Origin of the sequence: Oryzihumus sp., assembly GCF_036391795.1 — a bacterium.
GTDB lineage: Bacteria > Actinomycetota > Actinomycetes > Actinomycetales > Dermatophilaceae > Oryzihumus.
This window is the reverse complement of the sequence record NZ_DASVZH010000083.1, coordinates 1-50,561: the sequence shown is the minus strand read 5'-3', so window position 1 is coordinate 50,561 and position 50,561 is coordinate 1. Positions and strand designations below refer to the sequence as shown.

General features: G+C 72.3%; 44 protein-coding genes. 34 read left to right on the top strand and 10 right to left on the bottom strand.

Annotated elements, in window-relative coordinates:
* Nucleotides 1-129: 129 nt before the first annotated feature.
* Complete coding sequence (locus tag VF825_RS04865; protein ID WP_331110720.1) at nucleotides 130-1,134, bottom strand: EamA family transporter; 1,005 nt, start codon at nucleotides 1,132-1,134, stop codon at nucleotides 130-132.
* A gap of 72 nt (nucleotides 1,135-1,206) precedes the next feature.
* Here VF825_RS04865 and VF825_RS04860 point away from each other — a divergent pair, with 72 nt between their 5' ends.
* Both VF825_RS04860 and VF825_RS04855 read left to right on the top strand, forming a co-directional pair.
* Nucleotides 1,207-2,133 (top strand): LysR family transcriptional regulator, encoded by a 927-nt coding sequence (locus VF825_RS04860; RefSeq protein ID WP_331110718.1) that lies wholly within the window; start codon nucleotides 1,207-1,209, stop codon nucleotides 2,131-2,133.
* A gap of 109 nt (nucleotides 2,134-2,242) precedes the next feature.
* A complete protein-coding gene (locus VF825_RS04855) occupies nucleotides 2,243-2,590 on the top strand; it encodes a helix-turn-helix domain-containing protein (protein WP_331110716.1) in 348 nt (115 codons plus the stop codon).
* Between the two features lie 30 nt (nucleotides 2,591-2,620).
* Here VF825_RS04855 and VF825_RS04850 read toward each other — a convergent pair whose 3' ends face one another.
* Together VF825_RS04850 and VF825_RS04845 are read right to left on the bottom strand one after the other, a co-directional pair.
* Nucleotides 2,621-3,736, bottom strand: a complete 1,116-nt coding sequence (locus tag VF825_RS04850) for a hypothetical protein (RefSeq protein ID WP_331110714.1) — start codon at nucleotides 3,734-3,736, stop codon at nucleotides 2,621-2,623.
* 106 nt (nucleotides 3,737-3,842) lie between these two features.
* Entirely contained in the window at nucleotides 3,843-4,769 is a 927-nt protein-coding gene (locus tag VF825_RS04845) for a TerC family protein (RefSeq protein WP_331110712.1), read from the bottom strand.
* A gap of 201 nt (nucleotides 4,770-4,970) precedes the next feature.
* On the opposite strand from VF825_RS04845, the gene VF825_RS04840 reads away from it, so the two are divergent.
* The gene (locus VF825_RS04840) at nucleotides 4,971-5,444 is read left to right on the top strand and encodes a YchJ family protein (RefSeq protein WP_331110710.1); all 474 of its coding nucleotides are present in this window, start codon (nucleotides 4,971-4,973) and stop codon (nucleotides 5,442-5,444) included.
* A 128-nt stretch (nucleotides 5,445-5,572) separates the two neighbouring features.
* Here the strand turns inward: VF825_RS04840 and VF825_RS04835 are convergent, their stop codons facing one another.
* On the bottom strand, nucleotides 5,573-7,015 hold the full coding sequence (locus tag VF825_RS04835) for an HNH endonuclease signature motif containing protein (RefSeq protein WP_331110708.1): 1,443 nt from the start codon (nucleotides 7,013-7,015) through the stop codon (nucleotides 5,573-5,575).
* Nucleotides 7,016-7,338: 323 nt separating this feature from the next.
* Here VF825_RS04835 and aspS point away from each other — a divergent pair, with 323 nt between their 5' ends.
* Entirely contained in the window at nucleotides 7,339-9,129 is a 1,791-nt protein-coding gene (gene aspS, locus VF825_RS04830; protein WP_331110706.1) for an aspartate--tRNA ligase, read from the top strand.
* Nucleotides 9,130-9,391: 262 nt separating this feature from the next.
* The gene (locus VF825_RS04825; protein ID WP_331110704.1) at nucleotides 9,392-12,067 is read left to right on the top strand and encodes a lamin tail domain-containing protein; all 2,676 of its coding nucleotides are present in this window, start codon (nucleotides 9,392-9,394) and stop codon (nucleotides 12,065-12,067) included.
* A gap of 52 nt (nucleotides 12,068-12,119) precedes the next feature.
* On the opposite strand, the gene VF825_RS04820 is transcribed toward VF825_RS04825, so the two are convergent.
* From VF825_RS04820 to VF825_RS04810, 3 genes are all read right to left on the bottom strand, one after another.
* Nucleotides 12,120-13,433, bottom strand: coding sequence for an MFS transporter (locus tag VF825_RS04820; RefSeq protein ID WP_331110702.1), 1,314 nt, complete (start codon nucleotides 13,431-13,433; stop codon nucleotides 12,120-12,122).
* 138 nt (nucleotides 13,434-13,571) lie between these two features.
* Nucleotides 13,572-14,342: a GNAT family N-acetyltransferase gene (locus VF825_RS04815; RefSeq protein ID WP_331110700.1), complete on the bottom strand. Its 771-nt coding sequence runs from the start codon at nucleotides 14,340-14,342 to the stop codon at nucleotides 13,572-13,574.
* Nucleotides 14,332-16,578 (bottom strand): MMPL family transporter, encoded by a 2,247-nt coding sequence (locus tag VF825_RS04810; protein WP_331110698.1) that lies wholly within the window; start codon nucleotides 16,576-16,578, stop codon nucleotides 14,332-14,334. Before VF825_RS04810 ends, VF825_RS04815 begins: the two co-directional genes overlap by 11 nt.
* Before the next feature lie 97 nt (nucleotides 16,579-16,675).
* Here VF825_RS04810 and VF825_RS04805 point away from each other — a divergent pair, with 97 nt between their 5' ends.
* The 16 genes from VF825_RS04805 (at nucleotide 16,676) to aroB (ending at nucleotide 34,011) form a co-directional block, all read left to right on the top strand.
* Entirely contained in the window at nucleotides 16,676-17,992 is a 1,317-nt protein-coding gene (locus VF825_RS04805; RefSeq protein ID WP_331110726.1) for a replication-associated recombination protein A, read from the top strand.
* A 186-nt stretch (nucleotides 17,993-18,178) separates the two neighbouring features.
* Nucleotides 18,179-19,183, top strand: coding sequence for an ABC transporter permease (locus VF825_RS04800; RefSeq protein ID WP_331110696.1), 1,005 nt, complete (start codon nucleotides 18,179-18,181; stop codon nucleotides 19,181-19,183).
* 75 nt (nucleotides 19,184-19,258) lie between these two features.
* Nucleotides 19,259-20,968 carry an ABC transporter substrate-binding protein gene (locus tag VF825_RS04795; RefSeq protein ID WP_331110694.1) on the top strand — a complete coding sequence of 570 codons (1,710 nt, stop codon included), beginning with the start codon at nucleotides 19,259-19,261 and terminating at the stop codon, nucleotides 20,966-20,968.
* An 89-nt stretch (nucleotides 20,969-21,057) separates the two neighbouring features.
* Entirely contained in the window at nucleotides 21,058-22,053 is a 996-nt protein-coding gene (locus VF825_RS04790; protein ID WP_331110692.1) for an ABC transporter permease, read from the top strand.
* Nucleotides 22,050-23,159 (top strand): ABC transporter ATP-binding protein, encoded by a 1,110-nt coding sequence (locus tag VF825_RS04785; protein ID WP_331110690.1) that lies wholly within the window; start codon nucleotides 22,050-22,052, stop codon nucleotides 23,157-23,159. Before VF825_RS04790 ends, VF825_RS04785 begins: the two co-directional genes overlap by 4 nt.
* Nucleotides 23,160-23,171: 12 nt before the next feature.
* Nucleotides 23,172-24,209 (top strand): dipeptide ABC transporter ATP-binding protein, encoded by a 1,038-nt coding sequence (locus VF825_RS04780; RefSeq protein ID WP_331110688.1) that lies wholly within the window; start codon nucleotides 23,172-23,174, stop codon nucleotides 24,207-24,209.
* 99 nt (nucleotides 24,210-24,308) lie between these two features.
* Nucleotides 24,309-24,692 carry a DUF948 domain-containing protein gene (locus VF825_RS04775; protein ID WP_331110724.1) on the top strand — a complete coding sequence of 128 codons (384 nt, stop codon included), beginning with the start codon at nucleotides 24,309-24,311 and terminating at the stop codon, nucleotides 24,690-24,692.
* Between the two features lie 5 nt (nucleotides 24,693-24,697).
* Nucleotides 24,698-24,991 carry a DUF6167 family protein gene (locus VF825_RS04770; RefSeq protein WP_185746117.1) on the top strand — a complete coding sequence of 98 codons (294 nt, stop codon included), beginning with the start codon at nucleotides 24,698-24,700 and terminating at the stop codon, nucleotides 24,989-24,991.
* A gap of 153 nt (nucleotides 24,992-25,144) precedes the next feature.
* On the top strand, nucleotides 25,145-27,853 hold the full coding sequence (alaS, locus tag VF825_RS04765) for an alanine--tRNA ligase (protein ID WP_331110684.1): 2,709 nt from the start codon (nucleotides 25,145-25,147) through the stop codon (nucleotides 27,851-27,853).
* A 2-nt stretch (nucleotides 27,854-27,855) separates the two neighbouring features.
* Complete coding sequence (gene ruvX, locus VF825_RS04760; RefSeq protein WP_331110682.1) at nucleotides 27,856-28,353, top strand: Holliday junction resolvase RuvX; 498 nt, start codon at nucleotides 27,856-27,858, stop codon at nucleotides 28,351-28,353.
* Entirely contained in the window at nucleotides 28,350-29,552 is a 1,203-nt protein-coding gene (gene mltG / locus VF825_RS04755; protein WP_331110680.1) for an endolytic transglycosylase MltG, read from the top strand. Before ruvX ends, mltG begins: the two co-directional genes overlap by 4 nt.
* Nucleotides 29,522-30,415 carry a shikimate dehydrogenase gene (locus VF825_RS04750; RefSeq protein WP_331110678.1) on the top strand — a complete coding sequence of 298 codons (894 nt, stop codon included), beginning with the start codon at nucleotides 29,522-29,524 and terminating at the stop codon, nucleotides 30,413-30,415. The genes mltG and VF825_RS04750 overlap by 31 nt, the downstream gene beginning before the upstream one ends.
* The gene (locus VF825_RS04745) at nucleotides 30,412-31,113 is read left to right on the top strand and encodes an A24 family peptidase (protein ID WP_331110676.1); all 702 of its coding nucleotides are present in this window, start codon (nucleotides 30,412-30,414) and stop codon (nucleotides 31,111-31,113) included. The genes VF825_RS04750 and VF825_RS04745 overlap by 4 nt, the downstream gene beginning before the upstream one ends.
* Nucleotides 31,114-31,136: 23 nt before the next feature.
* Nucleotides 31,137-32,360: a chorismate synthase gene (gene aroC / locus VF825_RS04740; protein ID WP_331110674.1), complete on the top strand. Its 1,224-nt coding sequence runs from the start codon at nucleotides 31,137-31,139 to the stop codon at nucleotides 32,358-32,360.
* 8 nt (nucleotides 32,361-32,368) lie between these two features.
* Nucleotides 32,369-32,911, top strand: a complete 543-nt coding sequence (locus tag VF825_RS04735) for a shikimate kinase (protein WP_331110672.1) — start codon at nucleotides 32,369-32,371, stop codon at nucleotides 32,909-32,911.
* Entirely contained in the window at nucleotides 32,908-34,011 is a 1,104-nt protein-coding gene (gene aroB, locus VF825_RS04730; RefSeq protein ID WP_331110669.1) for a 3-dehydroquinate synthase, read from the top strand. Before VF825_RS04735 ends, aroB begins: the two co-directional genes overlap by 4 nt.
* 97 nt (nucleotides 34,012-34,108) lie before the next feature.
* Here the strand turns inward: aroB and VF825_RS04725 are convergent, their stop codons facing one another.
* Together VF825_RS04725 and VF825_RS04720 are read right to left on the bottom strand one after the other, a co-directional pair.
* Nucleotides 34,109-35,839, bottom strand: coding sequence for a DUF4012 domain-containing protein (locus VF825_RS04725; RefSeq protein WP_331110667.1), 1,731 nt, complete (start codon nucleotides 35,837-35,839; stop codon nucleotides 34,109-34,111).
* A gap of 59 nt (nucleotides 35,840-35,898) precedes the next feature.
* Nucleotides 35,899-36,381, bottom strand: a complete 483-nt coding sequence (locus tag VF825_RS04720) for a hypothetical protein (RefSeq protein WP_331110665.1) — start codon at nucleotides 36,379-36,381, stop codon at nucleotides 35,899-35,901.
* A gap of 284 nt (nucleotides 36,382-36,665) precedes the next feature.
* On the opposite strand from VF825_RS04720, the gene aroQ reads away from it, so the two are divergent.
* From aroQ to nusB, 6 genes are all read left to right on the top strand, one after another.
* Entirely contained in the window at nucleotides 36,666-37,103 is a 438-nt protein-coding gene (aroQ, locus tag VF825_RS04715; protein ID WP_331110663.1) for a type II 3-dehydroquinate dehydratase, read from the top strand.
* Complete coding sequence (locus VF825_RS04710; RefSeq protein WP_331110661.1) at nucleotides 37,100-38,107, top strand: GNAT family N-acetyltransferase; 1,008 nt, start codon at nucleotides 37,100-37,102, stop codon at nucleotides 38,105-38,107. The genes aroQ and VF825_RS04710 overlap by 4 nt, the downstream gene beginning before the upstream one ends.
* A 114-nt stretch (nucleotides 38,108-38,221) precedes the next feature.
* The gene (locus VF825_RS04705; protein WP_331110659.1) at nucleotides 38,222-39,100 is read left to right on the top strand and encodes an aldo/keto reductase; all 879 of its coding nucleotides are present in this window, start codon (nucleotides 38,222-38,224) and stop codon (nucleotides 39,098-39,100) included.
* A 47-nt stretch (nucleotides 39,101-39,147) separates the two neighbouring features.
* Complete coding sequence (locus tag VF825_RS04700) at nucleotides 39,148-39,879, top strand: SDR family oxidoreductase (RefSeq protein WP_331110657.1); 732 nt, start codon at nucleotides 39,148-39,150, stop codon at nucleotides 39,877-39,879.
* 164 nt (nucleotides 39,880-40,043) lie between these two features.
* Nucleotides 40,044-40,604 carry an elongation factor P gene (gene efp, locus VF825_RS04695; protein WP_331110655.1) on the top strand — a complete coding sequence of 187 codons (561 nt, stop codon included), beginning with the start codon at nucleotides 40,044-40,046 and terminating at the stop codon, nucleotides 40,602-40,604.
* A 48-nt stretch (nucleotides 40,605-40,652) separates the two neighbouring features.
* A complete protein-coding gene (gene nusB / locus VF825_RS04690) occupies nucleotides 40,653-41,066 on the top strand; it encodes a transcription antitermination factor NusB (RefSeq protein WP_331110653.1) in 414 nt (137 codons plus the stop codon).
* Between the two features lie 6 nt (nucleotides 41,067-41,072).
* Here the strand turns inward: nusB and VF825_RS04685 are convergent, their stop codons facing one another.
* A complete protein-coding gene (locus tag VF825_RS04685; RefSeq protein WP_331110651.1) occupies nucleotides 41,073-41,561 on the bottom strand; it encodes a helix-turn-helix domain-containing protein in 489 nt (162 codons plus the stop codon).
* A gap of 146 nt (nucleotides 41,562-41,707) precedes the next feature.
* Here VF825_RS04685 and pyrR point away from each other — a divergent pair, with 146 nt between their 5' ends.
* The 7 genes from pyrR to pyrF all read left to right on the top strand — a co-directional run.
* Complete coding sequence (gene pyrR, locus VF825_RS04680) at nucleotides 41,708-42,295, top strand: bifunctional pyr operon transcriptional regulator/uracil phosphoribosyltransferase PyrR (protein ID WP_331110649.1); 588 nt, start codon at nucleotides 41,708-41,710, stop codon at nucleotides 42,293-42,295.
* Nucleotides 42,292-43,242, top strand: coding sequence for an aspartate carbamoyltransferase catalytic subunit (locus tag VF825_RS04675; protein ID WP_331110647.1), 951 nt, complete (start codon nucleotides 42,292-42,294; stop codon nucleotides 43,240-43,242). The genes pyrR and VF825_RS04675 overlap by 4 nt, the downstream gene beginning before the upstream one ends.
* Nucleotides 43,239-44,525 (top strand): dihydroorotase, encoded by a 1,287-nt coding sequence (locus VF825_RS04670; RefSeq protein ID WP_331110645.1) that lies wholly within the window; start codon nucleotides 43,239-43,241, stop codon nucleotides 44,523-44,525. Before VF825_RS04675 ends, VF825_RS04670 begins: the two co-directional genes overlap by 4 nt.
* Nucleotides 44,522-45,154 carry a hypothetical protein gene (locus VF825_RS04665; protein ID WP_331110643.1) on the top strand — a complete coding sequence of 211 codons (633 nt, stop codon included), beginning with the start codon at nucleotides 44,522-44,524 and terminating at the stop codon, nucleotides 45,152-45,154. Before VF825_RS04670 ends, VF825_RS04665 begins: the two co-directional genes overlap by 4 nt.
* Nucleotides 45,151-46,395: a glutamine-hydrolyzing carbamoyl-phosphate synthase small subunit gene (gene carA / locus VF825_RS04660; RefSeq protein WP_331110641.1), complete on the top strand. Its 1,245-nt coding sequence runs from the start codon at nucleotides 45,151-45,153 to the stop codon at nucleotides 46,393-46,395. Before VF825_RS04665 ends, carA begins: the two co-directional genes overlap by 4 nt.
* Entirely contained in the window at nucleotides 46,395-49,709 is a 3,315-nt protein-coding gene (carB, locus tag VF825_RS04655; protein WP_331110639.1) for a carbamoyl-phosphate synthase large subunit, read from the top strand. The genes carA and carB overlap by 1 nt, the downstream gene beginning before the upstream one ends.
* 122 nt (nucleotides 49,710-49,831) lie before the next feature.
* Nucleotides 49,832-50,561: orotidine-5'-phosphate decarboxylase (pyrF, locus tag VF825_RS04650; RefSeq protein ID WP_331110722.1), on the top strand; the 730-nt coding region annotated here is incomplete at its 3' end.

The window sequence follows — 50,561 nt, the reverse complement described above, 5'->3', positions numbered from 1 at the left end:
CGTGCGCTGGGTCGACCTCAACGAGGCGGTGGCCGCAGTCCTCACCGGTCGGCTGCACAATCCGGCCGCGATCATCGGCATCCTCACCGCCTACGCGGCACGGGAGCTCGACTGGGGCACGTTGCGGCCCTACGACGCCCCCTGGCCCGAGCACCCGGCATACCGCTGATCCACGGCTTCTCCCAGAGCTGAGCTCGCACCCACCGCCGCCCCGGTCACCGGGGCGGCGGTCTGCGTTGCGGCCCGGTGCAGGCTGCTCTGGCGGTGGCGGGAGAGCAGGGCCGCGGCGGCGACCCCGGCGAGGAGCATGAGCCCGCCGGACAGCTCGGGTGCCGTGGGCACCTCGCCGAGCGCCACCCAGGCGGCGGCGATGCCGGCCACCGGGACGAGCATCGTGAACGGGACGACGGCCGTGGCGGGGTGGCGCGCGAGCAGCGAGTTCCACAGGCCGTAGCCGAGCAGCGACGCCAGGTATGCCGTGAACGCGGCGCAGCCGAGCGCGCCCAGATCCGGGTGGGTCACCGCGGCAGAGACCGCGGCCGGGCCCTCGACCAGGAGCGACAGGGCCAGCAGGGGCAGGGGCACGACCAGCCCGGACCACACCACCATGGACAGCCCCGACGTCGGGCGGGCGTGACGGGCGATGACGTTGCCGATGGCCCAGGAGGTGGCCGCGGCGACGACGAGCAGCAGGGGCAGCAGCGGGGCGTGCGGACCCCGGCCGACCGCGACGACGGCCAGCCCGGCGGCACCCACCAGGACCCCGATCAGCTGGCCGCGGGTGGGACGCTCGCGCAGGGCCACGCTGGAGAACAGCACGGTGAGCAGGACCTGGCTCTGCAGCACCAGCGGCGTGAGTCCGGCAGGCATGCCGAGGTGCATGGCGACATAGACGAGGGCGAACTGGCCCAGGCTCATGAACAAGCCGATCGTCACGACGAGGCGCCAGGGGACGGCCGGGCGGGGGACCAGGAACACTGCGGGGAAGCAGACCAGCACGAAGCGCAGGGCGACGAACAGCAGCGGGGGCACGCTGGCCAGGCCGCGGTCGATGGCGATGAAGTTGACTCCCCACACGACGGCGACGAGGGTCGCGAGAGCGGCGTCGCGGGCGGGAAGCGTGGCGGGGGGCATGGCACCACGGTGCCGCGTTGCACCATGAAGCACCAGCAAACGTTTATTGCCCTAACGATGTAGCGTCGCTACATGATCGATGCGGTGGCGCTGCGGTCCCTCGCGGCGGTGGACCGGCTGGGATCCGTTGCAGCGGCGGCGGACTCGCTCGGCTACACCGCCAGCGCCGTCTCCCAGCAGGTCAAGCGGCTCGAGGCTCGGGCCGGGGTCGCGTTGCTGGAGAAGTACGGCCGCGGGGTGATGCTCACCGAGGCCGGCCGCCTGCTCGCGGCCTCGGCCCACGACCTGCTCGCCCAGATGGAGCGGCTGGAGTCCCAGCTGCAGTCGACCACGGGTCAGCCGGTCGGGCGGGTGCGGCTGGCGAGCTTCGCCACCGCGGCCCGGGGCGTGGTGGCGCCGGCGTTGGCCACGCTGCGGGAGTCCTCGCCCGGGCTCGACGTCACGCTCAGCGAGGCCGAGCCCTGGGATGCGGTCAGCCTGGTCGCGACCGGGCAGGTCGACCTGGCCGTGGTGCACAACTGGGAGCCGCTGCCGCTGGCGATCCCGGACCACCTGACCTGCCGCCATCTCGGGTCGGACTACGCCGACGTGCTGGTGCACCGGGAGCACCCGCTGGCCGGGCGGGAGCGGGTCTCGGCCGCCGAGCTGGCCGGGGAGCGCTGGGTGAGCGTGGCACCCGGATCGATCTGCCACCAGTGGCTGACCAAGATGTTCCACGACATCGGCCGCGCCCCGCGGATCGAGCACTTCGCGGCGGAGTTCGCCTCCCACATCGCCCTCGTGGCGCAGGGGCTGGCGGTCGCGCTGGTGCCGAGGCTCGGGCGCGGTGCCCTGCCGGCCGAGGTGGTCGCGGTTCCCGTCCACGACCCGGTGCCCACGCGGACGGTGACGGCCGTGTGGCGGCGCACGATGGGGGAGAGCCCGGCCCTGGCGGCGGTCGTGGACGCGCTGGCCGCGGCTCCCTCGTCGCTGGTGCCGGCGTCCGGGGGCCGGCGGTGAGGGCGCGTTCCGTGCGGGCGTGACGCCTCGTCCAATTGCGTGCACAGCTGCCAGCGGCGAGGACCACACCACCAAGAACGGCGAATCTAGGTTCTGTAGTCTGGTCGGCATGGCGAACGGCTGGACGTTCGTGTCGAACCACGGACACGTCCTTGTCGCCCTTGCGACCGATCCTGACGCGCTCCTGCGTGAAGTGGCGGCCCGCGTGGGGATCACCGAACGCGCGGTCCAGCTGATCGTCGCCGACCTCGAGTCCTCTGGCTACCTCACGAGGGAACGAGTGGGGCGTCGCAACCGGTATGCCGTGCGTGAGGACCTGCCCTTCCGGCATCCACTCGAGGCCGGGGTTCCCGTAGGAGCCTTCCTCGAGCTGGTCCGCGGGTCCGTCTGGCCGCCCCTGCCCGTCACGGGGCCGGACGCCACGGCGCATCCGGCCCCGGGGCGGACGCCCCCCTGACGATCCGGTCTCCTGGCCTGGCGGCTTGGGTCAGGGGTGGGCGGAGGCGGTGACGAGAGCGACCCGGTGGTGATCCGTCAGGGCACCGTCGTCCACGAGGGCCACCTGCCCGCCCCGGCGAATGACTTCCTCGACCAGGTCGTCGACCAGGTCGTGGATGTGGGTTGGGTCGGCGGGCTCATAGTCCTGCGGGTCCATCGGGTGTCCGCCGACGCGGCCCGGCACGCTGTAGGACTGCTCCACCACGAGCATGACGGCCTGCCCACGGCGAGCGCACTGCCACGCAGCCTCGATGCCACTGGCCAGAAGGTGGGTGTCCCCAGCTTCCGCGCGACGCACCAACGCCAGGGCGTCGGTCTGTCGTGCGAGGAGGTAGCGCTCCAGGGCCACCGCGGACCGGCGCAGCAGCTCGTCTTGGGTCTGGGCGTATGCGGTGTCGATCATGCCCGCGAGGCGGTAGCAGTGGCTCGACCTCCTGGTGAAGAGGTCGATCAGCCGGGGCGTCCCCGCGATGACCAAGGGGGACGGGAACGTGGCCCGCTGCCGGGCGAGCTCGGCCTCGACGTCGCCCAGGAACGCGTCCATGGTCAGGCGGGACAGCTCCTCAGGGTCCGTGGGGTCCACCGCGGTGGACGCTTGGTCGCCCACGTGCACGGTCGAACGCAGCACCAGGGTGTGCTGCTGCGCCTCGTAGACATGGGCGCAGCTGGGATACAGCGTGAGGAGCAGGTGCGGCGGGGTCCGGTGCAGCGCCGCGACCAGTTCCCGGGTGGCAAACGTGGACTCCACCACCACGCGCCGCGTGCTGGTCTGGGGCAGCCGGAACGACCGCTGGACGGCTCTGGAGGCGTACAGGGCAAGGGCATGGCCAGTCCGCCCGGTGGTCGCGGACGCCGCGAGCCCGCGCAGGGCGGAGATGACCGGCCCCACGTTGGTCAGGCCGGTAGCCCTGAGTATCTGCTCGGCCTGCTGGACAAGGACGTTGAGCTCCTCCTGGTCCGAGGGGGTCATTCGTGCAGCCGGCTTGGTGGGCAACGTGACGGTGACGCAGGGGAAGCCGATGCTGATGGTCAGCTGGGCGACGTCGGACCAGCGCAGGGCGCGCGGTTGCGGCGACGCCGGGGCGTGCTTGGTGGCAGTGGTCATCGGGAGTGGTCCCTTCAGTCGCGGGCTGGGAAGGAGGGGTGCGGTGGTGCAGATGGTGCAGGCTGCGTTTGGGCGTGTGCGTTCACGAGGGTCGGAGCGCGGGAAGTCATGACGTCGGCCTCGCCGGTTCCCGGGTGGCGCGAAGGCTGGCGACGACGGCCACGCCCACACAGGCCGCAATGACGGCCAGGGAGAGAGCGACCGGCACCTTCCACAGGTCGATGACCAGCATCTTGACGCCGACGAATACCAGGACCGCGGCGAGTCCGGTCTTCAGGTACACGAACCGGTGCATGAGCTCGGCCAGCAGGAAGTACAGGGCGCGCAGCCCGAGGATCGCGAATGCGTTGCTGGTGAAGACGAGGAAGGGTGACTGGGTGACGGCGAAGATCGCCGGGATCGAGTCGACAGCGAAGATGATGTCGGTGACCTCGACGAACACCAGGACGGTGAACAGCGGGGTGGCCAGCAGTCGCCCACCGCGGCGCACCCAGAACCGCCTCCCGTCGTACTCGCTGGTGCTCGGCACGACCCGCCGCACCAGCCGCAGGACCGGGTTGCCGCTCGGGTCGAACTCGGCATGACGGTGTCGATACATGCGCCACCCCGTGAAGACGAGGAAGGCGCCGAAGACGTAGAGCAACCAGTGGAAGCGATCAAGCAGTGCCGCACCGCCGGCGATGAAGCCGGCGCGCATCACCAGGGCGCCGACGACCCCGTAGAAGAGGACACGGTGCTGCAGCTCGCGGGGGACCGCGAAGTAGCCGAAGATCAGCGCGAAGATGAAGACGTTGTCGACCGCCAGGCTCTTCTCGATGAGGTAGCCGGCGAGGTACTCGCTACCTGCCTGCGCACCCAGGGTGGCCCAGACGACGCCGCCGAAGAGCAGGCCCAGTCCTACCCAGACCGCGGACCAGGTTGCCGCCTCGCGTGCGGAGATGACGTGGTCCTTGCGATGTGCCAGGAGGTCGATGACCAGCATGGCGACGATGACCGTCAGGACCACGAGCCACGCCCAAGGGGGGACGACCATGACAGACTCCAGTGAATCGAGGATTCACGGAGGTCTTTCCCGGTCGACGCGACCACATGTGGTCGGGACCAGCGGCGCCGGGGCCGGCATTGACCGACCCGTCCTGACGACGACGCTCAGGGGGATACTCCCCATCCGTTCTCATCACTATCAACGAATTGGATTTCGCATGTCAAGGGTGCGGGCGCAGGGAGGTCGGTCATGAGTGGCGTCGTCGGTTCTGGCGCCCTCGGGTTTGGCTCCTCTGCCGATGGCGGGTTCGTCGGTGCCGGGGAGGGACGTGGCGGGGCGTCCGGTCGCCCCTGCCCCTGCGGGAGTGGCGCGACGTATGCCGTGTGCTGCCAGCCGCTGCATGACGGGGAGCGCATGGCGCTCACTGCCGAGGAACTGATGCGCTCGCGGTACGCCGCATTCGCCGTGGGCGCGGGCGACTACCTCGCGCGGACCTGGCACCCGGCCCACCGGCCGGGTGACCTGGCGCTGGACCCGGACCTGACGTGGACGGGGCTCGAGGTCCTGGATACCCGTGCTGGGGGTCCTGACGACGACCAGGGCGAGGTGGAGTTCCGGGCGTCGTGGCGGCACGGCCGCGAGCGGGGCGTGCTCCATGAGCGCAGCCGGTTCGTGCGCCGCGGTGGTCGGTGGGTCTACGTCGACGGCGACGTCGCGGACTGACCGCCCGACGGTTGACCCGCCGGGGCGACTGGCTCCCCTAGGCGACCGACCCCGCCCGGTCCACGGGCTCGGACGGCTGAGCTGTCGACGGCTCACCAGAGCCTCACCGCGGTCGGCACAGGTCAGAGTCAGGCCGGGATGGGTGCGGACTCGGTGAAGGTGACCCACTTGCTGTGCAGGATCTCGCCAGTGGGCCCGTCGTAGGGCCGGGCGGTCGACACCCCGGCGTGCCCGGTCACGACGTCGCGTTCGTCGGCACGCACTGGGCTGCCCATCTCTCCCTGGCTGCCCGGCTCTGGTGGGCTGCCCGGATCGGGCGGGCTCCCGGGATGCGGTGAGTGGCTCGAACCTGGCGGGTCCGCGAAGGCTGGTGTGCCCGGATCCGGTGAGAGGCCGGGAGGCGGTGGCCGGTAGGCGGGCGCCGGGCGGATCGGATGGCCCCACCGGTCGGTGAAGGTCAGCCCGTCAGTCCGGTCGGCGTCGCCTCGGATGTCGAAGTCGCCCGCGTGGTGGCGGTCGTGGTGGTGCGGGCAGAGGCTGACCAGGTTAGTGGTGTCGGTCGGGCCGCCGTCGGCCCAGTGGATGACGTGGTGGACCTCGAAAACGGTGGTCGCGGCGCACCCGGGGAATCGGCACCCGCGGTCGCGATCTTCGACCAGGCGCCGGGTGCGGTCGGGGACGATGCGCAGGGCGCGGCCGACGTTGACCGGGTGCCCCTCGGTCTCCCAAAGCGGGCGCAGGGCGCCGTCGCAGGTGAGCTTGTCGACCAGATGCAGCGGGAGCGCGGGCCGGCCGTTGAGCCAGCCGCCGTTGGTGTCGAGGTGGACCAGCACCCGGAACGCATCGCGCCGTCCGGGCGAGGGAGGGTTGGCACGGGAGCGCTCGCAGACCTCGGCCAGGGCCGTGGCCCAGGTGACCTCAGGGTGCCCGGCGTGGAACAGCGCGTCGTGGGCCTCCGTCAGGGCGGCCTCCACCAGGGCGCCGAGGTCGGGAGGGGCCGAGAGCCGCAGCGTGAACCGGCCGTCGGCGTCGTAACCCATCGCGAGGTGGGCCGGCTCCTCGACGCGGCGTTCCGGCGTGGGGGCGACCGCCGGGCCCGGGGTCTCGGCGTCGCCGGTGCCGTCGCCGTCGCCTTCCCTGGCGGCAGCGCCGTCAACTGAGTGGTCAGTCGCGGGGGCGGCGTCGGCGAAGGCGTAACGGGACAGCGTGCGCCGCAGCTGGGGCACCGTGGCGTTGACCGCCAGCTCGGTCACCGAGGCCTCCATCGCAGCCGGGGCGTGCCGGGCCACCGTCGCCACCTGGTCGAGCGAGAGCTGTCCGCGGGTGAACGTGTCCATCACCGTCGGCAGCTCGCCCTCGCGCCGGGCCAGGCTGACGACTTCGCGCGCCCGGGACGGGGACAGTCCAGCGCGCAGGACCAGCCAGTGCTCGGGGGACCGCACGCAGTCACCGGCCCAGCGCTCGCTGGTGAGCGCGCCGGCGACCAGAGTCACCAGCCGGGCATGCAGCTGGTTCAACCCGCCACACACCTGCGCGAGCTCGATGTCGAGCGCAGTCTCCAGACCGTCCATGCAAACCCCCTGTTCATATAGTACAGGTGTTCGAATCGGTGGACAAGGCCTCTCGTTTCCCGGGAGTGGCGTCAAGGTTCGCGACCCCGAGGGCGGCCGTGTGAAGCGGACGCCCTCGCAGGCCCATGCGGGCCGTGCGGGCCGCCCCAGTCGCTGCGGCTGGTCAGGCCGCGCAGTCCGAGGTGGTCACCGGCCCCGGGCGCGGGCAGGCGCCGAAGCGCCTGCTCGGCGTGGTCAAGGGCGGATAACCGGTTCGGGGTGGCGGCCCCGAAGTCCGTAGGATGGGCGGACATCCCGCACACCCTCCAGCTAAGGACATCACCGTGCTTCGCAGTCACGAGGCCGGCACCCTGCGTGCCGACCACGCCGGTCAGACCGTCACGCTCACGGGCTGGGTCGCCCGTCGGCGCGATCACGGCGGCGTGGCGTTCCTCGATCTGCGCGACGCGTCCGGCGTCTCGCAGGTGGTCGTGCGGGACGAGGTCCTGGCCGAGGCGGAGGCCCACCACCTGCGCAACGAGTTCGTCGTCAAGGTGACCGGTGAGGTCCGCCCCCGTCCCGAGGGCAACGCCAACCCCGACCTGCCCACCGGCGAGATCGAGGTCGTCGCCTCCACCGTCGAGGTGCTCAGCGAGTCGGCGCCCCTGCCGTTCCAGATCGACGAGCGCGTCACCGTGGGCGAGGAGGCGCGGCTCAAGCACCGCTACCTCGACCTGCGCCGCCCCGGCCCGGGTGCCGCCCTGCGCCTGCGCAGCAAGGTCAACCAGGCCGCCCGCGCGGTGCTGGCCGAGCGCGACTTCGTCGAGATCGAGACCCCGACGCTGACCCGGTCCACCCCCGAGGGTGCCCGTGACTTCCTCGTGCCTGCCCGCCTGCAGCCGGGCAGCTGGTACGCCCTGCCGCAGAGCCCCCAGCTGTTCAAGCAGCTGCTCATGGTCGCCGGGATGGAGCGCTACTACCAGATCGCGCGCTGCTACCGCGACGAGGACTTCCGCGCCGACCGCCAGCCGGAGTTCACCCAGCTCGACATCGAGATGAGCTTCGTCGAGCAGGACGACGTGATCGAGCTCGGCGAGGCGATCCTGAAGTCCCTGTGGGCGCTCGTCGGCCACGAGGTCCAGGGTCCGCTGCCGCGCCTGACCTACCACGAGGCGATGGCGCGCTTCGGCTCCGACAAGCCCGACATGCGCTTCGGCAACGAGCTCGTGGAGTGCACGGAGTTCTTCAAGGACACCACCTTCCGCGTGTTCCAGGCCCCCTACGTCGGTGCCGTGGTCATGCCCGGCGGCGCGTCGCAGCCGCGCAAGCAGCTCGACGCCTGGCAGGAGTGGGCCAAGCAGCGCGGGGCCAAGGGCCTGGCCTACGTCCTCGTCGGTGACGACGGCGAGCTCGGCGGCCCGGTCGCCAAGAACCTCACCGACGCCGAGCGCGCCGGCCTGGCCGACTTCGTCGGTGCGGACAAGGGCGACTGCATCTTCTTCGCCGCGGGCGCCCCGAAGCACTCCCGCGCCCTGCTCGGCGCCGCCCGCCTTGAGATCGGCCGTCGCTGCGGCCTGATCGACGAGTCGGCGTGGTCCTTCCTGTGGGTCGTCGACGCCCCGCTGTTCGAGCCGGCCGAGGACGCCACCGCCAGCGGCGACGTCGCCGTCGGCTCGGGCGCCTGGACCGCGGTGCACCACGCGTTCACCTCGCCCAAGGCCGAGTTCATGGACACCTTCGACACCGACCCCGGCCCGGCGCTGGCCTACGCCTACGACATCGTCTGCAACGGCCACGAGATCGGCGGCGGCTCGATCCGTATCCACCGTCGTGACATCCAGGAGCGCGTCTTCAAGGTCATGGGCCTGTCGCAGGCGGAGGCGCAGGAGAAGTTCGGCTTCCTGCTCGACGCCTTCGCCTTCGGCGCACCGCCGCACGGCGGCATCGCGTTCGGCTGGGACCGCATCGTCGCCCTGCTCGCCGGCGCCGACTCGATCCGCGAGGTCATCGCCTTCCCCAAGTCCGGTGGCGGCGTCGACCCGCTGACCGACGCGCCCGCGCCGATCACCGATGCGCAGCGCAAGGAGGCCGGCGTCGACTCCACGCCCGAGCCGCGCGAGCAGCCCGAGGCCTGACCCCAGCATCAGCAGCGGCCCTCGCCCCTCACCGGGGCGGGGGCCGCTGTCGTGTATGCCGGGTGGCCGGCCCGGCGTCGCACCGGCCGGGGTGAACGGCAGAGGGTGCCGGGCCAAGTTCTTCCCATTTGTCGGCAAAGGCTCACACAAGGCACACAGCGGACGCCTAGGTTGTGCTCGCTCGCGACCACATCCGGGCGTGAGCCACCTTCTGCGACACCACAGGAGCACCATGCCTTTCCTGCGCACAGTGACGGGGGCGGTGGCGGCCACAGGCACCCTCCTCGTCGCCGGCCTGAGCCTGGCGCCGGCCGCCCACGCGGTCGACCCCGGCGCAAGCGTCATCATCAACGAGGTCTACGGCGGCGGCGGCAACTCCGGCGCGCCCTACACCAACGACTTCATCGAGCTCGTCAACACCGGCTCCGCGCCGGTGGACCTCTCCGGCTGGTCGGTGCAGTACTCCTCGGCCGGCGGCACCACGTGGTCGGGCAAGACGGCCCTGACCGGCACGATCGCCGCGGGGGCGCGATACCTCGTCGGCGAGGCCGGCGGCACCACCGGCGCCGCGCTGCCCACCCCTGACGTCACCGGGACGATCGCCATGTCCTCCACCGCGGGGAAGTTGGCGCTGGTCAACAGCACCACCACCCTCTCCTGTGGCGCGACCTGCTCCACCGCCGCGGGCGTGGTGGACTTCGTCGGCTTCGGCGGGGCCAACGACGCCGCCGGCGGCACCCCCACTCCGGCCACGAGCAACTCCACCTCGGCCCAGCGCAAGAACAACCCGGTCGTCAACACCGGCAACAACGGCGCCGACTTCACCGTTGCCGCGCCGACGCCCAAGGCCTCCAACGGCTCGGCACCGACCGGGCCGGACTGCACCGCCGTCCCGACGCCCCAGGAGTGCGTCCCGGGCACGACGACGATCCAGGACGTCCAGGGCGACGGGTTCATCTCCCCGCTCAAGGGCCAGAGCGTCAACAAGGTCGCCGGCGTGGTGACCGCGGTGCGCACCGGCAGGAGCGCCGGCTACTGGATCCAGGAGGCCCAGCCGGACGTCACCCGCCCGTCGGCGTCCTCCGGTGTCTTCGTCTTCAGCTCCAAGGGCGGCGTCTCGGTCGGTGACGCGGTCCTCGTGAGCGGTTCGGTCACCGACTACTACCCGCTCTCCTCCGGGGAGACCGTCTCGACCACCTCGAGCCTGTCCACCACCGAGATCACCCCGACCACCGTGACCGTGGTGAGCAAGGGCAACGCCCTGCCGGAGCCGCTGCAGCTGACCCCGTCGACGGTGCCCGATACCTACGCCCCGCAGGTCGCCGGCGGCGACGTCGAGGCGATCAGCCCGGTCGACCCGGCCCACTCCGCCCTGGAGTTCTGGGAGGCCCACGAGGGCATGCGGGTGGAGGTGGACGACGCCCGCGTCGTCGGCCCCGGCAAGCAGCAGTACGGCGAGATCTACGTGACCACCAAGCCGGCGCAGAACGCGACGTACCGCGGTGGCACCTACGTGGACAGCTACAACCTGCCCTCTGGTCGGCTCCTGGTGACCCCGGTCAACGGCGTCGTCCCCGCCGCCAACGTCGGCGACGTGCTCACGGGCGCCACCACCGGCCCGGTGGACTGGTCCACCTTCGGCGGCTACGCGATCGCCGCGACGGCCACCGGCGCATGGCAGGACAACCACCTGACCGGCAACCTGGCCACCCCGCAGGCCGCCGACCAGCTCGCGGTGGCGACCTACAACGTGGAGAACCTCGCACCCGGGGACTCCGACGCGAAGTACCAGCGCCTCGGCGCCGGCGTGGTCACCAACCTCGCCTCGCCGGACGTGGTGAGCCTGGAGGAGATCCAGGACAACAGCGGTGCCACGGACGACGGCACGGTCGCCGCCGACCAGACCCTCACCAAGCTCACCGCGGCGATCAGCGCGGCCGGCGGACCGGCATACCAGTGGGCCGAGATCGACCCGGTCAACGACCAGGACGGTGGCCAGCCGGGCGGCAACATCCGCGTGGCCTTCCTCTACAACCCCAACCGGGTCACCTTCGTGCAGCGGCCCGGCGGTGACTCGACCACGGCGGTGGGCGTCCAGGAGGACAGCGACGGCACCGCGGCGCTGACCGTCTCGCCGGGCCGGGTCGACCCGTCGAACCAGGCGTGGGAGGACAGCCGCAAGCCGCTGGCGGGCGAGTTCGTCTTCCAGGGCAGGAAGGTCATCGTCGTCGCCAACCACTTCAACTCCAAGGGCGGCGACCAGAACGCCGACGGCCGCTACCAGCCGCCGACGCGCAGCTCCGAGCAGCAGCGCACCGCGCAGGCCACGGCGGTCAACGCGTTCGTCAAGCAGGTGCTGGCCGTCGACCCCAGGGCCAACGTCGTCCTGGCCGGTGACTTCAACGACTACCAGTTCTCCCCGGCGGCGAGGACGCTCACCGACGACGGCGCGACGCTGACCGACCTCATCAACACGCTGCCGGCCAACGAGCGCTACACCTACAACTACAACGGCGTCTCGCAGGTGCTCGACCACATCTTCACCTCGACGGTGCTGTCAGCGCCGGGCGCGGTGGAGTACGACGTCATCCACGTCAACTCCGAGTTCGCCGACCAGGCCTCCGACCACGACCCGCAGGTGGTGCGGCTCCGTCCGGTGGCCCACGTCGACCCGGTCAGCAGCGGCACGCTCCAGCTCTCGCCGCCGCGGGTCCAGCCGGGCAAGCAGGTCCTCATGCACCTGCGCGGCTTCGACCCGCTCACGCTGCAGCGGATCCGGCTCGACGGCATCCGCGCGCTCGGCACCGTGACCACCGACGCCGGCGGCAACGCCCTGGTGAAGGTGACCATCCCGGCCGACACGACGCTCGGCGACCACACCCTCTCGGTGAAGGCGCCGGACCACACCGTGGCCACGGCCGCGCTCGACGTGCACTGAGACGAGCGGCTGTGACGAGCCCCCGCACCCGGTTCCGGGTGCGGGGGCTCGTTCAGATGACGGGGGAGGGCGTCGTCGCGGAGGCGCCGGCATTCGCGACGGGCTCCGGCACGGGCCAGGAGTCGGGTGTGGGGAGCTCCCGGGTCTCCTTGCTGGCCAGGAGCACTGCCGCGCTGAGGGCGATCAGGACGCTGGTCACCAGGATCGCGGACTGACCGCCGAGGGTGGCGAGCAGCACGCCGCCCACGACGGGGCCCAGGGGGTTGACCACCGACACGCAGAACGTCAAGGCGGCACTGACACGTCCCTGAAGGGCATCTGGGGTCACGGCCACGAGGTAGGAACCGATGGCGGCATTGCCCGCCGGGTTGCAGAACAGTGCCACGGCGAGCAGGAAGCCGACGACGACCACGTTGTTGGTGAAGGCCATGGGCAGGCATCCGAGCCCGACGAGCAGCGCTGTGCCGATGGCGAGCCGGCCCGTGGGAACGGTCCTGATGAGCCGGGGGGCGGCGAGGGACCCCAGCAGGCCCGAGGTCGCACCGATGGCGTCCACCAGGCCGATGGTGGCCGGGTGCACCCCCGAGCCCAGCAGCTTCAAGGTCAGGACGAGGAACAGTGCCGACACGCCGAAGTTCGCCATCGCTCCCCAGGCGATCGTGGCGCGGAAGAAGCCGCGTGACATGAGGAACCGCAGACCTTCGGCGATGTCGTGTCGCAACGTCGTCCTGGGTGTGTCCATCGACCGTGGTGGGGCGTTCAGCGGGGTTCGGAGGCAGCAGATCGCGACAGCCGAGATCGCATAGCTCACGGCATCGACCAGGAAGGGCACCGCCCGGCTCAGGGAGTACAGCAGGCCGGCCAGGGGTGGGCCGACCAGGCTCGCGACATGCCCGCGGGCCTGGTTCTGGCTGAACGCGGTGGGCAGCTGTCGGGCGGGCACGACCGTCCGGATCGCCGCCGCCTCGGCCGGTCCGAAGAAGCTGCCCGCCAGTCCGGAGAGGAAGGCGGCGACGAGCAGGTGCCCGAGGGTGAGGTGGCCGAGCAGCAGGGCTACGGCGAGGCTGGCGAAGACGGCTGCACCTCCACCGTTGCAGGCCACCATGACCAGCCTGCGGTTCCAGCGGTCGACCAGGGCGCCCGCTTGCAGCCGGAAGATGATCGCGCCCACCGTGTACGACGTCAGAGCCAGCGCGGCTCGGGTGGTCGATCCGGTCACGGCGTACCCCACGATGGGGAAGACGAACGAGCTCATGGCGCTGCCCAACGTGGAGACCGTCTGACCAGCCCACAGCACCGTGAAGTCGTGGTTGCGCCACAGCGACCGCGATGCGTCCTCCGACGCCGCGTTGCCGAACCCCTGCATGGACCGACCCCCACCATGTCCCCACATGCCCCGGCGGCGGACCCGCCGCCCGCACTATCGCACCCCGGTGGGCAGGGAAGGGGGTCGTTGCACGATCCGCGCGCCGGTCCGCACAGGTCCTGAGCTGCGGACGGTCGCTCAGCGCAGGGGCTGGATGACGCGGGTCGCCCAGGCGTGCCCGATCCGGTAGCCCAGGCGCAGGTAGAGCGAGCGGGCCACCGCGTTGTCGGAGTACATGCCGAGCGTCGAGACCCCGTCGAGGGCGACCGCGCGGCGGGTCAGTGCCGCGGTGACGGCCGCGCCCAGACCCTGGCCGCGCCGGTCCGGACGCACCGCGATGCTCGCCAGGTGCGGGCTCCCACCCCCGGTGCGCTGCATGGCGCCGCAGGCGACCAGCGCGCCGGTGGCGTCGCGGGCGCCGACCCACCACTCGTTGCCGTCGTCGCCGGGGCGGGCGCTCGCCGTCGGGCTGGCATCCGCCAGGAACGCCAGGAGCTCACCGGCGTCCGCGGTGTTGTCCAGCCCGACCAGTGTGGTCTCGCCCGGGTGGGGTTCCGGGGCCGCCTGCGTCCACAGCCACTCCCACCGGGCGCCTGGCCCCACGCGGAAGTGCTTCTCCAGCAACGGTTCCAGCGGCTGGGGGAGGGAGATGGCCCTCACGCCGTGGTCGGCCACGAGAGACGGGTCGGCGGCCGCGCTTGCGACCAGCGCCTCGACGCCGGCCGGGCTGCCCAGCAGCGCCAGCACGGTCCGGCCCGAGGGGGTGCGCCGCAGGACGGCGACCGCCCCCTCCACCGCCCAGCCGCCCGCGAACGCCGCCCCCACGTCATACCGGACGAACGGGTCCTGCCCGGAGGCCTCGTGCAGCGCCGCCCAGGAGCTGAGCCGCTGCACGGTCTCAGCGGGCACCCTCGACCTCCTCGGAGATGCCGTGCCGGGCGTGCCAGCGCCGCAACGGCTCCGGCGCCCACCAGTTGCGGCGGCCGAGAACGGTCATCGTGGCGGGGACCAGCAGCATCCGGACCAGGGTGGCGTCGATCGCCACGGCCACCGCGAGGGCCACCCCGGTCTCCTTGATGACCAGGAGCTTGCCGGCGGCGAAGCCGCAGAAGACGATGATGATCAGCACCGCGGCGGAGGTGATGATCCGCCCGGAGCGCTGCAGGCCGAGCACGACCGCCTCGTCGCTGTCGTAGCCGCGCCGGACGAGCTCGGTGATGCGGGACAGCAGGAACACCTCGTAGTCCATCGACAGGCCGAAACCGAACGCCAGCACCAGCAACGGGATCGTGGACTCGATGCCGCCCACCGACTGGAACCCGATGAGGCCCTCGAGGTGGCCCTCCTGGAAGATCCACACCGTGATGCCCAGGCTGGCACCCAGCGAGAGCACGTTGAGCAGCAGCGCCTTGACCGGCACCACCACCGAACCGGTCATGAGGAAGAGCAGCACGAACGTCGCGACCACGACGAGCGCCACGGCCAGCGGCGCCCGCGCGCGCATCGACGCGCTGAAGTCGGCGAGCTGGGCGGCCTGCCCGGTGACCCACGTGGGGAACGCGGGGCGGTCGGCGCGCAGCGACGTGACGACCTGGCGGGTGGTGTCGCCGAGCGGGCCGTCGGTGGTGCGCAGCCCGACGGAGACCAGCTCCGGCGTGGCCTGCTTCGGCGCGTCGACCGAGCGCACGCCCGGCACGTGGGCGGCCGTGTCCCCGGCCCAGCGGGTGACCTCCGCCAGCGGCGCCCGGGCCACGACGGTGACGTCGGGAGCACTGGTCGTCGGGTAGTCCCGTGCCAGGGTCTCGAAGAACACGCGCTGGTCGGTGCCGGCGGGCAGCAGGCGCGTGCCTGAGGAGGTCAGCTGCAGGCTGAAGGCCGGGGCGGCTGCGACGAGCATCGCCGCGACCACGACGACGATGACGCCCACCGGACGGCGTTGCACCCAGGTGGCCAGGGCGCTGAAGACGCCGGTGTCCGACGCCTGCTCGGTGCCGCGGCGCAGCAGCCGGCGACCGGCCAGGGCGCACAGGGCCGGCACCAGGGTCAGGGCGACCAGCAGCGCCACCACGACCACGGAGACGCCGGCGGCGCCGATCGCCTTCATCAGCTGGGCGGAGAACACCAGCAGGCTGCTCAGCGAGATGGCCACGGTCAGCCCGGAGAACATCACCGTGCGCCCGGCGCTCGCGAGGGTGCGCGAGGTGGCGAGCACGACCTCCTCCCGGGTGATGTCGGCTGCGGGCCCGCCGGCGGCGATCGCGCGCAGCTCCTCCCGGAACCGGCTGACGACCAGCAGGCCGTAGTCGATGCACAGGCCAAGCCCCAGGACGGTGACGACGTTGACGACCGACGCGTCGAGGTCGATGAGGTAGGAGAAGCCGAGCAGGCTGGCCAGCGCACCACCGATCGAGGCGATGGCCCCGACGACGGGCATGCCCGCGGCGATGAAGCCGCCGAAGACGACCACCATGACCAGCAGGCTCACCGGCAGCGCGATGCCTTCACCGGTGCGCAGGTCGGTCTCGACCTGGGTGGTGATCTGGCTGACCAGCTGCGAGGTGCCGCCGACGTGACCGCGCGCGCCCGGCAGGTCGCGGACCATGGCCTGCAGCTCGGCGGTGACCGCTGACTCGGTGCTGCGCTGGGCCGCCTTGGCCAGGCCAGGCTTCGTGTCGACGACGGTGAGGAAGCCGCCGCGTGACGGGTCGCCTTGTGCGACAAGGGGTCTGGCCGGTGCCGACGTCGGCCCGCCGGGGACGAGGAAGGGGTTGGCCACCTGCTGGACCCCGCTGATGTGGCGCAGCGCCTCGGAGTGCCGCCGCACGGTGGTGGCGACGGCCGGGGCGGTCAGGTCCACCCCCGTGACCTGCAGCATCGTCGCCGGCCCCTTCGTCGCAGCCTCGGAGATGAGGTCCCGGCCGGTGCGTGCCTCGCCGGGCACGGTCGGCTCGCCGGAGGTGAGCCGCTGGAACAGGGAGTCGCCGCCGAGGGCGCCGGCGGCCGCCGCGAAGCACAGGACCACGACGACCAGCCACAGGCCGAGGACGCGCCAGGGGTGGCGCCCCACGACGGTGCCCATCCGGGCCAGGCGGGTCGGGTGGGCCGGCGGCGCCGGGGCGGACGCGGGGGAGGGCGTGGGGGTCACGCGGGATAGCCTGCCAGCCGTGAGCACGGCCGACGACGACCTCTTCGCCACGGCGCACCGCGACGGTGCCGCCGGTGTCGACGCGTCCCCCTCGGTGATGCCGCCGCTGGCCGTCCGGATGCGGCCCCAGTCGCTGGAGGAGGTCCGCGGACAGGGCTCCGTGCTGCGCCCGGGCAGCCCCTTGCGCCGCCTCATCGAGGGGTATGCCGGGCCCGCGGGTCCGCTGTCGGCGATCCTCTGGGGGCCGCCGGGGACCGGCAAGACCACCCTCGCGCACCTGGTCGCCACCAACGCGGGCCGCAAGTTCGTCGAGCTGTCCGCGGTGACGGCCGGGGTCAAGGACGTCCGCGCCGTCATGGACGCCGCGGCGCGCGAGCGGGACCTCTACGACCGCCAGACGGTGCTGTTCCTCGACGAGATCCACCGCTTCACCAAGGCCCAGCAGGACGCCCTGCTGCCCGGCGTGGAGAACCGCCTCGTGATCCTGGTGGCCGCGACGACGGAGAACCCCTCGTTCAGTGTCATCGCCCCGCTGCTGTCCCGCTCGATGCTCATCACCCTCGGCCCGCTCGCGGACGACGAGCTCGACCAGGTGCTCACGCGCGCCCTGGAGCACGAGCGTGGGCTGGGCGGGGCGTTCACCCTGGCGACCGACGCCCGCGCCCACCTCGTGCGCATCGCCGGGGGAGACGCCCGGCGGGCGCTGACCTCGCTGGAGGCCGCTGCCGGGGTGGCCCTCGACGCCCAGCCGGCCGGGCGGCACACCGACGAGCCGGTGGAGGTGACGCTGGCGCAGGTGGAGCAGGCGGTCGCGCACGCCGCGGTGCGCTACGACCGCACCGGGGACCAGCACTACGACGTGGCCAGTGCGTTGATCAAGTCGATGCGGGGCAGTGACGTCGACGCCGCACTGCACTACCTCGCGCGGATGCTGGAGGCGGGGGAGGACCCGCGCTTCATCGCCCGGCGCATCGTCATCGCAGCCAGTGAGGACGTCGGCATGGCCGACCCCACCGCGTTGCAGACCGCGGTCGCCGCCATGCATGCGGTGGCCCAGATCGGCATGCCCGAGGCGCGGATCATCCTGGCGCAGGCCGTCGTCCACAACGCCCTGGCGCCCAAGTCCAACGCCGCCTACGCCGGCATCAACGCGGCGATCGCCGACATCCGGGCCGGCCGCGGCGGACCCGTGCCGGTGCACCTGAGGGGGAGCGGCTACGCCGGCGCGGCACGCCTCGGCCACGGCGAGGGCTACTCCTACCCCCACGACGACCCGACCGGGGTGGTGCAGCAGCAGTACCTCCCGGGCGACCTCGCCGGGCAGGCCGACTACTACCACCCGACCGAACGCGGCTGGGAGCAGACGCTGTCGGCGCGATGGGCCCAGCTGCGCAAGCACATTCGCGGCCGCTGAGCACGGAGCAACACGCTCGGTAACGATTTGTCATCCAACGCATCGACTGTTCTGGATGCGGGGTTGGCCGTGTGGCATGTTTACGCCGACTCGTGAGAGCGCCGTCACATCTTGTCGGGGGGACCCCTACGCCATGTGCTCGCCGCACGACGTCGTCGTGGCTGTTTTCACATGGACGGAGTGCGCATGTCGCTGGGTGTCGACCCGCAGGACCAGGTCTCGAGCGAGGCCCTGCTCGACGTGGTCCCGGTGGCCTCCGCGAAGGAGCACGGCAAGTCCCCGTCGCGGATCGCGTTCGACCGCCTGCGCAAGGACCGCATGGCGATCATCTGCGGGTGCGTGGTGCTGTTCTTCGTCCTCGTGGCGGTCCTCGCGCCGCTGCTGTGCGCCCTCGAGGGCCAGAACTACAGCGACTTCCACACCGAGCTGGTGGACGAGTTCGGCTTCCCGACCATCGGCCCCAACGCGTCCCACTGGTTCGGCGTCGAGCCCAAGACGGGCCGTGACCTCTTCGCCCAGTGGACCTACGGTGCCCGGCCCAGCCTGATCATCGCCTTCGTGGCCGCGGTGTCCTCCTCGGTCGTGGGCGTCGTCCTCGGCCTGACCGCCGGCTTCCTGCGCGGCACGGTGGACCGGGTCATCAGCTGGGTCGTCGACTTCGTGCTGAGCCTGCCCTACCTGCTCGTCGCCATCGCGGCCGTGCCGATCGTGGTGCAGATGGCCGGCGGCGTGAACGCCCTGACCCCGCAGGACAACGCCGACATCCGCTTCTTCGTCCTCATCGGCGTCCTGGTCTTCTTCGGCTGGGCGAGCCTCGCCCGGCTGATCCGCGGTGAGGTCATCTCGCTGCGCGAGCGCGAGTTCGTCCAGGCGGCGAAGGTCATCGGTGTCCCCACCCGCCGGGTGCTCTTCAAGGAGCTGCTCCCGAACCTCGTCGCGCCGATCGTGATCTCGCTGTCCCTGGCGCTGCCGGCCTACATCGTGGCCGAGGCCGGGCTCACCTTCCTCGGGGTCGGGCTCATCGAGCCCACCCCCTCGTGGGGCCAGATGATCGCCAAGGCCACCACGTACTACCAGGCAGACCCGCTGTACCTGTGGCTGCCTGTCGTCGGAGTGTCCGCCCTCACCCTGGCCCTGAGCTGGCTCGGTGACAGCGTGCGAGACGCGTTCGACCCCAAGACGCGCCGCTGACGCAGCGTGGCCCATCGAGGCAAGACAAGGAGAATCGCAGTGATTCGATTGAAGGGTACGGCGCTCATCTCTGCCGTGGCTGTGATCGGACTGGCCGCGTGCGGCACGCCGTCCAGCAATGCCAAGGACGTGGGGGGCTCCTCGTCCAACACGATCGCCGGTGCGCAGCAGAAGGCCACCGACGAGTCCGCCAAGGGCCCGGCCAAGGACATCGCGGGGGCGAAGAAGGGCGGGACCATGACGGTCTACGCCGAGTCCACGCCCTCGACGTTCGACCCGACCAACATCTACTACACCGACGGCAACCAGATCGCGAAGCTCGCGTTCCGGACGCTGACCCAGTTCGACATCCGCGACGGCAAGCCCGTGCTGGTGCCGGACCTCGCCGAGGACCTGGGCAAGGTCTCCGCTGACAAGCTGACCTGGACCTTCAAGCTCAAGAAGGGCATCAAGTACCAGGACGGCACGCCGGTCAAGGCCGCGGACTTCGCCTACGCGATCAAGCGGTCCTTCGCGCACGACGTCTTCGACGCGGGCCCGACCTACCAGCTGTCCTACTTCAAGGACGCCGACACCTACAAGGGTCCCTACGCCTCGGGCCAGGACTACAAGGGTGTCGAGACCCCGGATGACAGCACGCTGGTCATCCACCTCAAGACCCCGTTCCCGGACCTGCCCTACTACGGCACGTTCCCGATGTTCACGCCGATCCCGCAGGCGAAGGACACCAAGCAGAGCTACGAGCAGCACCCGATGACCACGGGTCCGTACATGTGGCAGAGCTACAACCCGGGCGCGGAGCTCAAGCTGGTCAAGAACCCCAACTGGGACCCCAACACCGACCCGGTGCGTCACCAGTACGTCGACGCGTGGGACTTCAAGTGGGGCGGCGACGCCATCAAGAGCCAGCAGCAGGTCCTGGCCAGCCAGGGTCCGGACGCGGCGGCGGTCGAGTACGACAACATCGACGCCTCGGTCGTCCCGCAGCTGACCGGTGACAAGAAGGCCCAGCTGATCCAGGGCGCCAGCCCCTGCACCATCGTCGAGCAGATGGACACCCGCAAGATCCCGCTCGAGGTCCGCAAGGCGATCGCCGTGGCCTACAACTGGGACGAGATGAACAAGGTGGCCGGCAACACCAGCCTCACCACCGAGCCGGCGTCCTCGATCCTGCCCCCGGCCGTCCCGGGCTACACCAAGTTCACCGTCCCGGGTCTGACCGGCACCGGCCAGGGCGACCCGGCCAAGGCCAAGCAGATGCTGCAGGCGGCCGGCAAGCTCGGCTTCCAGCTGTCCTGGTACTACTCCAACGACAGCCAGACCTCCTCGCAGCTGACCCAGGCCCGCACCAAGTTCCTCGAGGCGGCCGGCTTCACGGTCAAGCCGATCGGCGTGCCGAAGGCCCAGATCCGCAAGTACACCGGCAACTACTCCGGTGCGGCCAACATGCTGTGGTCGCCCCGCGGCTGGTGCTCCGACTGGCCGAGCGGCTCCTCGTGGTTCCCGGTGCTGTTCAAGTCCCAGTCGGTGAAGGACCAGAACTCGATCGGCATGCTCCAGGACCCCGCCCTGGACAAGAAGATCGACGACGTCTCCGCGCTGCCGCTGGACCAGCAGGCCGCCAAGTGGGGTGAGCTCGACAAGTACATCCTCGAGACGTACCTGCCGGCGCTGCCGTTCTACTACGACAAGATGGCCATCGTCGTCGGCAACAAGGTGGGTGGCGCCGTCGGTGACCCGACCCAGGGTCTGCCGATCTTCACCCAGATGTTCGTCAAGAGCTGACCTGACCCCAGCTCATCCCTGACCGGTGGCCGGGCCCCGCGCCCGGCCACCGGTCACCGAGCGGCCCACCACTGCGGGAGTGCCCCCACGTGTTCACCTTCCTCACCCGGCGCATCATCAGCGCGATCTCGGTCGTCATCGCGACCCTGATCGCCTCGTTCGCGCTGTTCTTCATCGCGCCGAGCGACCCGGCCTCCGCCATCTGCGGCGACACGCGGTGCTCCCAACAGCGCTACGAGGACATCAAGAAGAGCCTCAACCTCGACCGGCCGGTGACGGAGCAGTTCGCCGACTACGCCGGGGGCATCGTCTTCGGCCGTGACTTCACCGACGGCGGCACCACGACGCACTGCGCGGCACCCTGCCTGGGCTACTCGTTCAAGACCGGCCAGCCGGTGCTGCAGCAGATCGGCAGCCGCCTGCCGGTCACCCTCACGGTGGTGCTCGGCGCCTCGGTCATCTTCTTCGGCGTCGGCGTGACCATGGGCTCGATGGCTGCCCGTCGGCGCGGGACCGCGGGTGACCGCGCCCTCGTCGGGGCCACCCTGGTGATGAGCTCGATCCCGTACTACCTGGTGGCCCTGCTCGTCTTCCTCTACCTCGTGATCAGCTTCCCGATCCTGCCGCGGCCCGGCTACTTCCCGATCGCGCAGTACGGCCCGGTGAAGTGGTTCCTGGGCTTCCTGGCCCCGTGGCTGGTCCTGGGCATCTACAACTCCACCTCCTACACGCGGTACTCGCGCGGGTCGATGGTGGAGTCGCTGAGCGAGGACTACGTCCGCACCGCCCGCAGCAAGGGCATCAGCGAGCGGCGGGTGACCTACCTTCACGGCCTGCGGGCCGCGATCACTCCGGTCGTGACGATCTACGGCCTCGACATCGCCTACCTGATCGTCAGCTCGATCTTCACCGAGCGCATCTTCGACCTCCCGGGCATCGGGAACCTCGTGCTCCAGAGCTTCAACAACTCCGACCTGCCGATGATCATGGGCACGGTGATCGTCGGGGCCGTGGTCCTGGTGGTCATGAACCTCCTGGTCGACATCGTCTACTCCTTCCTCGACCCCCGCGTGAGGTTGTCATGAGCCAGACCTCGGCCACCGAGGCCACCGCCTCCGGCCGTCCGCAGACGGTCACCCGCGCCCGCCGGGTCACCAACCCCTCCGGCCAGGACCCGTTCCTCGTCGTGGACGACCTGCGGGTCGACTTCCCGACGGCTGACGGTGCGGTCCAGGCGGTCCAGGGCCTGAGCTACCAGCTGCCCATGGGTCGCACGCTGGCCATCGTCGGCGAGTCCGGCTCCGGCAAGTCCGTGTCGAGCATGGCCGTCATGGGCCTGCACGACATGAGACGCACCCGCATGAGCGGCTCGATCAGGCTCGGCGGCCAGGAGATCGTCGGCATGTCCAGCCAGGACATGCGCAAGGTCCGGGGCGACCAGGCGTCGATGATCTTCCAGGACCCGCAGTCCTCGCTGCACCCGTACTTCAAGGTCGGCTGGCAGATCGCCGAGGCCTACCGCGCCCACCACAAGGTGTCCAAGAAGGTGGCGCGCGCCCGGGCCCTGGAGATGCTGGACCGGGTCGGCATCCCCAACCCCCAGCGCCGCATCGACCAGTACCCCTATGAGTTCTCCGGCGGCATGCGCCAGCGCGCGATGATCGCCATGGCGCTGGTCAACGACCCCAAGCTGCTCATCGCCGACGAGCCGACGACCGCCCTCGACGTCACCGTGCAGGCCCAGATCCTGGACCTGCTCAACGACCTCCAGAAGGAGTTCGGCTCGGCGATCATGCTCATCACGCACGACCTCGGGGTCGTCGCGGAGGTCGCCGACGACGTGCTGGTGATGTATGCCGGCCGCGCCGTCGAGTACGGCACGGCCCAGGAGGTGCTGGCCAGCCCGACCCACCCCTACACGTGGGGTCTGCTCGAGTCGATCCCCTCGGTGTCGACCGAGCACGAGATGCTGCGCCCGATCCGGGGCAACCCGCCGAGCCTGGTCAACCTGCCCTCCGGCTGCTCCTTCCACCCCCGCTGCCCGTACGTCGACCGGGTGGCCGGCGACCTGTGCCGCACCGAGCTGCCCGAGCTGGTCCGCCGCGACCAGGTGGGCACCGACGCATCCCGCTGCCACCTCGCCGACCCCCGGGCCATCTTCACGGCCGAGGTCGAGCCGGGCCTGGCCTGAGAAGGAGTACCCGTGAGCAGCACCCCCGCGTCCGGCACGCCCCTGCTGAGCGTCCGTGACCTGAAGATGCACTTCCCGATCAAGAACACCGATGGCCTGTTCGCCAAACGGCAGCTCGTGCTGGCCGTCGACGGGGTCTCCTTCGACCTCGGCAAGGGCCAGACGCTGGGCCTGGTGGGGGAGTCCGGCTGTGGCAAGTCGACCCTCGGCCGGGCAATCACGCGGCTGTACAAGCCGACCAGCGGGCAGATCCTGTTCGAGGGAACCGACCTCGCCGGCCTGCCGGAGCCGAAGATGCGCCCGTTCCGCCGCGAGCTGCAGATGGTCTTCCAGGACCCCTACAGCTCGCTGAACCCGCGCCAGACCGTCGGCTCGATCGTCAGCACCCCGCTGCAGGTCCACGGGCTGGCCAAGGGCAAGGAGATCCAGCGGGTCCAGGAGCTGCTCGAGCGGGTGGGCCTCAACCCCGAGCACCACAACCGCTACCCCAACGAGTTCTCCGGCGGCCAGCGCCAGCGCATCGGCATCGCCCGCGCCCTCGCCGTCGAGCCGCAGGTGATCGTGGCCGACGAGCCGGTCTCGGCTCTGGACGTCTCGATCCAGGCCCAGGTCATGAACCTCCTGGAGGAGCTGCGCCGCGACCTCGGCATCGCGTTCGTCTTCATCGCCCACGACCTCGGCGTCGTGCGCCACTTCTGCGACCGGGTCGCGGTGATGTACCTCGGCAAGATGGTCGAGGTCGGTGACCGCGAGCAGGTCTACACCGCGCCGCAGCACCCCTACACGCAGGCGCTGCTGTCGGCCGTGCCGGACCTCGGCGCGGTGCGCGGCGTGCCGCCGCGGGAGCGGATCCGCCTCGCCGGTGACGTGCCCAGCCCGATCAACCCGCCGAGCGGCTGCCGCTTCCGCACCCGCTGCTGGAAGGCCCAGGACATCTGCGCCAGCCAGGAGCCGCCGCTGGAGGCCAAGGCCGACGCGGGCACCGGGCACTCGATCGCCTGCCACTTCCCGGAGGTCAAGGAGAGCCTCGTCGCGGAGGCGAGCGCCTGAGCCCGGGACCGGGCGGTAGGGTTCCCGACAGACAGTGCGGCCGGCCCGTGGACGGCGCCTCGTCGCAACCGTTCCCAGGCGTGAGGTGAGAGTGTGAGCGTGTCCCTCGGCGACATCGCCGGACTGATCGCGGCCCTGGCGTTCGCCTACGTGGTGATCCGCCTCGGCTCGGTCATCGGCAAGGCCGGCAAGGTGCTCGACGAGGCCAGACTCGGCGTCCGTGGCGTCTCCGAGCAGACCGTGCCGCTGCTGTCGCAGGTGACCGACACGGTCGCCTCGACCAACGAGCAGATCGTGCGGGTGGACACCATCACGGCCAACGTCGCCACGATGTCCACCAACGTCAACGCGCTCACCTCGCTGTTCGCCGCCACGCTCGGCTCGCCGGTGGTCAAGGTCGCCGCGTTCAGCTATGGCGTGCGCTCGGCGATGAAGGGCAACGCCCAGGGCAAGGCGGCCGGCCGGCGCCGCCGGAAGGGGTGATCGGGGTGCGACGACTGTTCTGGGTCGCCCTCGGCGCGACCGTCGGGGTCCTGGCCGTCCGCAAGGTCACCAAGGTCGCCGAGGCCTACACCCCGGCCGGGGTCGCCAGCGGCCTCGCGGGGATCGGCGAGGGCCTCAAGGAGATGGCCGAGGCCGTGCGCGACGGCATGGCCGAGCGCGAGGAGGAGCTGCGCTTCGCCCTCGGCATCGACACCGCCACGCTGCCCGACGGCCGGGCGATGGACGCCGAGGCGGCCCGCCGCCTGCTCGATGACCCGACCGGCCCGCGCGCCCGCTAGCGCCGACGCCTTTCCCGGACCCGCCGCACCCTCGCACCCGCACGGCATACCCTGCGAGGATGGGCGACTGGTCGGGACGTCAGCCCCTTGACACGGTCACGGCGTGCTGCCGCGGCCGCCTGACACGAGTGACAACGCAGTGAGGACTTGAGCATGGAAACCGCCGAGATCAGGCGCCGCTGGCTGGACTTCTTCGAGAAGGCGGGCCATGCCGTGGTCCCCAGCGCCCCGCTGCTCTACGACGACCCCAACCTGCTGTTCGTCAACGCCGGCATGGTGCCGTTCAAGCCCTACTTCCTCGGCCAGGAGAGCGCGCCCTGGAGGCGCGCCACCAGCGTGCAGAAGTGCGTGCGCACCCTCGACATCGACGAGGTCGGCAAGACCAGCCGCCACGGCACGTTCTTCCAGATGAACGGCAACTTCTCCTTCGGCGACTACTTCAAGAAGGACGCCATCGCCTTCGCCTGGGAGCTCTTGACGACCAGCCAGGCCGACGGCGGCTACGGCCTGCACCCCGACCGGCTCTGGGCGACCGTCTACCACGACGACGACGAGGCCGCGCAGCTGTGGCTGGACCAGACCGACATCCCGGCCGAGCGCATCGTGCGCCGCGGGATGAAGGACAACTACTGGTCCATGGGCGTGCCCGGCCCGTGCGGTCCGTGCAGCGAGATCTTCGTCGACCGCGGCCCGGAGTACGGCCGCGAGGGTGGCCCGGCCGTCGACGAGGACCGCTACATGGAGATCTGGAACCTCGTCTTCATGCAGAACGTCCGCGGCGAGGGCGGCGGCAAGGAGGACTTCCCGATTGTCGGGGAGCTGCCGGCCAAGAGCATCGACACCGGCATGGGCCTGGAGCGCATCGCCTCGGTGCTGCAGGGGGTGGACAACCTCTACGAGATCGACGAGGTCTACCCGGTCCTGGCCCGTGCCGCCGAGATGAGCGGCAAGAAGTACGGCGCGCAGTCCCAGCACGACGCCGCCCACTCCCACCCCGACGACGTGCGCCTGCGCGTGGTGGCCGACCACGTGCGCAGCGCCCTCATGCTCATCGGCGACGGCGTCACCCCCGGCAACGAGGGCCGCGGCTACGTCCTGCGCCGGATGCTGCGCCGCGCCGTCCGCTCGATGCGCCTGCTCGGCGTCGACGAGCCGTCCCTGCCGCAGCTGCTGCCGGTCAGCATGGAGCGGATGAAGCAGTCCTACCCCGAGCTCGAGCGCGACTTCGGCCGGATCAGCCAGGTCGCGTACGCCGAGGAGGAGGCCTTCCGCCGCACTCTCGTCGCGGGGACCACGATCCTGGACACCGCGGTCAGCAAGGCCAAGTCGGCCGGCGCGACCCACCTGTCCGGTGACCAGGCCTTCGCCCTCCACGACACCTACGGGTTCCCGATCGACCTGACGCTGGAGATGGCGGCCGAGCACGGCCTCGAGGTCGACGAGACCGGGTTCCGCCGGCTCATGGCAGAGCAGCGGGACCGGGCCAAGGCCGACGCCCGGGCGAAGAAGAGCACGCACGGTGACACCACGGCATACCGCGAGGTGGCCGACGTGCTCGGGCGCGAGGTGGAGTTCACCGGCTACGACGAGATCGTCTCCGAGGCGAAGGTCGCCGGGGTCCTGCTCGACGGCGCCACCGTCCCCTCGGCGCGCGCCGGCCAGGAGATCGAGCTGGTTCTCGACCGCACCCCGTTCTACGCCGAGGGCGGTGGCCAGCTCGCCGACGGCGGCCGGATCGAGCTCGCGAACGGCGCGGTCATCGAGGTCCGCGACGTGCAGAAGCCGATCGGCGGGCTCATCGTCCACCGCGCCACGGTGGTCTCCGGTGAGGTCAACGCCGGCGAGGCCGCGCACGCGCTCGTCGACATCGACCGGCGCCGCGCCATCTCCCGTGCGCACACCGCGACGCACATGGTGCACAAGGCGATCCGCGAGGCGCTGGGCGACACCGCCACCCAGGCCGGCTCCGAGAACGCCCCGGGGCGCTTCCGGTTCGACTTCAACGCGCAGTCCGCGGTCCCGGCCTCGGTGCTCACCGACGTCGAGGCCCGGGTCAACGCGCTGCTCGCCGAGGACCTGCCGGTCCACGCCGAGATCATGACCCAGCAGCAGGCGGTCGAGTCCGGTGCCATGGCCCTGTTCGGGGAGAAGTACGGCGACCGGGTGCGGGTCATCTCGGTCGGCGACTGGGCCCGTGAGCTGTGCGGCGGCACCCACGCCCAGCGCTCCGGCCAGCTCGGCCTGGTCAAGCTGCTCGGTGAGGCCTCCATCGGCTCCGGTGTGCGCCGCGTCGAGGCGCTCGTCGGCACCGACGCCTACGATTTCCTCGCCCGCGAGCACGCCGTGGTCGGCCAGCTGACCGAGGCGCTGAAGGTGCGCTCGGAGGAGCTGCCCGAGCGGATCAACAGCATCCTCACCCGGCTCAAGGACGCCGAGCGCGAGATCGGCACGATGCGTCAGCAGCAGGTGCTGGCCGCGGCGGCCTCGCTGGCCGCCGGCGCGCGGGACGTCTACGGCGTCTCCTTCGTCGGCCACGATGCCGGCGCCGGGGTGGGTGCCGACGACCTGCGCACCCTCGCGCTCGACCTGCGCAGCCGCCTCGGCAACGAGCGTCCGGCCGTGGTGGCCGTCGCGGGTGTGGCCAAGGACCGCCCCGTCGTCATCGTCGCGACCAACGAGCCGGCCCGCCAGTGGGGCGTCAAGGCCGGCGAGCTGGTCAAGGTCGCCGCGACCACGCTGGGTGGTGGTGGCGGTGGCAAGGACGACGTCGCCCAGGGCGGGGGCACCGACACGGGGAAGGTGGGGGAGGCGCTGGCCCGCGTCGAGCACACCGTCGGCGAGCGCGTCACCGCGAGCCGGTAAGCGTGCGCGAGGGCATCCGCCTCGGCGTCGACGTCGGGAGCGTGCGTGTCGGGCTGGCGGCGAGCGACCCCTCGGGGCTGCTCGCCATCCCCGAGCGAACGCTCGAGCGTGACGTCGAGGGTGGGCGCGACCGCGAGGAGGTCGCGGCCGAGGTCACGGCGCGCGCGGCCCTCGAGGTCGTCGTCGGCCTGCCCCGGTCGCTGTCCGGGCAGGAGGGGCCGGCCGCCGAGGCGGCCCGTGCCTGGGCCCGCGAGCTCGCGGCCCTGGTGCGCCCGGTCCCGGTGCGCCTGGTCGACGAACGGCTGACCACGGTGGACGCCCATCGCCGTCTGCGCGACAGTGGTGTCGCCGGCCGCCAGCAGCGCGCCGTGGTCGACCAGGCGGCGGCGGTGCTCATCCTGCAGGCAGCGCTCGACGCCGAGCGCACGTCCGGTCGGCCGCCCGGGGAGCTGGTCACGCTCCGCAAGCCCAGGGCCAAGGCAAAGGGTCAGACGCGATGAAGGAAGACCACCTGGTCGACTCGATCTTCGGCGACGCCGAGGGCCAGGCCCCCAGCCCGCCGGTGCGACGGACCGCACCACCCACCGGTCCGACCCGCGCCCAGCACCGCCAGGCCATGGCACGGCAGCAGCGCGAGCAGCGCCGGCGTGCCCGCCGGCGCCGCGGCCGGCGCTTCCTCGTCCTCACCCTGTCGCTGGTCCTCGTCGGCGGTGCGGCCTTCGGCGCCACGCAGTACCTGCGCCCGCTGGTCGCGAGCCTGACCGCGAGCGACGACTGGACCGGGTCGGGCACCGGCAAGGTCACCATCGAGGTCCACGACGGCGACTCCGGCCGGGCCATCGGCGCCACCCTGCAGCAGGCGGGCGTGGTCAAGACCGCTTCGGCCTTCTCCGCCCTCGCCGAGGGCAACCCGCAGGCTGCCTCGATCCAGCCCGGCAGCTACCAGCTGCGGCTGCACATGAGCGCGGCCGCCGCGCTGGCCATGCTGCTGGACCCCAGGAACCGCACGGTGCCCCGGGTGACGCTGCGTGAGGGCCTGTGGAAGAGCGAGGTCTTCGCGATCCTGAGCAGGGCCACCGGGGTCAAGGTCGCCGACTACGAGGCGGCGGCGAAACAGCCGGAGCTGCTCGGCCTGCCCCCGGCCGCCCAGGGCAACCTCGAGGGCTACCTGTTCCCGGCGACCTACGAGTTCCCGCCCAAGGCCACCGCCGCGGAGCAGCTGCGGATCATGGTGAGCAAGTCCGTGGCCGAGCTGGAGCAGCTCGGGGTCAGCCCGGCGTCGATGGAGCGCACGGTCATCATCGCGAGCATCGTCGAGGCCGAGGGGATGCGCGACGCCGACCGTCCCAAGATCGCCCGGGTCATCGAGAACCGCCTGGCGAGGAAGATGAAGCTGCAGATGGACTCCACGGTCAGCTACGGCGTGCAGCACCGCGCGATCACGACCACCAACGCCGAGCGGGCTGCGAACAACGGCTACAACACCTACCGCGTGGCGGGGCTGCCGGCCGGCCCGATCAGCAACCCCGGCGCGGCCTCGATCCAGGCGGCCGCCCACCCGGCGGCGGGTCCGTGGCTCTACTTCGTCGCGGTCAACCCCGAGACGGGGGAGACGCGCTTCGCGACCGACGCGGCCAGCCACGCGGCCAACGTCAAGCTCTTCCAGCAGTGGTGCAGCGCGCACCCGGGCAAGTGCTGAGCCGGTCCGGACACCTCGCGGCCGTTCTCGGGTCGCCGGTGGTGCACTCGCTGTCGCCCGCGCTGCACAACGCGGCCTACCGGGCGCTGCGGCTGGAGTCCTGGCGCTACTGCGCCCACGAGGTGCGCGAGTCCGCGCTGGCCGACTTCGTCAGCGGCCTCGGGTCGGAGTGGGCGGGGCTGTCCCTGACGATGCCGCTCAAGGAGGTGGCCTTCCAGGTCGCCGACGAGGTGTCGCCGCTGGCCCGGGAGGTCGGAGCGGTCAACACGCTGGTGCGCCTGCCCGGTGACGGCTGGGCGGCGCACAACACCGACGTCCACGGCGTCGAGCAGGCCCTGGCCGGTGCGGGGCTCACCGCGCTCGAGGAGGCCGTGGTCCTGGGCTCCGGGGCCACCGCCCGCTCGGTGCTGGCCGCGCTGGCACGGTTGGGCGCCCGCCGCGTGACGTTCGCCGTCCGGGACCGGGCCCGGCCCGAGACGCTGGCACACGCGGAGCGGGCCGGGGTGGAGGCGCAGGTCCGCCCGTTGTCCGACCTTGCCCGCCTGGCCGTGGGCACGCCGCTGGTGGCGAGCACCCTGCCCGGCGGGGCGGGGGAGCAGGTCGCTGACGACCTTGCCTCCGCGGTCCCCGTGGGCAGCTGGCCCGGAACCGCTGCGGCGGGAGGCCCGGTCCTGTTTGATGTCGTCTACGCGGGCTGGCCCACGCCGCTCGCGCGGGCGTTCGCGGACAGGGGGTCGGTGGTCGTGTCGGGCTTCGAGATGCTGCTGCACCAGGCGGGCGCACAGGTCGAGCTGATGACCGGGCTGGAGCCGCCGCTGGAGGCCATGCGCGCCGCCGGGATCGCCGAGCTGGCCCGGCGATGACCGTCGCCGGCGCGGCCGCCGGGTGGCTCGTCGCCGTCGTGGCCGTGGCCGGCGCCGCCGTGGGAGAGGTCGCCGCCCGCCGGCTCGCGGTCGGCGGCTACCGTCGCGAGGACGAGCAGCACCTGCCCGTGCCGCCCCACCGATGGTGGGTGCCGATCCTGCTGGCCCTGGTGTGGGGGAGCCTGGTGTGGCGCCTCGGTGCCCTCGGGCACCTCACCGTGCTGCCGGCGTACCTGTATCTCGGGGTGCTCGGGCTGCTGCTGGCCGCGATCGACGCCGACGTGCACCGGCTGCCCGACGCGCTGGTCCTGCCCGCCTACCCCGTGGCGCTCGTGCTGCTCGCCGTGGCGTCGTGGGGGACCGGTGACTGGTGGGCGCTGGTGCGTGCCGCCATGGCCGGGGCGACGCTGTGGCTGGCCTACCTCGTCCTCGCGCTCATCTCGCCCGGCGGCCTCGGCTTCGGCGACGTCAAGCTCGCCGGGGTCCTCGGGCTGTTCCTCGGCTGGCTCGGCTGGGGCCCGGTGGTCCTGGCGACCCTGGCCGCGTTCCTGTTCGGCGGTCTCGCCGGCGTGGTGCTCCTGCTCGCGCGCCGGGTGACCCGCCACTCCCACATCGCCTTCGGGCCGTCCATGCTCGCCGGCGCGTGGCTCGTGGTGTGCCTGCCGGTCCACCTCCTGACCGGGTCGCCGACGGGCTGAGCCTGCATGGGAGGATCACCGGCATGCTGCGTTGGTTGACTGCCGGTGAGTCCCACGGCCCTGCCCTCGTGGCGGTCCTGGAGGGAATGCCGGCCGGGGTGGAGGTGACCACCGGGGACGTCGCGGCGGCCCTGGCGCGACGCCGGCTCGGCTACGGCCGCGGCGCCCGGATGAAGTTCGAGCAGGACGCGGTGGAGTTCCTCGGGGGCCTGCGCCACGGCATCACCCTCGGCTCGCCCATCGCGATCCGGGTCGGCAACTCCGAGTGGCCCAAGTGGCAGACCGTGATGAGCCCGGACCCGGTCGACGCCGAGGCCTACGCCGCCGCGGACGACGTGGGCGCCCCGCAGGAGGTCGGCCGCAACAAGCCGCTGACCCGGCCGCGTCCCGGCCACGCCGACCTGGTCGGCATGCAGAAGTACGGCTTCGACGACGCCCGGCCGGTGCTCGAGCGCGCCTCCGCGCGCGAGACCGCCGCCCGGGTGGCCCTCGGCGCGGTGGCTGCCCGGTTCCTCCAGCAGGCCTACGGCATCCGCCTGGTCGCGCACACGGTGGCCATCGGCGGCGCCGGGGTCGCCGACGACGCACCGGCGCCGACCCCCGACGACGTCGCCGCGCTCGACGCCAGCCCGGTGCGCAGCCTCGACCTGCCCGGCACGACCGCGATGGTGGCCGAGATCGAGGCTGCCAAGAAGGACGGCGACACCCTCGGCGGCGTCGTCGAGGTCCTGGCCTACGGGCTGCCCCCGGGCCTGGGCTCGCACGTGCACTGGGACCGCCGGCTCGACGCCCAGCTCGCCGGGGCGCTCATGGGGATCCAGGCGATCAAGGGGGTCGAGGTCGGCGACGGGTTCCGCACCGCGGCCCGCCGCGGCTCGGCCGCCCACGACGAGATGGAGCGCGACGACAGCGGCGCGATCCGCCGCCGCACCGGCCGGGCCGGCGGCACCGAGGGCGGCATGTCCACCGGCGACGTGCTGCGGGTGCGGGCCGCGATGAAGCCCATCAGCACCGTGCCGCGTGCCCTCGACACGGTCGACGTGACCGGCGACGAGCCGGCGACCGCGATCCACCAGCGCTCCGACGTGTGTGCCGTGCCGGCGGCCGGGGTGGTCGCCGAGGCCATGGTCGCGCTGGTGCTCGCCCAGGCGTGCGTCGAGAAGTTCGGCGGCGACAGCGTCGCCGAGACCGCCCGCAACCACGCCGGCTACCTCGCGTCCATCCCCGAGGGGATGCGCTCGTGGTGACCGCCGGTATGCCGTCGGACTCCGCCGCGGACCGGTCCGGCACGCGCCCGGTCGCCGTCCTCATCGGCCCACCCGGGTCGGGCAAGACCGTGGTCGGTCGCGCACTCGCCGAGCTGCTCGGCGTGGCCCTGCGCGACACCGACGAGGCGGTCGAGCAGGCCGAGCAGCGGAGCATCTCCGACATCTTCGTCGAGGACGGCGAGCCCCGCTTCCGCGAGCTCGAGCGCCAAGAGGTGGCGGCCTCGCTCGCCAGCCACACCGGCGTGCTGTCCCTGGGTGGGGGAGCGGTCATGGACCCGGCCACCGAGCAGGCGCTGTCCGGGCACACCGTGGTGTTCCTCGAAGTGGGCATCGCCGACGCAGCAAAGCGGGTCGGCTTCGACCGCAGCCGGCCGCTGCTCATGATGAACCCGCGCGCGCAGTGGGTGCGGCTCATGGACGCCCGCCGCCCGACCTACGAGCGGCTGGCCACCCTGCGCGTCAACACCGCCGGTCGCACACCGCAGGACATCGCCGCCGAGATCGCCGAAGCCCTGGGGGAGCAGCAGTGACCGAGCCGACCCGGATCAGCGTGGGCGGGGACTACGACGTCGTCATCGGCACCGGCCTGCTGGCCGAGCTGCCCGGCCTGCTCGGGGAGGGCGTGGAGCGGGTGCTGGTCATCCACCCCCGCGCTCTGCGCGCCACCGGCGAGGCCGTGCGCGATGACCTTGCGGCAGAAGGGTTCTCGGCGTTCGTGGCTGAGGTGCCCGACGCCGAGGAGGCCAAGTCCGCCGAGGTGGCGGCGTTCCTGTGGGGCGTCCTGGGGCAGGCGGGCTTCACCCGGTCCGACGCGGTCGTGGCCGTCGGTGGCGGCACGGTCACCGACCTGGCCGGCTTCGTCGCCGCCACGTGGCTGCGCGGGGTCACGGTCGTGCACGTGCCGACCACGCTGCTGGGGATGGTCGACGCCGCGGTCGGCGGCAAGACCGGCATCAACACGGCCGAGGGCAAGAACCTCGTCGGGGCCTTCCACCCGCCGGCGGGGGTGCTGTGCGACCTGGCCACCCTGACGACGCTGCCGAAGCACGACTTCGTGGCCGGCATGGCCGAGGTGGTCAAGTGCGGCTTCATCGCCGACCCCCGCATCCTCGAGCTGGTCGAGGCCGACCCGGAGGCAGCCACCCACGCCGAGGGCGGGCCGGTGCGGGAGCTCATCGAGCGGGCGGTCTCGGTCAAGGCCGGTGTCGTGGCGCAGGACCTGCGCGAGTCATCGCTGCGGGAGATCCTCAACTACGGCCACACCTTCGGCCACGCCATCGAGCAGGTGGAGCGCTACTCCTGGCGCCACGGGGCCGCGGTCAGCGTGGGCATGGTCTACGTCGCCGAGCTGGCCCGGCTGGCGGGTCGCCTGGACGACGCCGTGGTCGACCGGCACCGGGAGGTGCTGCGCAGCCTCGGGCTGCCGACGGCCTACCGCGGTGACCGCTGGCCGCGCCTGCTCGAGGCGATGAAGCGCGACAAGAAGAGCCGCGGCTCGATGCTGCGCTTCGTCATCCTGGACGACGTGGGTCGCCCGACCCGGCTGGAGGGTCCCGACCCGGCGCTGCTGCAGGCGGCCTACGCCGAGGTCAGCGAGGACACCGCACCCCGCGGCATCTCCCTGGGCTGACGCGGGACCTCCCGCGAATCACCCGCGCCTCGGCGTCGCCACGCCACAGTCGCGCCCCTGCGGTCGTGACGTCCGCGCCGACGTCCGCGCCGTGACGTCAGCGTCGCGCCGGCACGGCCGGGCAGACCGGACCGGCCACGTGGGTGGTCTGCGGCAGGACCAGGGGCTGCACCATGGTGGTGACCGGACCGGTGGCCGATCCCGGCTCGAGCACGTGGATCACCAGGGTGCGGGTCTGGCCCGGACCGATCTCCAGCTCGGAGGTGAACACCGGGCGCCCGGCCTGCGTGTCCACCGTCAGCAGCGCCTGCCGGCCATCGAGGGTGGCCCCGTCGAACCCCGCGCCCTGGGTGGCGTAGTAGCTGACGAGCAGCCGGTTGGTGCCCGGCGGGACGCTGTGCCTGGGCAGGTCGGCGCGCCCCGCGACGTAGTCGGTCAGGCCGGAACGCGGAGCGCCGTTGGTGAGCCGGATCGTCACCGTCGCCGGGCGCAGGCTGCCCTGGCAGGAGCTGCTGCGGTAGGTGACGTCGCGGGCGAGGTAGTAGTCGAGCTTGTTGCCACCGCCGTTGTTGATGACCACGGCGGAGAACGGGCCCCTGGTGTCGCTGAGCGTGCCGCCGACCGGCTGCCGGGCCAGCACCTGCTGCTCGGCCGGGTGGGTGCTGTAGAGCATGAGCCGGCGCTCGCCGACGGCCTTGCCCAGCGCGTCGGCGAGCCGCATCGCCCTGGCCGGCCCGCGTTGCAGCACGTCGTCGGCGACGGCCCTGGCCACCAGCACGAGGAACGCCTTGCGCTGGACCGGGTCGGTGAACCGGGCGTAGGCGTCCCGCTCGGTGAGCGACACGACGTTGGCGGCGTTGAGCACGGTCCCGTCGGCCAGGCGCGTCGGCCCGGTGACGGCGAGCAGCATGGCCAGCGCCGAGGGGTCGGTGGCGATTGCCCCGTCGAGGTGCTGCCCGCTGCGGGCCTGCCAGAAGCGCATGAGCAGCTGCGCCGCGTCGGGGAAATCGGGGCCTGAGGTCGTGTTCCCGAAGACGCGGTCGGGTGCGGCGCCCTGGAAGTGCTGGGCATAGTCGGCGCTGAGCCCGCCGAGACCCACCCGCAGACCGCCGAAGTCGCTGTCGACGCCGAAGTGCTCGAAGGTCAGCCGACCCCGGTCGGCGCGCAGGATCGCGTAGGCGCCGGGCAGGCCACCCAGGCCGCGCGCCTCGGTGCTGTTCTCGAACGCGACGAGGTAGCGGCGGGTGCCGTCGGCGCCCATCATCGGCGGCACCAGCGTGACGACGTCGCGGGTGGTGGCCAGCTGCGTGCTGAGGTCGCCGACCTGCCCGACCAGCTGGGCCCGGGCGCGGTCGACGGCGCCGATCCCGGTCGACGCGGGCAGGGCCCGCACGCGGGCGAGGATCTCCTGCGCCCGGGTCTGGGCGAGGGAGAGCGGCTCGCGGGCCGCGGTGATCGGGGCCAGGTCGACCCCGCCGGGACGGTGCAGGTCGCGGGCGAGCAGCTGGTGCTGCACCGCACGCAGCTCGGGCAGCACGTCGTGCGACAGGTCCGCGACGGCGGCCGAGGCCCCAGCCACGGTGGTGAACGGCCGGCCCGCGACGGGGACGGCGGAGGCCAGCTGCCAGACCGGCCCGGAGGTCAGGGCCCGGGCCGCGTCCGCGTCACGCTGGACCTGCCGCAGCCGGTCATCCACCTCTGTGGCGGGTGCGTCACGGCGGACCAGGTCAGCGCGCAGCAGACCGACCGCCACCTGCGCGTCACGCAGGTGGCGGTCGGTCTGGACAGCGGACCACGCCAGGGCCACTCCGTAGAGGACCACGGCCACAGCAACGGCATACGCCCCACGGCGCAGACCTCGGCGACGGCCGGGCAACTCCCCGGAGGTCAGGCTGCGGAGCCGGCGCTCTTGCGGCGCTGCGAGGCGACCACGAGGGCGCCACCGCCGACGAGGAGCACCAGGCCCGCGCCGACCGTCTTGGCCACGTCAGCGCCGGTGAAGGCCAGCGAGGCGGAGGTGGCAGAGGTGGCAGAGGTGGCGGAGGTGCCGGTGCCCGTGCCGGCCGTGGTGCCCGTGCCCGCCGTCGTGCCCGCGCCCGCCGTGGTGCCCGCGCCGGCCGAGCTCAGGACCGTGAACGAGGTGCTCTTGGAGACACCCGAGGGGGCCCCGGTCAGCGTGAAGGTGTGGGTGCCCGGCTTGAGGTTGCTCGGGACCCGGAACGTGCCGGAGACGACGCCGCCCCCGCTGGAGCGCCAGGAACCCACGACCTGCGGCGTGGACCGGACGACGCCGGTGACGAGCTCCTTGCTGCCAAAGCCCCTGGCCTGGAAGGAGACCTTCTCGCCGGGCGTGACGGTGGTGTCGCTCATGGCGATGGTGCACTGGCTGGCCGGGTAGCCCCCCTGGCACGTCGCGGCGTCGGCCGCACCCGCGATGGCGACAGAAGCACCCGTGAGTGCAGCAGAAAGACTCACGGCAGCGAGGGCTGCCTTGAGAGCGCGCATGTGTTTCTCCCCTGTAATCGGAATCCGCGATGGTGATCCATTGCGAAAGGTAGCGGAGAATGTCCGGCTGCGTGCTCTTTCTCATGAATTCGCCAACTGGCCCTGTCTTTGCCGAGTGGGCCTTGTCGGGCTCCTCCTAGAATTCCCGCATGACGTCTCGCGTGATCGTGCTCAACGGCCCCAACCTGAACCGTCTGGGCACCCGCGAGCCCGAGGTCTACGGCACCGAGTCCCTCGCCGACGTCGAGCGCGCGGTCCGCACCCTGGGCACCGAGCTCGGCCTCGAGGTCGACTTCCGCCAGACCAACGACGAGTCGCAGCTCGTCGGCTGGGTGCACGAGGCCGTCGACGCCGGAGTGGACGTGGTGCTCAACCCGGCGGCGTTCACGCACTACTCGTATGCGCTGCGGGACGCCTGCGCCCTCATCACCTCCGCCGGCAGGCGCCTCGTCGAGGTCCACCTGTCCAACCCGGCGGCGCGGGAGGAGTTCCGGCACACCTCGGTCGTGGCGGGCGTGGCCACGGGGACGGTGGCCGGGTTCGGCACCGGGTCCTACCTGCTCGCACTCCACGCCCTCGTCCGGTGAGCGTCCCCCCGCTGCGCACGGCGCGGCTGCGGCTGGAGCCGCTCGACCCGGCCCGGCACGCCGTTGCCCTGCACGAGCTGTATGCCGCGCCGGAGTTCGCCGCCCACCTCGCCTCGGGGGCGCCCGCCACGGCGGGCGACAAGGCCGACGACCTGCGCGTCTTCGAGGGCCTGCCCCCGGGCCTGGGCGGCTGGGTCGCGCACCTGGCCGACGGCTCGGACGACCCGGGTCGGGTGGTCGGCCGGTTCTCCCTGCGCCCGTGGAAGCACGCCGGCCCCACGGACCCGCCCGAGGTCGGCTGGTTCCTGGCCGTCGACCAGTGGGGTCGCGGGCTCGCCGCCGAGGGGATGCGCGCGGTGCTGCGGTATGCCGCGTGGCAGCTGCACGTGCCGTCGGTCCTGGCCCTGGTCCGGCATGACAACGACCGCAGCCGGGCCCTGGCGCGCCGTCTCGGTGGTGTGGTCACCGGTCAGGGCAGCTGGTACGGCTCCGAGCCGTCGCTGCGCTACGACCTCGCCCTGCCGGTGGTCCGCGAGGGCGGCCCGGCCGACCGTGACGCGGTCATGGACCTGTGGGCGCGGGCCGCCCGTCGACCCGACGGCCGCCCGGCGCCCGAGCTGGGCGAGGCCGCCGCCGACGGCAAGCTCGCCCACGGCATCCGCCGCCTCGCCCACCTCGGGGGCACGCTGGTCGGCTCGGCCATCGGCCAGCAGGCCGTGCAGGGCATCGGCGTCGGGGACGCCGCACCCGTGCCCGGGCTGCTGCACGTCTCGACGGTCGCGACCGACCCTGCCCGCGAGGGCTGGGGCATCGGCACGGCCCTGCTCGCCGACGTCCTCGACCGTGGCCGGGCGCAGGGTTTCGACCGCGCCCAGCTGTGGGTGCTCGAGGACAACCCGCGGGCCCGGGGGATCTACGAGCGGTTCGGCTTCACCGTCACCCCGGAGCACACCCGCGTCGACGAGGCCGGGGACCGGGTGCTGCGCTACGAGCGCCGGCTCTGAGACGGTCCGGACGGCGTCCCACCACGTGGCACCCACCGCCCGGACGCGGTGCGTGACGAGAGGGGTAGCGACAGGGCCTCCCAGGGACCGCACCCGGTGCCTACGGTCGATCCCATGGACACGCTCACCCTGAACAACGACATCGCGATGCCCGCCCTCGGGCTGGGGGTGTTCCAGACCCCGCCGGACGAGACCCGGGCAGCCGTGGAAGCGGCACTGCGCACCGGCTACCGCCACATCGACACCGCCGCGGCATACGGCAACGAGCGCGAGGTCGGCGAGGCCATCCACGCCTCCGGACTGGCCCGCGACGACGTCTTCATCGAGACGAAGATCTGGATCAGCGACTACGGCTACGACCAGACGCTGCACGGCTTCGACAAGAGCGCGGCCAAGCTCGGCGTCGAGCAGATCGACCTGCTGATCCTGCACCAGGCCCTCCCCTCGGAGTTCGACAGGACCCTCGAGGCGTACCGCGCGCTCGAGACCCTGCTCGGCGAGGGCACAGTGCGGGCCATCGGGGTCAGCAACTTCATGGTCGACCACCTCACCGCGCTGCTGGACGCCTCGACGGTCGTGCCGGCGGTCAACCAGATCGAGGTCCACCCCTACTTCCAGCAGCGTGAGGTCCAGGCGTTCGGCGTCGAGCGCGGCATCCTGACCCAGGCGTGGTCGCCCATCGGTGGCATCACCTTCTACCGCGACGGCAGCCACGGCAGCACGCTCGAGGACCCGGTGATCGGCAGGATCGCCGAAGCACACGGCAAGTCGGCTGCGCAGGTGATGCTGCGCTGGCACCTGCAGCAGGGCCGCTCGGTCATCCCGAAGTCGACCAGGCCACACCGCATCGCGGAGAACTTCGACGTCTTCGACTTCGAGCTGGACGAGGACGAGCTGGCCGCGGTGGACGGTCTCGACACTGGTCGTCGCGGCGGCCCGGAGCCGGCCGACATCACCCTGGAGCGGTTCGGCCGTCCGATCCCCGAGGCCTGAACGCCCGTGACCGCACCACGAACGCCCCACCACCGGAACGAGGGACCATGACCAGCACCCACGACCACCCACGGGTCGCCGTCATCACCGGCGCGTCCTCCGGCATCGGCGAAGCCACCGCCCGGGCCCTCGCAGCAGGCGGCTACCGCGTCGCCCTCCTCGCCCGCCGCCTCGACCGCGTCACCGCCATCGCCGACGAGCTGGGCGACCGGGCCATCGCCATCGAGGCCGACGTCACCGACCGCACCAGCATCGTCGCGGCGGGGCAGCGCGTCCGACAGGAGCTGGGCCGTGCCGACGTCCTCGTCAACAACGCGGGCGTGATGCTGCTCGGCCCCTTCGCCTCCGACCTGCGTGACGACTACCGGCAGATGGTCGAGGTCAACCTCCTCGGCGCGATCACCGCCACCGAGGTCTTCCTGGACCAGCTCACGGACGGCGGCGGAGACATCGTCAACATCTCCTCCGTCGCCGGCCGCACCGCGCGAGCCGGCAACGGCGTCTACGCCGCGACGAAGTGGGGACTCAACGGCTGGTCGGAGTCCCTGCGCCAGGAGCTGCTGCCCGACGTCCGCGTCACCCTCATCGAGCCCGGTGTGGTGGCGACCGAGCTGCCGCAGCACATCACCCACGAGGAGACTCGGCGGGGTGTCGAGCAGCTCTACGGCCGGGCCGAGGTCACCGCCGACGACGTCGCCGAGGTCATCGCCTTCATCCTCAGCCGCCCCAAGCGCCTCGCGATCCACGAAGTGCTGCTGCGTCCCGCCGGACAGCCCTGACGAACGGCTCCGAGAAGCCGCGGGAGGCGGTCCCCGGCCGCCGCCGCGTGCGGGCCGGTGCCCCCGTGCCCGCTAGACTGGCCGGGATCCCGACCTGACCTCACGGGCGCCCGCCTGCGCTGACCCGCGCACCCGGCGGCCCGTCATACGAAAGAGAACCGCGCGTGGCTTCGACCAACGACCTCAAGAACGGCATGGTGCTCAACATCGACGGACAGCTGTGGTCCGTCGTGGAGTTCCAGCACGTCAAGCCGGGCAAGGGCCCGGCCTTCGTGCGCACCAAGCTCAAGGCCGTGCTCTCCGGCAAGGTCGTCGACAAGACGTTCAACGCCGGCACCAAGGTCGAGACCGCCAACGTCGACAAGCGCGACATGCAGTACCTGTACAAGGACGGCAGCGACTTCGTCTTCATGGACGGCTCGACCTACGACCAGATCCACGTCTCCGAGGACGTCGTGGGCAAGTCGGCCGACTTCATGCTGGAGAACCAGGAGGCGATCGTCGCCACCCACGACGGCGTGCCGCTCTACGTGGAGCTGCCGGCCTCCGTGGTGCTGGAGATCACCTACACCGAGCCGGGCCTGCAGGGTGACCGCTCCACCGGTGGCACCAAGCCGGCCACCCTGGAGACCGGCGCGCAGATCGCCGTCCCGCTCTTCCTCGAGACCGGCACCAAGGTCAAGGTGGACACCCGCGACGGGTCCTACCTCGGCCGCGTCAACTGACGCCCGCACCCGACCGGCCCTGACCGCACCACCGAAAGCAGCCCCCTGATGTCCGCCCGCAGCAAGGCCCGCAAGCGCGCCCTCGACATCCTCTTCGAGGCCGAGCAGCGCGGGCTGAACGTCGAGTCCCTGCTCGCCGAGCGCCTCGCGCGCCCCGGCACCGAGGCGCCGCTGAACGAGTACACCGTCGAGCTCGTGCAGGGCGTGGTGCGCAAGTGGACCTCGATCAACGAGCTGCTCTCGACCTACAGCCAGGGCTGGACGATCGAGCGGATGCCCGCGGTCGACCGGGCCATCCTGCGGATCGGCGCGTTCGAGGTGCTCTACGCCGACGACGTGCCCGACGCGGTGGCGATCTCCGAGGCGGTCGCGCTGGCGAAGAGCCTGTCCACCGACGACTCGCCGACGTTCGTCAACGGGCTGCTCGCGCGGATCGCGGAGGTCAAGCCGACGCTGGTCTGAGCCGGCTCAGCTGCTGACCCGGGAGGCTGGGGTGTCCACCAGGACGCCCCAGCCTCTCAGCATCTGCAGCATCCCCGCAGTGTCGACCTGGTGGATCGAGGCCAGCGCGCGCAGGTCCTCCTCGGTCAGCGGCAGCTCGGGGGAGTCCTCCCCGCGCTGGGAGCGCAGCGTCGCGGCATACCGCTCCAGCGCCAGCGTCGGCGCGCCCTGCAGGCGCGCCAGGGCGCGCAGGTCCAGCCCGTATGCCGCGTCCGGCACCGCTCCGGGCACCCCGCCGCCGTCGGGGAGCAGGGCCGCGACGGTCACCCCGTAGAACCGGGCCAGCTCGGCCAGCCGCTCGACCGTCACCGCACGGTCGCCGCGCTCCCAGGAGCCCACGACGACCGCCTTGAACCGGCCCCCGGAGCGGTCCTGGACGGCCTGCAGGGACAAGCCCTGCTGGGTGCGCACCGACCGCAGCCGTGCCCCCAGCACCCGCGCGAAGTCCGACGCCACGTCGCCGACCCTACCGCCGGGACATGCCGGTCCTCCTGTGTCGGCGCCCCGCGTCGGTCCGGGTGGCGGGGGGACGGTACGCTGTGCGGCGACCGACATCCTTTAACGACCCGTCCCGTGAGGCGGGGAAGGAGGTCCTGACGCTGATGCGTCCTGACTCTGACGTACCCCCGCAGGCCGCGTCCACGGACGCCGCTCCCCGAGTGGTGATGAGCGAGGCCGACGTCTCGCGGGCCCTGCGCCGCATCGCCCACGAGATCCTCGAGCGGAACAAGGGCGCGCAGTCCCTCGTCGTGCTCGGCATCCCCACCCGTGGCGTGGCCCTGGCCCGCCGCCTCGTGAAGGTCATGGCCGAGGTCGAGGGGCGCGAGGTCCCCGTCGGCGGGCTCGACGTGACGATGTACCGCGACGACCTGCGTCGCAACCCCACCCGCGCGGTGGAGCACACCGACATCCCGGCACCCGGCATCGACGGGCGGACCGTGGTGCTCGTCGACGACGTGCTCTTCTCCGGGCGCACCGTCCGGGCCGCCCTGGACGCCCTGTCCGACCTGGGCCGGCCGCAGGCCGTGCGCCTCGCGGTGCTGGTCGACCGCGGGCACCGCGACCTGCCGATCCGCGCCGACTTCGTGGGCAAGAACCTGCCGACCTCCAGCAGCGAGCGGGTCAGCGTGCGCCTGGCCGAGCACGACGGCGTGGACGAGGTCCTGATCAGTGGAGGGGAGCGTCGATGAGGCACCTGCTGTCCATGCACGACCTCGACCGCGACGGCGTGCTGTCCATCCTGGACACCGCCGCCTCGATGCACGACGTGCAGCGGCGCGAGGTCAAGAAGCTGCCCACCCTGCGCGGCCGCACGGTGGTCAACCTGTTCTTCGAGGACTCCACGCGCACCCGCTCCTCCTTCGAGATCGCGGGCAAGTGGCTCTCGGCCGACGTCATCAACATCTCAGGCAAGGGCTCCTCCACCAGCAAGGGCGAGTCGCTGCGCGACACCGTCCTCACCGTGGCCGCGATGGGAGTCGACGGCCTGGTCATCCGGCACGGTGCCAGCGGCGCGGCCGCCCAGGTCTCTCAGTGGGTGGACGCGGTGGTGGTCAACGCCGGCGACGGCACCCACGAGCACCCCACGCAGGCGCTGCTCGACGCCTACACGATGCGCCAGCGCCTCGGAGACCTCGAGGGCCGGCACGTCGCGATCGTCGGCGACCTGACCCACTCGCGGGTCCTGCGCAGCAACCTCATCTGCCTGCGCACCCTCGGCGCGCGGGTCACCGTCGTCGCCCCGCCGACCCTCATGCCCAGCGGCATCGCCACGTGGGCGGCCGCGGACGGCTTCGAGACCGCCTACGACCTCGACGAGGTCCTGCCGCACGTCGACGCCGTGATGATGCTGCGGGTGCAGCGCGAGCGGATGAGCGGTGGCTACTTCCCGACGCCGCGGGAGTACACCATCGGCTACGGCCTGACCCGCGAGCGGCTGGCGCGGCTGCCCGAGCACGCGGTCATCTGCCACCCCGGCCCGATGAACCGCGGCCTGGAGATCGCCGCCGACGCCGCCGACGCGGCACAGTCCCTGATCCTCGACCAGGTGTCCGCCGGCGTGGCCGTGCGGATGTCGGTCCTCTACCACCTGCTGGCCTCCTCCGGTGCCGGCACCGCCGAAGGGAGCGTGGCGTGAGCCTGCTGATCAAGGGCGCCGACCTCGCCGGTGCCGGCGCCGGCGACCTGCTCGTCCGGGACGGCGTCATCGTCGAGGCCGGCACGGTCAGCGCGCCCGCCGACGCCGAGGTCATCGATGCCGACGGCCTGGTCGCCCTGCCCGGGCTGGTCGACCTGCACACCCACCTGCGCGAGCCCGGCCGCGAGGACGCCGAGACCATCGCCAGCGGCTCGGCCGCGGCGGCGGTCGGCGGCTACACCGCGGTGCTCGCCATGGCCAACACCTCGCCGGTCACCGACACCGCCGAGGCGGCCGAGCGGGTCGCCGAGCTGGGGCAGCGGGCCGGCCTGGTCGACGTGCAGCCGGTGGGCGCCGTCACCAAGGCGCTGGCCGGCGAGGAGCTCGCCGAGCTCGGCCTCATGGCGCGCAGCCGGGCCCGGGTGCGCGTCTTCTCCGACGACGGCCGCTGCGTCGCCGACGCCCGCGTGATGCGCCGCGCCCTGGAGTACGTCAAGGCCTTCGGCGGCGTCGTGTCCCAGCACTCCCAGGACCCGCGCCTGGCCGGCCCGGACGCCTGCTGCCACGAGGGCGAGCTCTCCGGCCGGCTCGGGCTGCCCGGCTGGCCCTCGGTCGCCGAGGAGAGCATCGTCGCGCGCGACGTCATGCTGGCCCGGCACACCGGCTCGCGCGTCCACGTCGCCCACGCCTCCACCGCCGGCACCGTCGAGGTGCTGCGCTGGGCCAGGGCGCAGGGCATCGCGGTGACCGCCGAGGTCACCCCGCACCACCTGGTGCTGACCACCGACCTGCTCGCCGGCTACGACCCGACGTTCAAGGTCAACCCGCCGCTGCGCCCGGCCGAGGACGTCGAGGCCCTGCGCGAGGCGCTCGCCGACGGCACCATCGACGCGGTCGCCACCGACCACGCGCCGCACGCCCGGCACGACAAGGAGCACGCCTTCGTCGACGCCGCGTTCGGGATGCTCGGCCTGGAGACCGCCCTGTCCGTCGTCAGCGACGTCATGGTCGGCTCCGGCCGGCTGGACTGGGCCGGGGTCGCCCGCGTCATGTCGGTCAACCCGGCCCGGATCGCCGGACTGTCCGGCCACGGCCGCCCCCTCGCCGTCGGCGAGCCGGCCAACCTCACCCTTGTCGACCCCGACGCCACGGTCACCATCGACCGGCAGGCGTCCCACTCGCTGTCCCGCAACAACCCCTGGCACGGCCACACCCTCACCGGTGCGGTCCACGCCACGGTGCTGCGGGGCCGTCCCACGGTGCTGAAGGGAGCCCTGGCATGACCCGCCTGCAGGCAGTGGGGGTGCTGCTGATCGTCCTCGGGGTGGTCTACGCCCTGATGTACCTCGGGTGGCTGCGCCGCGCGCGCCGTCACCAGTCCGCCGCGGTCGCCGCCGCGACCGGGACCCCGGTGGCCACCTACCGCGCCGACCCGGTCCCGCGCGACGCGACGGGGGAGATCCCCGTGGTCGTCGCGCCGGCGCAGGACGACGCGCCGACGTTGATGTCCCTGGAGGAGACCGGTCAGTTCGAGCTGCCCATGGCCATCGACGACTGGGCCCGCGCCGAGGGCACCTACGTCAGCACCACCATCGCCGTCTCCCGCCTCGAGCGGGTCAACGCGGCCGGACTGGGCGCGAAGTCCGAGGCGACGATGGTCGTCGACGGCGCCGGGGTGCGCTGGGAGCGCCAGGGCGCGGTGCCGGTGCACGTCGAGCGGCACACCGTCACCTCGGTGCGCCTCGACCGCGGCATGGCCGGCAAGTTCGTCGGGCAGAACCGCCTCGTCGTGGTCTCCTGGCGAGCCCCCGACGGCCAGATCTACGACACGGGGTTCCTGCCCCGCTTCAAGACCGACACCGACGCGCTGATCGAGGCCGTGAACCGGCTGATCGAGGACGGAGACCTGTGAACGCCCATCCCGGCCTGCTCGAGCGTGAGCCCGCGATCCTCGTCCTGGAGGACGGGCGAGCCTTCTGCGGCGACGCCTACGGTGCGGTGGGCGAGACCGTCGGCGAGGCGGTCTTCTCCACCGGCATGACCGGCTACCAGGAGACGCTCACCGACCCCAGCTACCACCGGCAGGTGGTCGTCATGACCGCCCCGCACGTCGGCAACACCGGCGTCAACGACGAGGACCCCGAGTCCCGGCGCATCTGGGTCGCCGGCTACGTGGTGCGCGACCCCGCGGTGCGCCCGTCGAGCTGGCGCTCGCAGCGCACCCTCGAGGACGAGCTCGCCGCGCAGGGCGTCGTCGGCATCAGCGGCATCGACACCCGTGCCCTGACCCGCCACCTGCGCGAGCGCGGCGCGATGCGGGTCGGGGTCTTCTCCGGCGCCGCCGCCCGCGAGCCGCAGGACCGGCTGCTCGACCGCGTCCGGACCGCCCCGCAGATGAGCGGCGCGGCCCTCGCCGGCGAGGTCACCACCCCCGAGCCCTACGTCGTGCCGGCGGTGGGGGAGAAGCGGTTCACCGTCGCGGCCCTCGACCTCGGCATCAAGGCGATGACGCCGGCGCTCATGGCGCAGCAGGGCATCGAGGTGCACGTGCTGCCGGCCACGGCCACGTTCGAGCAGGTGACGGCGCTGTCCCCGGACGGCGTCTTCTTCTCGAACGGGCCCGGCGACCCGGCGAGCGCCGAGCACGAGGTCACCCTGCTGCGGCAGGTCCTCGACGCACGGATCCCGTTCTTCGGCATCTGCTTCGGCAACCAGCTGCTCGGCCGGGCCCTCGGCTTCGGCACCTACAAGCTCAAGTACGGCCACCGCGGGATCAACCAGCCGGTCATCGACCGCACCACCGGAAAGGTCGAGGTCACCGCGCACAACCCCGGCTTCGCCGTGGACGCACCGCTGGAGGGTGAGGTCACCGCCCCCGGCAACCCGGCATACGGGCGGGTGCGGGTCTCCCACGTCTGCCTCAACGACGACGTCGTCGAGGGCCTGGAGTGCCTGGACCTGCCGGCCTACTCGGTGCAGTACCACCCCGAGGCGGCGGCCGGCCCGCACGACGCCGGCTACCTGTTCGACCGCTTCGTCTCGCTCATGGAGCGGCGACGACACGGCGAGGACCCGAGCGACGAAGGAGCGAGGCCCGGAGCCTCGAGAAGCGCGACCGAAGACACGAATGCGACCAAGGAGGCCGGCGCCTGATGCCCCGCCGCACCGACATCAACAGCGTCCTGGTCATCGGGTCCGGCCCGATCGTCATCGGCCAGGCCTGCGAGTTCGACTACTCCGGCACCCAGGCCTGCCGCGTCCTGCGCGAGGAGGGCATCCGGGTCATCCTGGTCAACTCCAACCCGGCGACGATCATGACCGACCCGGAGTTCGCCGACGCGACCTACGTCGAGCCGATCACCCCCGAGGTCATCGAGACGATCATCGCCAAGGAGCGCCCGGACGCGGTCCTGGCCACCCTCGGCGGGCAGACCGCCCTGAACGCGGCGATCGCGTTGCACGACAACGGGGTCCTGGAGAAGTACAACTGCCCGCTCATCGGCGCCAACGTCGACGCGATCCAGCTCGGCGAGGACCGGCAGGCGTTCAAGGGCGTCGTCCAGCGCTGTGGCGCCGAGGTGGCCCGCTCGATCATCGCGCACACCATGGAGGAGTGCCTCGCGGCGGCCGAGGAGCTCGGCTACCCCATGGTCGTGCGCCCGTCCTTCACCATGGGCGGCCTCGGCTCCGGCTTCGCCCACGACGAGGAGGACCTGCGCCGTATCGCGGGTGCCGGCCTGCACGACAGCCCCACCACCGAGGTGCTCCTGGAGGAGTCCATCCTCGGCTGGAAGGAGTACGAGCTCGAGGTCATGCGCGACCACGCCGACAACGTCGTGGTCGTCTGCTCGATCGAGAACCTCGACCCGATGGGCGTGCACACCGGCGACTCGATCACGGTCGCCCCCGCGCTGACCCTGACCGACCGCGAGTACCAGCGGCTGCGCGACATCGGCATCAAGGTCATCCGCGAGGTCGGCGTCGACACCGGCGGCTGCAACATCCAGTTCGCGGTCAACCCCGCCGACGGCCGCATCATCGTCATCGAGATGAACCCGCGGGTGTCGCGTTCCTCGGCGCTGGCGTCCAAGGCGACCGGCTTCCCGATCGCCAAGATCGCCGCGAAGATGGCCGTCGGCTACACCCTCGACGAGGTGCCCAACGACATCACCCGCAAGACGCCGGCCAGCTTCGAGCCGACCCTGGACTACGTCGTGGTCAAGGTGCCGCGGTTCGCGTTCGAGAAGTTCCCCGCCGCCGACCCGACGCTCACCACGACGATGAAGTCGGTCGGCGAGGCCATGGCCATCGGGCGCAGCTTCACCGAGGCACTGCAGAAGGCGCTGCGCTCCCTGGAGCGCAAGGGGTCCAGCTTCCACTGGCGCCGCGACGAGGCCCCCTCCAAGGAGCAGGCCCGCGCGCTGCTGGACCAGGCCCGCACGCCCACCGACGGCCGGATCGTCCTGGTGCAGCAGGCGCTGCGCGGCGGGCTGACCGTGGAGCAGGTGCACGAGGCCACCGGCATCGACCCGTGGTTCCTGGACCAGATGCAGCTCATCAACCAGGTCGCCGACACGATCGCGGCGGCGGACCAGCTGTCCCCGCGGCTGCTGCGCCTGGCCAAGCGGCACGGCTTCTCCGACGCCCAGATCGCCGAGCTCACCGGCATGCCCGAGGCCGTGGTCCGCGGGGTGCGGCACGCCCTCGGGGTGCGCCCGGTCTACAAGACGGTCGACACCTGCGCGGCGGAGTTCGCGGCGCAGACGCCCTACCACTACAGCTCCTACGACGAGGAGACCGAGGTGCAGCCGCGCGAGCGGCCCGCAGTGATCATCCTCGGCTCGGGACCGAACCGGATCGGCCAGGGCGTGGAGTTCGACTACTCCTGCGTCCACGCCAGCTTCGCGTTGCGCGACCACGGCTTCGACACGGTCATGGTCAACTGCAACCCCGAGACGGTCTCCACCGACTACGACACCTCCAGCCGGCTGTACTTCGAGCCGCTCACCCTGGAGGACGTGCTCGAGGTCGTCCACGCCGAGCGGCAGGCCGGCCCGGTCGCCGGCGTCGTGGTGCAGCTCGGCGGGCAGACCCCGCTCGGGCTGGCCCAGGCGCTCAAGGACGAGGGCGTGCCGGTGGTCGGCACCTCCCCGGAGGCGATCCACCTCGCCGAGGACCGCGGCGCCTTCGGCCGCGTCCTGCACGAGGCGCAGCTGCCCGCTCCCCGCCACGGCACGGCATACAGCGCGGAGGAGGCCATCGAGGTGGCCCGGGAGATCGGCTACCCGGTCCTCGTCCGGCCCTCCTACGTCCTCGGCGGGCGCGGCATGGAGATCGTGTACGACGACGAGACGCTCGCCGGCTACGTCACCCGCGCGACGCACGCCTCCCCGGAGCACCCGGTCCTGGTCGACCGGTTCCTCGACGAGGCGATCGAGATCGACGTCGACGCGCTCTACGACGGCCACGAGATGTACCTCGGCGGGATCATGGAGCACATCGAGGAGGCCGGCATCCACTCCGGTGACTCCGCGTGCGTGCTGCCGCCGGTGACTCTCGGGCCCGAGGAGCTCAGCCGGGTGCGCGAGTCCACCCTCAAGCTGGCGCAGGGCATCGGGGTCAAGGGCCTGATGAACGTGCAGTTCGCGCTGGCCCAGGACGTCCTCTACGTGCTCGAGGCCAACCCGCGGGCCAGCCGCACGGTGCCGTTCGTGGCCAAGGCCACCGGCGTGCCGCTGGCGCGGGCCGCGGCCCGCGTCATGCTCGGCGCCTCGATCGCCGAGCTGCGCGCCGAGGGGATGCTCCCGCCGGAGGGCGACGGTGGCCGGATGCCGGCCCACGCGCCGATGGCGGTCAAGGAGGCGGTGTTGCCGTTCAAGCGGTTCCGCACCCGCGAGGGCCAGGTCGTCGACAGCCTGCTCGGGCCGGAGATGCGCTCCACCGGCGAGGTCATGGGCATCGACGCCGACTTCGGCGCGGCGTTCGCCAAGAGCCAGCTCGGCTCGATCAGCGGCCTGCCGCGCAAGGGCACGGTCTTCGTCTCCGTGGCCAACCGCGACAAGCGGGGCATGATCTTCCCGGTCAAACGCCTGGCCGACCTCGGCTTCGACCTCATCGCCACCGCGGGCACCGCAGAGGTGTTGCGCCGCAACGGGATCCACGCCGAGGTCGTGCGCAAGCACAGCCAGGGGCAGGGCACCGACGGCGAGCCGACCATCGTCGACCGGATCCTAGCCGGCGAGGTGGGCATGGTGGTCAACACCCCGTCGGGCCGGGACGCCCGCGCCGACGGCTACGCGATCCGCGCGGCCACGACGAGCATGGACCGCCCGATCATCACCACGGTGCAGCAGCTGGCCGCGGCGGTGCAGGGCATCGAGGCGCAGATGGCCGGGCCGGTGCGGGTGAAGTCGCTGCAGGACCATGCCAGCGACCTGGACCTCTACGGCCGTGGGGTGACCGCGTGATCTGCGGCGGGGGAGCGGAGGCGGCCGCCGAGGTGGCCGCCGACCTCCCCGCGGCCCGGCTGGTGCCGGAGGCCGGGCGCGCGCCGGCGCCGACGCCCTTCGGGGCGCGGTTGCGGGCCGCGATGGACGCCCACGGGCCGCTGTGCGTGGGGATCGACCCGCACGACGCCCTCCTCGCCGCGTGGGGCCTGCCGGCCACCCTCGCCGGGCTGGAGCGCTTCGCCGCCACCTGCGTCGAGGCGTTCGCCGGCCGGGTGGCCTGCGTCAAGCCGCAGTCGGCGTTCTTCGAGCGGTTCGGCTCGGCCGGCGTCGCGGTGCTCGAGCGCACCCTCGCCGACCTGCGCGAGGCCGGGACCCTGTCGTTGCTGGACGCCAAGCGCGGCGACATCGGCTCGACCATGGCCGCCTACGCCCGGGCCTACCTCGGCGAGGACAGCCCGCTGCGGGCCGACGCCGTGACGCTGAGCCCGTTCCTGGGCTACGAGTCGCTGCGCCCTGCCCTGGACCAGGCGGCCGCCACGGGCCGGGGCGTGTTCGTCCTGGCGCTCACCTCCAACCCCGAGGGCGCGAGCGTCCAGCACGCGATGCTGGACCGGCGCAGCGTCGCCGGCCGGGTCGTCGACGGGGTCACCGCCGACAACGCCGGGGCCGACCCGCTGGGCAGCGTCGGCCTGGTCGTCGGCGCCACCGTGGGCGCGGCGGTGCAGGAGCTGGCCCTCGACCTGGCTGCGGCCAACGCGCCGCTGCTGGCCCCCGGCGTGGGCGCCCAGGGCGGCACCGCCGAGAGCCTGCGCGCCGTGTTCGGCGGCGCGCTGGGCAACGTCCTGGCCAGCAGCAGCCGCGAGGTGCTCG

Bases quoted from the DNA above. Each gene is read 5' to 3' on its own strand.
- VF825_RS04860 (WP_331110718.1), top strand. From the start codon at position 1,207: ATGATCGATGCGGTGGCGCTGCGGTCCCTCGCGGCGGTGGACCGGCTG.
- alaS (WP_331110684.1), top strand. From the start codon at position 25,145: ATGGAAACCGCCGAGATCAGGCGCCGCTGGCTGGACTTCTTCGAGAAG.
- VF825_RS04675 (WP_331110647.1), top strand. From the start codon at position 42,292: ATGAGGCACCTGCTGTCCATGCACGACCTCGACCGCGACGGCGTGCTG.
- VF825_RS04785 (WP_331110690.1), top strand. From the start codon at position 22,050: ATGAGCCAGACCTCGGCCACCGAGGCCACCGCCTCCGGCCGTCCGCAG.
- aroQ (WP_331110663.1), top strand. From the start codon at position 36,666: ATGACGTCTCGCGTGATCGTGCTCAACGGCCCCAACCTGAACCGTCTG.
- VF825_RS04800 (WP_331110696.1), top strand. From the start codon at position 18,179: ATGTCGCTGGGTGTCGACCCGCAGGACCAGGTCTCGAGCGAGGCCCTG.
- VF825_RS04735 (WP_331110672.1), top strand. From the start codon at position 32,369: ATGCCGTCGGACTCCGCCGCGGACCGGTCCGGCACGCGCCCGGTCGCC.
- nusB (WP_331110653.1), top strand. From the start codon at position 40,653: ATGTCCGCCCGCAGCAAGGCCCGCAAGCGCGCCCTCGACATCCTCTTC.
- mltG (WP_331110680.1), top strand. From the start codon at position 28,350: ATGAAGGAAGACCACCTGGTCGACTCGATCTTCGGCGACGCCGAGGGC.
- VF825_RS04700 (WP_331110657.1), top strand. From the start codon at position 39,148: ATGACCAGCACCCACGACCACCCACGGGTCGCCGTCATCACCGGCGCG.
- carB (WP_331110639.1), top strand. From the start codon at position 46,395: ATGCCCCGCCGCACCGACATCAACAGCGTCCTGGTCATCGGGTCCGGC.
- VF825_RS04805 (WP_331110726.1), top strand. From the start codon at position 16,676: ATGCCGCCGCTGGCCGTCCGGATGCGGCCCCAGTCGCTGGAGGAGGTC.
- VF825_RS04720 (WP_331110665.1), bottom strand. From the start codon at position 36,381: ATGAGCGACACCACCGTCACGCCCGGCGAGAAGGTCTCCTTCCAGGCC.
- VF825_RS04850 (WP_331110714.1), bottom strand. From the start codon at position 3,736: ATGACCACTGCCACCAAGCACGCCCCGGCGTCGCCGCAACCGCGCGCC.
- VF825_RS04855 (WP_331110716.1), top strand. From the start codon at position 2,243: ATGGCGAACGGCTGGACGTTCGTGTCGAACCACGGACACGTCCTTGTC.
- VF825_RS04835 (WP_331110708.1), bottom strand. From the start codon at position 7,015: ATGGACGGTCTGGAGACTGCGCTCGACATCGAGCTCGCGCAGGTGTGT.
- VF825_RS04820 (WP_331110702.1), bottom strand. From the start codon at position 13,433: ATGCAGGGGTTCGGCAACGCGGCGTCGGAGGACGCATCGCGGTCGCTG.
- VF825_RS04865 (WP_331110720.1), bottom strand. From the start codon at position 1,134: ATGCCCCCCGCCACGCTTCCCGCCCGCGACGCCGCTCTCGCGACCCTC.
- VF825_RS04845 (WP_331110712.1), bottom strand. From the start codon at position 4,769: ATGGTCGTCCCCCCTTGGGCGTGGCTCGTGGTCCTGACGGTCATCGTC.
- pyrR (WP_331110649.1), top strand. From the start codon at position 41,708: ATGCGTCCTGACTCTGACGTACCCCCGCAGGCCGCGTCCACGGACGCC.
- aroC (WP_331110674.1), top strand. From the start codon at position 31,137: ATGCTGCGTTGGTTGACTGCCGGTGAGTCCCACGGCCCTGCCCTCGTG.
- VF825_RS04665 (WP_331110643.1), top strand. From the start codon at position 44,522: ATGACCCGCCTGCAGGCAGTGGGGGTGCTGCTGATCGTCCTCGGGGTG.
- VF825_RS04840 (WP_331110710.1), top strand. From the start codon at position 4,971: ATGAGTGGCGTCGTCGGTTCTGGCGCCCTCGGGTTTGGCTCCTCTGCC.
- VF825_RS04705 (WP_331110659.1), top strand. From the start codon at position 38,222: ATGGACACGCTCACCCTGAACAACGACATCGCGATGCCCGCCCTCGGG.
- VF825_RS04745 (WP_331110676.1), top strand. From the start codon at position 30,412: ATGACCGTCGCCGGCGCGGCCGCCGGGTGGCTCGTCGCCGTCGTGGCC.